Here is a 57,340-nt window from a genome sequence, read left to right on the forward strand (position 1 = left end):
GGCCCGCCCGGCGGCCGCCCCTCCGGCGGTACGGCGCGGGTGGCACGGCCCGCAGTCGCAGGCCGCTTGGCCGCCGCCGTACCACGACGGCACGGCGGAGGGCGCTCCACGCGCCGCCGCCGTGCGGCACGGCCCCCATCCCCGGTGCGCGGGGAAGGGGGCCGTAGCCCGTTCGGGTCGCGGCCCGCGCGGATCGCAGGCGCGGCGTGTCAGGGCCGGGTCCGGGCGGATACCCGACTGGCGGCCGCCCGGGTGACCGGATCGTGTCAGCCCACGGCTGACAGGGGCCGCCGGGGCTTGCCACGCCCCTCCCCGCATGGGGGAGGATGGCGGGATCCGTACGAAGGGAAAAACACGGTGAGCATCGACCCGTCCTCGATTCCGAACTTCGGGGGCCAGCCCGAGCCGCAGCCCCAAGGACCGGCGGGCCCCGTCGTCCCGGATCAGGACCTTGTGAAGCAGCTCCTGGACCAGATGGAGCTCAAGCACCTCGTCGACGAGGAGGGTGACCTCGTCGCGCCGTGGGAGCAGTTCCGCACGTACTTCATGTTCCGCGGCGAGGGCGACCAGCAGGTCTTCTCGGTGCGGACGTTCTACGACCGGCCGCACAAGATCGACGACAAGCCCCAGCTGCTGGAGGCCATCGACGACTGGAACCGCCGCACCCTGTGGCCCAAGGTCTACACCCACACCCACGACGACGGCGCCGTCCGCCTCATCGGCGAGGCGCAGATGCTGATCGGCACGGGGGTGAGCCTGGAGCACTTCGTCTCCTCCACCGTCAGCTGGGTGCGCGCCGCGCTGGAGTTCGACCGCTGGCTGGTCGAGCAGCTCGGCCTGGAGGAGGAGATCGACGAGGCGGACAAGCCGGAGACCGGCGAGGAGTAGTCCGCGCCCACGGCGGCGTTCCACAGGCCGCCGCAGGCGAACGAGAGCCCGGCCGGGGCACGGACCACCACGGTGGCCGTGCTGGGGCCGGGCTCTCGCCGTGCGCGGGGGGCGGGGGCGGTGCGGGGGCGGTGTGCGGGGCGCCGGTACGAGGACGGCGCTCGGCCACGGGGAGCCGGTGCGGCGACGCGTTCGTCCACAGCCTGTGGGCAGAACTGCAGAACGCGTCCGCGACTCACCGGGACTCCGGCTCAGCCCGCCAGGGCCTTCAGCCGGCTCGCCGCCTCCTCCAGGACCGGGATCTGTTTGCAGAAGGCGAAGCGGACGTAGGGGGCGCCCTCGGTGCGGTGGTCGTAGAAGACCGCGTTGGGGATGGCGACCACGCCCGCGCGTTCGGGCAGGGAGCGGCAGAAGGCGAAGCCGTCGCTCTCGCCCAGGGGGCGGATGTCGGTGGTGATGAAGTACGTGCCGGCCGGCTTGAAGACGCCGAAGCCCGCCTCCGCCAGGCCCGCCGCCAGCACCTCCCGCCGGGCCCGCATGTCCTCGCGGAAGGCGGCGAAGTACGACTCGGGCAGCGCCAGCGCCTCGGCCACCGCGTACTGGAACGGGCCCGAGGCCACGTAGGTCAGGAACTGCTTGGCCGAACGCACCGCCGTGACCAGGCCGGGCGCGGCGGTGATCCAGCCGACCTTCCAGCCGGTGAACGAGAAGGTCTTCCCCGCCGACCCCACCGTGACCGTGCGGTCGCGCATGCCGGGCAAGGTGGCGAGCGGGATGTGCTCCGCGTCGTCGAAGACCAGGTGCTCGTACACCTCGTCGGTGACCACCAGCAGATCGCGCTCGACGGCCAGCTCGGCGACCGCCGTCAGCTCCGCGCGGGTGAGGACCGCGCCGGTCGGGTTGTGCGGGGTGTTGAGCAGCAGCAGCCGGGTCCGGTCGGTCACCGCCGCGCGCAGCTCGTCCAGGTCCAGCCGGAACGCGCCCTCGTGCGGCCGCAGCGTCACCGGCACCCGCCGGCCGCCCGCCATGGCGATGCAGGCCGCGTAGGAGTCGTAGTACGGCTCCAGGGCGACCACCTCGTCGCCCGGCTCCACCAGGGCCAGCAGCGCGGCCGCGATCGCCTCGGTGGCGCCCGCCGTGACCAGCACCTCCGTGTCGGGGTCGTAGGAGAGGCCGTAGCGCCGCAGCTGGTGGGCGGCGACGGCCGTGCGCAGCTCGGGGACGCCGGGGCCCGGCGGGTACTGGTTGCCGCGCCCGTCGCGCAGCGCCCGCACCGCCGCCTCCCGGATCGCCTCGGGGCCGTCGGTGTCGGGGAAGCCCTGGCCCAGGTTGATCGCACCGGTGGCCACGGCCAGGGCGGACATCTCGGCGAAGATCGTCGTCCCGAACTCGGCGAGCCGGCGATTGAGGAGCGGACGTGCGCTGGAGGTCATGCGGGCCATCCTGCGCCGAAGCTCCGGACTTCCTCAACACCGCTTCGCCGACGAGTGCCTGTGCCGGTAGCCGAATCACCGTCTCTGAGCAGGGGAAGGGCCGGCGTCGTCTGCCGTCGTCTGCCGTCGTCTGCCGTCGTCGGCCACCCTCCCGGCGGTGGCACCAGGCCGTTGGTCTCTAGCCGCAGGCGCACCCGGCCGCTGCCGGGGTCTCCTCGGTCGTCCGGCTGGTGCAGCAGCCGTCGCCGGTGGCGTTGGGGTCGGCGCTCTTTCCGAGGGTGTCGGCGTCGGCCTTCACGACGTAGACCTCCCACGGCTCCTTGCCGGGCCCGTGGACCCACACCTTGTCCTGGAGCGCGTAGCAGCAGGACGTGTCGTTCTCCTCGAAGGTGGCCAGGCCGGCGTCCTTGAGCCGGGTGGTGGCGGCGTCGACCTGGTCGGTGGACTCGACCTCGACGCCGAGGTGGTCCAGCCGGGTTTCCTCGCCGGGCTCGCCCTCGATCAGCACGAGCTTGAGCGGGGGCTCGGTGATGGCGAAGTTGGCGTAGCCCTCGCGCCGCTTGGCCGGTTCGGTGCCGAACAGCTTGGAGTAGAAGCTGATCGACGCTTCCAGGTCGCTGACACGCAGGGCGAGCTGAGCGCGAGACATGACGGGCTCCTGTCCGGTTGCGGTTGCATTGATGTCTGTCGATGCAAGATTGCGCGCTGGATCGAAGACTGTCAACATAGAGGCATGTCGAATCAAGAGCTGGTGGTGCTCGGTCGGAGCGATGACGCCGGAGCGTGCTGCCCTGGGCTGCTGACCGCTCCCCTGGACGAGGGCCAGGCGGTGGAGTTGGCGAAGGTGTTCAAGGCGCTGGGCGATCCCGTGCGGCTGCGCCTGCTGTCGATGATCGCCTCTCGGGCGGGCGGCGAGGTGTGCGTCTGTGACCTGACCCCGGCCTTCGAGTTGTCCCAGCCGACGATCTCGCATCACCTGAAGCTGCTGCGTCAGGCGGGCCTGATCGACTGCGAGCGGCGGGGCACCTGGGTCTACTACCGGCTCGTTCCGGAAATGACCGACCGTCTCGCCGGCATCCTGACCCGTCCGGCCGGTGAGCCGCTGCCCGAGCGCACCGCACCGGCCGGAGCCGCCTCGTGAGCACTGCCGTACCCGAAGGGAACGTGGCCGGACGCCTGTCCTTCGTCGACCGCTACCTGGCCGTCTGGATCCTCGCGGCCATGGCCGTGGGCCTCGGGCTGGGCCGCCTGGTGCCGGGCCTGGGTGACGCGCTGGCCGAGGTGACCGTCACGGGGGTGTCCCTGCCGATCGCCCTGGGCCTGCTCGTGATGATGTACCCGGTGCTGGCCAAGGTCCGTTACGACCGCCTCGACACCGTCACCCGCGACCGCCGCCTGCTGCTGCCGTCGCTGCTGCTGAACTGGGTGGTCGGCCCGGCGCTCATGTTCGCGCTGGCGTGGCTGTTCCTGCCGGACCTGCCCGCCTACCGCACCGGCCTGATCATTGTCGGCCTGGCCCGCTGCATCGCCATGGTCATCGTCTGGAACGACCTCGCCTGCGGCCACCGGGAAGCCGCCGCCGTCCTGGTGGCCGTGAACTCCGTCTTCCAGGTGATCGCCTTCTCGGCGCTGGGCTGGTTCTACCTCTCCGTCCTGCCCGGCCGGCTCGGCCTGGAACAGTCCGGACTGGACGTGTCCGTGTGGGAGATCGCCCGCAGCGTGCTCATCTTCCTCGGCATCCCGCTGGCAGCCGGCTACCTGACCCGCCGCATCGGTGAGAAGACCAAGGGCCGCACCTGGTACGAGGCCAAGCTCATCCCGCGCATCGGCCCCTTCGCCCTGTACGGGCTGCTCTTCACGATCGTCGTCCTCTTCGCCCTGCAAGGCGACGCCATCACCTCACAGCCCCTCGACGTCGCCCGCATCGCGCTACCGCTGCTGGTCTACTTCGCCGTCATGTGGGCCGGGTCCATGGCCGTGGGCCGCGCGGTCGGTCTCGACTACTCGCGGACCACGACGCTGGCGTTCACCGCTGCGGGCAACAACTTCGAGCTGGCCATCGCTGTCGCCATCGCCACCTTCGGCGCCACCTCCGGCCAGGCCCTCGCCGGCGTTGTCGGCCCCCTCATCGAAGTGCCCGTCCTGATCGGCCTGGTGTACGTCGCTTTGTACGCCCGCCGCTACTTCACCGCCGCCGCCGTCCCCGTGCCCCAAGAGGACCCCGCCCATGTCTGACACCGCCACGCCGTCCGTGCTCTTCGTCTGCGTCCACAACGCCGGACGCTCCCAGATGGCCGCCGCCTTCCTCACCCACCTGGCAGGCGACCGCGTCCAGGTCCGCTCCGCCGGCTCCGCCCCCGCCGGCACCGTGAACCCGGCCGTCGTGGAAGCCATGGCGGAGGTGGGCATCGACATCGCTGCCGAGGCGCCCAAGGTGCTCACGGTCGAGGCGGTCCAGGCCTCCGACGTCGTCATCACGATGGGCTGCGGCGACACGTGCCCCGTCTTCCCTGGCAAGCGCTACCTCGACTGGCAGCTCCCCGACCCGGCCGGGCAGGGCGTGGAAGCGGTTCGCCCGATCCGCGACGAGATCGAGAAGCGCATCCGCGGCCTGGCCGACGAGATCGCTCCGGTGAGCTGACCATGGGCACGGCCGGTGAGTACCGCATCGCCGCGCTGGGCGCCGAGCATCCCCGCCAAGTCCTGACGGCCTATCAACTCGGCGTCGACGAAGGCAACGCCGCCTTCGAGACGACCGCTCCCCCCTGGGAAGAGTTCGACGCCGCCAAGCTCCCGCGACACCGACACGTCGCCCTCGACGACTCGGGCCGGGTGCTCGGCCGGGTCGCCGCCGTGCCGGTCTCCGACCGATGCGCGTACACCGGCGTCGTCGAACACTCGGTGTGCGTCAGCCTCTTGGGGCTGCTCGTGTCGGCCAGGTCTCGCTCACAAGCTCCATGAGCTGAGCTTCACTGGCGCCTCGGCGCGTTCCTCGATGACCTTCTCGTCGCGCGCACAGGGGTGCCGGGTGTACCTGGGCTCGGTGGTCGTGCGTTCGCCACCGTTCCGGAACGGCGTCCTGTGCGATCGGTCCGGCCGGCCGGTCGCCCTCGAAACCGACGGTGGAGCACGTCGGCCGCGAGCGTGCCCGGCGTGCCATCGGCACCGTGTCTCAGCGTGGCCCCGGGGAGGAACACGGCCCACGGACGGCCCAGTGAGCTACGGACGGCCCCGTGAGCTTCGGACTGCCCCTGATCTGCGCGTCGGTGCAGGTCGGGGGCTTTTTCTTTGCGCTGACCCTCAGAACTTCCTCAAGTGTGCTTTGGCCCGCTCGGGGGCCGGGGATATCCGGGGCACGCAGCGTGCGTAGCGCCCACGGGGGGCGTTCCCGGGGGGATCTTCCCGGGGGAGCGGAAGGAGCGTGACGCCATGGTCTTCCTCATAGTCCTGGCGGTGGTCGCGGTGCTGTTCGTGTCCGGTGTGGTGCGCGGGGCGCGGGGGAAGGCGCGCGGCGGTCGTGCGGTCCGGATGACCAAGGGGCGGCGGACGCGGGCCTACAGCGGGGGAGCGGGCGGCGGCGGGGGCGCCGGGTGGTGGGCGTCGAGTGACAGCGGTTCGTCGTCCGGCGGTCATCACGGCGGCCACCACCACGGCGGTCACTCCTGCGGAGGGCACTCCTCCTGCGGCGGCCACTCCTCGTGCGGCGGCGGTTCGTCCTGCGGAGGCGGGTCGTCGTGCGGGGGCGGTTGCGGCGGCGGCAGCTGACGGTGGCCGGTCTCGACCGCCGGGTGCCTGTGGCCGGTCTCGGCCGTCGGTGGACGGTGCCGGTGTCGATTACAGGGTGCCTGTGGCCGGTGTTGACCACTGGTCGCCCGTGGCCCGTCTCGGTCGCCGGTCGGTGGGGGCCGGGCTCGGTCGTCGGTCGCCTCGGGGCGGTGTCGGGTGCCGGTCGGTGGTGGCGGCTCGCGTGGGGGAGGCGGGCGCGGCTCGGACGGCGGTGGTGGGCGGCGTTCCGTTGCCCGATACCAACAACCTTTCCGCGCAACGGCGTTCGGCCGCGAACCGGAAGGTCGTCCCCCAGATCCGTCCCGGCGCGAGCCGAGGAGCGCGCCGTCGCGTGCGCCCTGGCGTGCGCCGTAGTTGAACAGTTGAGCTGACAGGCCCTCTGAGGGATGGAAACCCCACGAAGTTGGGTAAAAACGCTGTGGCGGCCCCGCCGTTCGTGGTTCCCTCTAATTCGCCGACGCAGCCCCCAGGACGTCCTGCTCGCACCCTTTCTGAACTGGGCTGACCGGGCCGTCCCCCCGTGTCGTCCGGGGTGCGCCGGCCTCCTGAAATCCCTTTTCTTAAGCGTGCTAGCGGAGCCGATCCATGCTCACGACCCTGAACACCTCCTACACCGACACGCGCGCGGCCGACCTCGCCTGGGCGCTGGGCCGCGAGCCGCTGCCCGCGCTGGCCACGCTCGACCTCGAACTTGCGGGTGCGAAGCTCCAGTTGAGACTCCTCGGCGCGTCCCACCAGGTCCTCCTGGAGGAGGAGCGGGGCATCTGCTCGGAGACGGTGGCCTGCATCCCCGGGTCCAGCACGCCCCTGCCGCTCGGCGTCGCCAAGCGGGTCGGCGACTGGGAGTACCAGTTCGCCGCACGCGTCGAGGAGTTGTCGCCGGGCTCCTTCGCCGGGCGCGCGCAGGAACTGCTGGCCCTCGTCTGCGACCACCCGCACGGCCTGGCCGGCGTCTTCCCGGGCAGCCCGCACGCGTTCACCGCCATGCTGGCGCAGCGGCGGGAGGGCCAGGTGCACTGGCGCACCTGGCACGCCTACCCGCAGGACGGCCAGTTGGTGGCGACCCGCACCCGGGTGGGGGCGCGCCGTCCCGCGCCGGTGCCCGTCAACTGAGCCGGTCCAAACGCGGGATGCGCCGTTCCTTCCGTTTCCACACGTGTGGGTGACGAAGCGTGGTGCACCCGTGACGTAACGTCGCAGTCGTGATCGAACCGCACGCCCCGGCCCCGCCCCGTCCGGCGCCCCCGCGCGGCCTCCCCGAGCCGCTGCCCGCCCGGCTGCCCGTCCGGCCGGGAACCGGCCGGTTCCTCGTCCTCGCCGGTGTGTTCGTCTGCGCGGCCTGTGGACTGGTGTACGAACTCGAACTCGTCGCCCTCGCCTCGTACCTGATGGGCGACTCGGTCACCCAGGCCTCCGTCGTGCTGTCCGTCATGGTGTTCGCCATGGGCATCGGCTCGCTCGGCGCCAAGCGGCTGCGCCGGCACGCCGCCATCGGCTTCGGCGCGATCGAGGCGACGCTCGCCCTGGTCGGCGGGTGCAGCGCCATGGCGCTCTACGCCGTCTTCGCCTGGACCGGCGGCTGGGGCGGCCTGTGGGTGGCCGCGCCGCGCTGTCTGCTGGTCGCCTTCTCGCTCGCCATCGGCCTCCTGATCGGCGCCGAGGTGCCGCTGCTGATGGAGCTGATCCAGCGCATCCGCCGCCAGGACGCGGGCGGCGCCGTCGCCGACCTGTTCGCCGCCGACTACGTGGGCGCGCTCGTCGGCGGCCTCGCCTTCCCCTTCCTGCTGCTGCCGCTGTGCGGCCAGCTCACCGGCGCGCTGCTCACCGGCGCGGTCAACGTCCTGGCCGGCGGCACCCTCGTCCTCGGCCTGTTCCGCCGCGACCTCACCCCGCGCGGACGCCGGCTGCTGCTCGCCGCCAACCTCGTCGTTCTCGGCCTGCTCGCCACGGCCGCCGCCGGCTCCGGCGCCTTCGAGCAGGCGGCCCGCCGGGCGGTGTACGGCGACGACGTGCGCGTGGCGATGCGCACCGGCGTCCAGGAGATCGTCCTCACCGGCGGCACCCGCGGCCGTCCGCTGGACCTGTTCCTCGACGGGCGGCTGCGGGTCAGCAGCCAGGACGAGCGCCGCTACCACGAGGCGCTGGTCCGGCCCGCGATGACCGGCGCGCACGCGCGCGTGCTGATCCTCGGCGGCGGCGACGGCCTGGCCGCCCGCGAGGTGCTGCTCCACCCCGGGGTGGACCGGGTGGACATCGTGGAGATCGACCCGGCCGTCGTCCGTCTGGCCCGCACCGACCCGGCCCTCACCCGGCTGAACGGACACGTGTACGACGACCGGCGCGTCCAGGTGCACACCGCCGACGCCTTCGCCCGGCTGCGCACGCTGCCCGCGGCGGCGTACGACGTGGTGATCGAGGATCTGCCCGACCCGGGCATCACGGCCAGCACCAAGCTGTACTCACGCGAGTTCTACGACCTGGTCCGCCGCGTCCTGGCCCCCGGCGGGCGGCTCGCGGTGCACGGCGGGCCGGTCGCCTCCCGGCCCGATGTGTTCTGGACGGTGGAGACGACGATCCGCGCCGCCGGTCTGCGCACCGCCCCCTACCAGGTGGGCGGCCGCGACTCCCGCTTCGCCGCCGGACCCGACCGGGCGACCGGCGCCCGGCGCGCCCCGCGCGACTGGGGCTTCGTCCTCGCCGCCCGCACCCCGCCCCACCTCGCCCTGGACCCGACGGCCGCGCGCCCGCGCACGCTCACCCCGGCCGCGCTCGCCGCGGACGCCCACGCCGCCGCCCGCACCCGCGTCCCCGGCCTGCCCCCGTCCACCCTGGTCCACCCGCGCTACGCCTGAGCCGTCCGGGCCGTCCGGGCCGTCCGGGCCGTGCGCCGACACGACCAGCCGGGTGCCTCCGTCCGCTTCAGTCCGGGGCCGCGCTCGAGCCGTCCGGGCTACGCCTCCGTCCGTCCGCGTGATGACCCAGCCGCCACCGCCCGCCACTGCCACTGTCACCGCCACCGCGGCTGCGGCAGCCGTACCCCCGCCCGGACATCGCGCGCGTGCCGACGGCCCGTTCCTCCCCCGGGTGGAACGGGCCGCCGGGCCTCACCCCGCGGCGGACCCTCGGACCGCGGCCGGACGACGCGGACCCCCTCCGCAGCGCGGCCGGCGCGTCTCGAACCTACGGCCGCACCGCGGACCCGCACATCCCGCACCGGGTGGAAACCGGCGCCAACCAGCGCGGTAGCCGCGCGGTTCCTGCAACTTCCGCGGTACCGCGAAAAGTTGACGCCAATGCTCGCGCACCGGGCTTACGCTGCGGCGGTGCGGATCCACCCCCTCGCGGTCGACGGCCTGACGGCCCTGGTGCCGCTGGCCGTCGCGTGCCTGATCGGCGCGGAGGCCGGCCGGGAGTGGCACCCGCTCGACACGTACGCCTGGGCGCTCGTCGCCCTGACCAATCTGTCGCTCGCCCTCAGCACCCGCGCCCCGGTCGCCGTCTTCCTCTGCGTCCACCTCAGCTGGAGCCTCTACGTCGCCCTCGGCAACTGGCCCGTGGTCAACGCCCCGGCCGCCATGGTCGCCCTCTACATGGTGGCCACCACGAGGCCCGCCCGGACCACCGCGTGGTGCGCGGCCGTGATGGGCGGGGTGTGGATCTACGCCGGGGTGTACAGCCGTTCCGACATGCTGGCCTCGATCGTCGGCCAGGCGATCGGCTACCCGCTGGCCCTGTGGTGGTTCGGCCACCTGGCCCGCCGCAGCGCCGAGCTGACCGTACGGCTCCGCGCCGAACAGGCCGAACGGGCGCGGCGCGAGGTCGCCGAGGAACGGGTGCGGATCGCGCGCGAACTGCACGACGTGGTCGCCCACCACATGGCCGTCATCAACGTCCAGGTGGGCCTCGCCCGGTTCGTCTTCGACTCCGACGCGCCCACCGCGCGCGCCGCCCTCACCACCATCGGCACCGCGAGCGGCGAGGCGCTGGCCGAACTGCGCCGCATGCTCGGGCTGCTGCGCGCTGACGGCGTGGACGGCACGCCGGAGGACGGCGCCGCCACCGAACCGGCGCCCGGCCTCGACCGGCTGGAGGAGATGGTCGAACGGGTCCGGTCCGGCGGCGTCCCGGTCGACCTGCGCCTGCGCGGCGAGCCGCGCCCGCTGCCGTCCGGGGTGCAGCTGTGCGTCTACCGGGTCGTCCAGGAGGCGCTGACCAACGTCCTCAAGCACGCCCCCGGCAGCAGCGCCGCCGTGGAACTCGTCTACGGCGCCGGCGAGGTACAGGTGTCGGTCACCGACGACGGCAGCGGCCGGGACGGCGGCCGGGAGCGCGGGAAGGGGGTGGATCCGGACAGAATGCGGCGGCACGGCGGCCACGGGTTGATCGGCATGCGCGAGCGCGCCAAGCTCTACGGCGGGACGATCGTCGTCGGCCCGCGGCGCGAGGGGGGATTCGGCGTGCGACTGACCCTTCCGACGTCGGAACAGGGCGCACGCCGGGGAGACGCCGTCACGGAATGATCAGAGTGCTGGTGGTGGACGACCAGTTCCTCGTCCGCAGCGGACTGGTCGCGCTGCTGCGCGCCGCCCCCGGCATGGAGGTCGTCGGCGAGGCCGCGGACGGGGCGGAGGCGGTCGCGCTGGCCGCGAAGACCCGGCCGGACGTCATCCTCATGGACATCCGCATGCCCGGCATGACCGGCATCGAGGCGACCCGGCGCATCCTCGCCGACGCGGCGGACCCCGCGCCCCGCATCCTGATCCTCACCACCTTCGACCTCGACGAGTACGTCTACGGCGCGCTGCGCGCCGGGGCCGCCGGGTTCCTGCTCAAGGACGCGGGACCCGAACGGCTGCTGGCCGCGGTGACCGCCGTGCACGGCGGCGACTCGCTGTTCGCGCCGGTGGTCACCCGGCGGCTGGTGGAGGCGTTCACGGAACGCGCGGACACCCCGCCGGCGCCCGCGGATCCCCCGGCCGACCTGCGCGCCCTGACCGGCCGCGAGGTCGAGGTGCTGCGGCTGGTCGCCCGGGGCCTGACCAACGCCGAGGCCGCCGACCGCCTCTTCATCAGCGAGGCCACCGTCAAGACCCACCTCAACCGCACGATGACCAAACTCAACCTGGCCAGCCGCGCGCAGGCGGTGGTAGTGGCGTACGAGTCGGGGCTGGTGCGTCCGGGCGTCGACGGCTGAGGGGGCGAGGCGGAGCGGGACCGGGCGGGCGGGGCGGCAGCGGGGGCGGCCGGGGTCGGGTGGCGGCCGGTGCGGATGGGTTGCCGGGTCGGCGGGGCCGGGCGGCCGCCGGGGGCCCGGTGGCGGCTGGGGCCGACGGGGTTCCGGGTCGGCCGGGGCCTACCGGGTGGCCGGGAAGGCGGGGGCCGCCGGGAGCTGTGTGACTGCCGGGGACGGCGGGGTGCGGCGGGGTGTCGGGGGCGGCCGGGAACGATCGGGCGACGGGGAAGGGTATTCCGGGCCGTCACTGGGTAGTGTCGGCTGACATGGAGCACGAGGTGTTCGTTCCGGTTCCCGTCCCACGGCTGCGGGCGGTGCTCGCCGACCCCGACCGGGTCGCCCGGGCGGTGCCCGGGTTCCAGCAGGACGCGGGCGCCGAACCCGTCGCCGGCCGCCTGAAGCTGCGGATCGGCGGCACCTCCATCACCTACCGGGGCGCGCTGCGCGTCCAGGCCCGCGACGACGGCTCGTACGCCGTCGAGGGCGAGGCGGCCGAGTCGCGCGGCACCGGCTCGGTGAAACTCGCGCTCACCCTGCGCCCGGGCGAGGCCGACGGCGGCACGGCGCTCACCGTCGAGGGCGCCGCCTCGGGCGACGGCCGGATCGCCGAGCTGGACCCGGAGGCGGTGCGGACCGCGGCCGTACGACTGCTGGAACGGTTCGCGGAGAACCTGGCGGCGGAACCGGGGGACGCGGCGGAACCGGGGGCGGGGGCCGATGCGGCGCCGGAACCGGAGACCGCGGAGGAACTCGCCACCGAGGACTTCGCGCCCCTCGCCACCGGCGACTTCGAGGCCGCGCCGGACGCGGACGACGCCCCCGTACCGCCCCCGGCCCGACCCGCCGACCAGGCCGCACCCGCCGACCAGGCCTCCGCCGAGCCCTCGCCCCACCCCGCGGCCGAGGACTCCCCGGCCCGACCCGCCGCCGACGGCTCCGCTGCCGACGGGGCCGCTGCCGAGCCCGGTTCCGGTTCCGACGGGTCCCCGGCCGGGCCCGCCTCCGCCGACTCGCCCGCGTCCGCCGAGCGCCCCGCCGACCCGGCCGCACCCGCCGACTCGCCCGCGTCCGCCGAGCACTCCGCCGATCCCGCTGCCCCCTCCGGGCGCGCCTCCGTCTTCGACACCGAGATCCCGCCGTCCTCCCTCGACCCGTCCGCCGACGACGAGTCGGACGAGTACGACGAGTACGGGACGTACGACGCGGACGAGCAGGCGGACGACGCGGACGCCGGGACGGACGGCGTGGCCGGGGTCACCGGCCCCGGCGGCTTCGGCGAGACCACCGGACCGCCCGTCGAGGCCGCGCACGCGCGCCGCACGATGATCGGGCGCAGCGCGGAGGAGGTGGACCACGCGCCGCCGCGCGGCCGGTACGCCCCCGTGCCCGCCCCGCTCACCGTCTCGGCCGGCTCCGCCCTGCGCTGGGCGGCCCCCGCCGCGGCGCTCGCGGTGGCCGGGGCGATCGTGGTGGGCCGGGCGTTGCGCCGCCGCCGCTGAGGCACGCCGCCGGACCCGGCGGAGCCGTCGCCGGTCCGCCGGCCGGGACCGGCGCGGGGAACGGCCCCGCGATCGGCCAAGTAGCCTCGTGCCGTGAGTAACGAAGACATCACGCTGACCGCGGGCGACGCGGAAGCGACCGTTCAGCCGGGCAACGGCGGCCGCGTCGGCGGACTGAGGGTGGGCGGTCTCGAGCTGCTGCGCCAGGGCGACAAGTTCGGCTGCTTCCCGATGGTCCCCTGGTGCGGCCGGATCCGGAACGGCGAGTTCCGCGACGGCGCCACCGTCCACCGGATGCCGCTCAACTCCCCGCCGCACGCCATCCACGGCACCGCGCGCGACGGCGCCTGGAGCACGGCGCGCGTCTCGGCGGACGAGGCGGTGATCACGTACGACCTCGTCGAGCCCTGGCCCTATCCCGGCCGCATCACCCAGGTCGTCGCGCTGACCGAGGACTCGCTGACGCTGACGATGTCGGTGGAGACGTACGCGTCCTCCTTCCCGGCGCAGATCGGCTGGCACCCGTGGTTCCACCGGAACCTGGCCGGCACCGACGTCCGGCTGGACTTCCGGCCCGGCTGGCAGGAGGAGCGCGGCGACGACCACCTGCCCACCGGCCGCCGGATCGACCCGAAGCCCGGTCCGTGGGACGACTGCTTCGGGATGCCGGACGGCGTCGAGGTCACCCTCGACTGGCCGGGGCTGCTGGAGCTGACGGTGAGCAGCCCGGAGAAGTGGGTCGTCGTCTACGACGAGCAGGAGGCCGCCGTGTGCGTGGAACCGCAGACCGGTCCGCCCAACGGGCTGAACACCCATCCGCGCCTGGTCACGCCGCTGGAGCCGCTGGAGGCCACGACCACCTGGTCCTGGCGCCGCGCTTAAGCTGGCTGCCATGAGCGACGTTCGCGGCGAGCTGCTGCAGCAGATCAAGGACAAGGCCGTGGTGCACGGCAAGGTGACCCTGTCGTCGGGTCTGGAAGCCGACTACTACGTGGACCTGCGCCGGGTCACGCTGGACGGCGAGGCGGCCCCGCTGGTCGGCCAGGTGCTGCTCGACCTGACCGCCGAGTTCGAGTTCGACGCGGTCGGCGGGCTGACCATGGGCGCCGACCCGGTCGCGGCGTCGATGCTGCACGCCGCCGCCGCGCGCGGGCGGCGGCTGGACGCCTTCGTGGTGCGCAAGGCCGCCAAGGCGCACGGCATGCAGCGGCGCGTGGAGGGCCCGGAGATCAGGGGCCGCCGGGTGCTGGTCGTGGAGGACACGTCCACCACCGGCGGTTCGCCGCTCACCGCGGTCGAGGCGGTGCGGGAGGCGGGCGCCGAGGTGGTCGCGGTCGCCACGATCGTGGACCGGGCCACCGGCGCGGCCGAGAAGATCCGCGAGGGCGCCGGGGTGCCGTACGTGTTCGCGTTCTCGAAGGACGAGCTGGGCCTGGACTGAGCCGCCGGGCGATCCCGGTTCGGCGGCCCCGGTTCGGACGACCCCGGTTCGCGCGACCCCGGTTCGGACGGGCCGCGGGGGGGGCGAGGGGCGGTGCGGGGCGCGCGGAGTGGCGCGCGGGGCGCGAGGCGCAGGGGGTGCGCCGGGCGCGTGCGCTGCGCCGTCCGCGCCCTGTCGTCCACAGGCGGCGCGCGTCCCGTCGTCCACAGCCGACCCGTTATCCACAGGCTGGACGGGGTGTCCGTGGGGAGGGGCGTTGTCTGCGAAGATGGGGCCGACGATGACGTCACTCCCTAGGTCAGGGCCGTAAGCACGCAGAACGCACCCCGCACATACAAGGAGCGGACAGATGCCCATCGCAACCCCCGAGGTCTACAACGAGATGCTCGACCGGGCGAAGGCAGGCAAGTTCGCCTACCCGGCCATCAACGTGACGTCCTCCCAGACCCTGCACGCGGCCCTGCGCGGCTTCGCGGAGGCGGAGAGCGACGGCATCGTCCAGATCTCCACGGGTGGCGCCGAGTTCCTGGGCGGCCAGTACGACAAGGACATGGTCACCGGCGCGGTGGCCCTGGCCGAGTTCGCGCACATCGTCGCCGAGAAGTACCCGGTCAACATCGCGCTGCACACGGACCACTGCCCCAAGGACAAGCTCGACGGGTACGTACGCCCGCTGCTCGCGCTCTCCAAGAAGCGCGTCGACGCCGGTCTGAACCCGCTGTTCCAGTCCCACATGTGGGACGGCTCGGCGGAGACCCTCGCCGACAACCTGGCGATCGCGCAGGAGCTGCTGGAGCAGGCCCGCGCCGCGAAGATCATCCTCGAGGTCGAGATCACCCCGACCGGCGGCGAGGAGGACGGCGTCTCCCACGAGATCAACGACTCCCTCTACACCACGGTCGACGACGCGGTCCGCACCGCCGAGGCGCTGGGCCTGGGCGACAAGGGCCGTTACCTGCTGGCCGCCTCCTTCGGCAACGTGCACGGCGTGTACAAGCCGGGCAACGTCGTGCTCCGTCCCGAGCTGCTGAAGGAGCTGAACGAGGGCGTGGCCGCGAAGTACGGCAAGCCGGCCGGTGCGCAGCCGTTCGACTTCGTCTTCCACGGCGGCTCCGGCTCCTCGGAGGAGGAGATCCGCACCGCCCTGGAGAACGGCGTGGTCAAGATGAACATCGACACCGACACGCAGTACGCGTTCACGCGTCCGGTGGTCGACCACATGTTCAAGAACTACGACGGCGTCCTGAAGGTCGACGGCGAGGTCGGCTCGAAGAAGACGTACGACCCGCGCACCTGGGGCAAGCTGGCCGAGGCCGGCATGGCGGCGCGTGTCGTGGAGGCCTGCGGGCACCTGCGCTCGGCGGGCACCCGCATCAAGTAGGCGTGCGTTCGGCGGACCCGGCGCCTTCGGGCGCCGGGTCCGTCGTGTTTCCGGGGCGCCGGGCTCGTCGCGCTTCTGTGCGTGTGTCTCGTCGCGCTCCTGTGGGTGTGTCGCGTCGCGCTCCTGTGGGGGCGTCGAGGGCCGGCCGGGGCGCTTCCGGATGCCCGGGGGCGGCCGGCGGGGGAGGATCGCCGCATGGCCGTCCCCGCCCCCGTTCCCGCACAGCGAGCGCCCGACGTGAGGATCGCGAGCCCGGCCGGCAGGTGGCTCCTGTTCACCACCGTGCTCGGCTCCAGCATGGTCCTGCTGGACTCGACCGTCGTGAACGTCGCCCTGCCGCGCATCGGCCGCGACCTCGACACCGATCTGGCGGCCCTCCAGTGGACCGTCAACGCCTACATGCTGACCCTGGCCGCGCTCATCCTGCTCGGCGGCTCGCTGGGCGACACCTACGGCCGCCGCAAGGTCTTCGTGATCGGCGTGGTGTGGTTCGCGGCGGCCTCCCTGCTGTGCGGCCTGGCCCCCGGCACCGGCGTGCTGATCTTCGCCCGCGCGCTCCAGGGCGTCGGCGGGGCGCTGCTCACCCCCGGCTCGCTGGCGCTGATCCAGGCCTCCTTCCACCCGGACGACCGGGCGCGGGCGGTCGGCCTGTGGTCGGGGTTCGGCGGCATCGGGGCGGCCGTCGGCCCCTTCCTCGGCGGCTGGCTCGTGGACGGTCCCGGCTGGCGCTGGGTGTTCCTGATCAACGTCCCGCTGGCGCTGCTGTGCGTGCCGGTGGCCCTGCGGCACGTCCCCGAGTCCTCGGCCGGGCGCGCGCACGGCCGCTTCGACGTCGCGGGGGCGGTGCTGGGCGCGGTGGCGCTCGCGCTGGTGACGTACGCGCTCATCGAGGCGCGCGGGGGCTCGCCCGCGGTGGTGGTCGCGGGGCTCGCCGGGGTGGCGGCGGGCTTCGTCTTCTGGCGGGTGGAGAAACGGCGGCCGGACCCGATGCTGCCGCCGGACATCTTCGCCTCCCGCCAGTTCACGGCGGTCAACCTGGTCACCCTGTGCGTGTACGCGGCGTTCGGCGGCTTCTTCTTCCTGACCGCGCTCCAGTTGCAGGTGGTGGCGGGGTACTCGCCGCTGCGGGCGGGGACCGCGCTGCTGCCGACGACGGTGCTGATGCTCTTGTTCTCGGCGCGCTCGGGGGCGCTCGCCGACCGGATCGGGCCGCGGGCGCCGCTGACCGTGGGGCCGTTGCTGTGCGCGGTGGCGATGCTGTTGATGCTGCGGGTGGGGAAGGACGCGGGGTACGTCGCGGATGTGCTGCCGGCGCTGCTGGTCATGGGGGCGGGGATGGTGACGCTGGTGGCTCCGCTGACCGCGACGGTGCTGGCGTCCGTGTCCGCCTCGCGGGCGGGGCTGGCCAGCGGGATCAACAATGCCGCCGCCCGTGCGGCGGGATTGATCGCGGTGGCCGCGTTGCCGTTGCTGGCGGGGATGGGGGCGGAGGCGTATCGGTCGGCGACCGCGTTCGACGCGGCGTTTCGGCGGGCGATGCCGATCTGTGCGGGGGTGCTGGTGGTGGGGGCGGTGGTGGCCTGGGCGACGGTTCGGCGCCCGGCGCCGGGGTGCCGTCAGCCGGAGTGCCGTACGCACGGGTCGGTGACGTGTCCTCCGCTGGAGGTGGGGCGGGGGCGGTGAGGGGGGTGGGGTGGTGTTTTCGCCCCCGCCGCCCCTTCCCGTTCCCGTCCCCTGGGGGCTGCGCCCCCAGACCCGCGTATCGGCCTGGACGGCCTCGTCCTCAAGCGCCGGACGGGCTGGATGGGGGCGGGGCGGGGGGTGGGTAGAGCTGCCGCCCCCGGACCCGGGTATCGGCCTGGACGGCCTCGTCCTCAAGCGCCGGACGGGCTATTGATGGCGGCCCTGGTTTTCAGGTGCCGGGCGGGCCGGGTGGGGAGTGGCCCGTGGTTACGGGTTCAGTTCCGCGTAGGCCTCCGCGCTGCTGTCCTTCAGGAACTCTCGGCAGCGGGTCGCCTCCTCCTTCTCCTCGATCGCGGCGGCGGCGCGGGCCAGGGCGGACAGGCAGCGCAGGAAGCCGCGGTTGGCGCGGTGGTCCCAGGGGATGGGGCCGTGGCCCTTCCAGCCGGCCCGGCGGAGCTGGTCGAGCCCGCGGTGGTAGCCGGTGCGCGCGTAGGCGTACGACTCGACGACCCGGCCGCCCTCGAAGGCGTCGTCGGCGAGCATCGCCCAGGCCAGCGAGAACGTCGGGTACTGGGCCGCGACCTCGGCCGGCGGCCGGGACTCCTCGGCCAGCAGGCGGTACGCGTCCTCGTTCTCCGGGAGGTACGTCGGCTCCGGGCCGCCGAGCAGGTTCTTGTGCGTCGTCATGGCAGAAGTCTGCCACCGGCCACGGGCCACCGGCCCCGGGCCCCGGGCCGCGGGTCACAGCCCGGCGCGGGGGGACTGCCTTGCGATCTGCGGCCGGGCTGCGCAGGATGCGGGTGGGGACCGGGGCCCCCGTGCCGGCATCGGCAGGGGCGGACCGCTACCCGGAGTACATGCAGGAGACAGCGATGTCCCAACAGGCTCAACCGACCGCCCGGCCCGACGAGGCCGCCGCTGAGCCCGAGACCCCGCATCTCGACTTCGAGGGCACGACGCCGTACGAGGACTACGTCAAGGCGGACGTGCTCACCCACCTCCAGCAGACCCTCTCCGACGACCCCGGAGAGATGGTCTTCCTGGTCACCACCCAGGTGATGGAGCTGTGGTTCACCGTCATCGTGCACGAGTGGGAGACCGCCGCCCACGCCCTGCGCGCGGACGACGTGCCGACGGCGATCGCCGCGCTGAAGCGTTCCGTACGGGAGCTGGAGGCGCTGAACGCCTCCTGGCGGCCGCTCGGCCAGCTCACCCCGGCGCAGTTCAACAGCTACCGCGGCGCGCTCGGCGAGGGCTCCGGCTTCCAGTCGGCGATGTACCGGCGCCTGGAGTTCCTGCTCGGCGACAAGTCCGCCTCGATGCTCGTCCCGCACCGCGGCGCGCCCCGCGTCCACGCCGAGCTGGAGAAGGCCCTGCACGAGCCGAGCCTGTACGACGAGGTGCTGCGGCTGCTCGCCCGGCGCGGCCACGCCGTCCCGGAGGCCGTGCTGCGGCGTGACGTGTCGCGGCGCTACGAGCCCTCCCCGGAGGTGGAGGCGGTCTGGACGGCGCTCTACTCCGGCGACGAGCACGACGAACTCGCCCGGCTCGGCGAGGCGTTGACGGACGTCGCCGAACTGGTGTGGCGCTGGCGCAACGACCACCTGGTCGCCACCCGCCGCGCGATGGGCGCCAAGGCGGGCACCGGCGGCTCCGCCGGGGTGGCCTGGCTGGAGAAGCGGGCGCAGAAGTACGTGTTCCCCGAGCTGTGGACGGCGAGGTCCCATGTCTGAGCTGACGGAGCCGACGGAGCGGAAGTCCCCGGCCGGCCGGGCGACGGAGCAGAAGTCCCCGGCCGACCGGAAGTCCCTGGCCGGCCGGGCGGCGGACCGGAAGTCTTTGGCCGACCGGGCGGCGGAGCGGAAGTCCCTGGCCGGCCGGGCGGCGGAGCTGGACGCCGCCGATCCGCTCGCGCCGCTGCGCGACCGGTTCGTCCTGGACGACGGCGGTGTCTACCTCGACGGGAACTCGCTGGGCGCGCTCCCGGCCGGCGTCCCGGACCGGGTCGCGGACGTGGTCCGGCGGCAGTGGGGCGAGCTGCGCATCCGGTCCTGGGGCGAGAGCGGCTGGTGGACCGCGCCCGAGCGGATCGGCGACCGGATCGCCCCGCTGGTCGGAGCCGCGCCGGGGCAGATCGTGGTCGGCGACTCGACCAGCGTGAACGTCTTCAAGGCGTTGGTGGCGGCGGTGCGGATGGCCCGCGAGGCGGGCGCGGAGACAGCCGGCGGGACCGGCGAGGGCGGCGGGAGCGGCGAGGGCGGCGGGAGCGGTGGGACCGGCGGTGGCGAGGGCCGGGACGAGATCCTCGTCGACGCCTCCACCTTCCCCACCGACGGCTACATCGCCGCCTCCGCCGCCCGGATGACCGGCTGCGTCGTCCGTCCGGTCGCGCCGCACGAGGTGCCCGCGGCGCTGTCGCCGCGCACCGCCGCGGTCCTGCTGAACCACGTCGACTACCGCACCGGCCGCCTGCACGACCTGCCGTCCCTCACGGCGGCCGTGCACGCGGCGGGGGCGTACGCCGTCTGGGACCTGTGCCACAGCGCGGGCGCCCTGCCGGTCGGGCTGGACGAGCACGGGGTCGCGCTGGCGGTCGGGTGCACGTACAAGTTCCTGAACGGCGGGCCGGGTTCACCGGCCTTCCTGTACGTCCGCGCCGGGCTGCAGGAGCGCTTCGACTCCCCGCTGCCGGGCTGGAACTCGCACGCCGAGCCGTTCGGCATGCGGCCCGACTACGAGCCGGCGAAGGGCGCGGTGCGCGGCCGGGTCGGCACCCCGGACATCCTGTCCCTGCTCGCCCTGGAGGCGGCGCTGGACGTGTGGGAGGGGGTGTCGGTCGAGGCGGTGCGGGCCAAGTCCCTGGCGCTGACGGACTTCTTCCTGGAGTGCGTCGCCGCCCATGTCCCCGCCGGGCGCGTGGAGTCGGTGACCCCGGCCGCGCACGCGGAACGCGGCAGCCAGGTCGCGCTGCGCTGCGCGGACGCCGGTGAGGTGATGGAGCGCCTGATCGCGCGGGGCGTGGTCGGCGACTTCCGCGCCCCGGACATCCTCCGCTTCGGCTTCACCCCGCTCTACGTCGGCTTCGCCGACGCGGAGCGGGCGGCGCGGGTGCTGGGGGAGGTGCTGAAGGGGGCGTAGCGCAGTCGGGGAGGGACCGGGACGGGTCGGGACCGGGACGGGACCGGGGCGGGTCGGGCTGGGCGCCCACCCGGCTCGGGCGCCCACCCGGCCGGGGTGCTCATCCGGCCGGGGTGCCCACCTGGCCTGGGCGCCCGCCCGGCCTGGGCACCCGCCCGGCCGGGGTTGCTCATCCGGCCGGGCGCCCACCCGGCCCGGCCCGAACGGATCCCCTGGGGACCGGTCCCGGGCCCGTCTCCGCCCGGGGCGGTCGGGCGGGCGCTCCGAACGCCCGCACCGGCGTCGTACGTGCGTGTCGGTGCACGTCATGCGCCTGGTACCGTCCCGCCAACGGCCGAACCGGCGCCGAGCGCGACCCCGCGCCCGCCGGTTCCGTTGCGTCGCCGTTTCGCCGTAACGCCGTTTCACCGCTGAGAGGTTGGAGCAATGCCGGACGCCGCCGCACCCCGCGACGCCGCAGGTGACCTGGCCGGACGGGACCCGGTGGCGCGGGACGCCGCGGAGGAGGCGTCCGCCTTCTCGCACGCGCCCGTCGAGCCCGACGGCACCGCCGCCTACGGCGACCACCCGGACCAGGTCATCGACTTCTACGCCCCGCGCGGCCCCGGCGAAGCCGGCGGAACCGGCGGAACCGGCGATGCCGCGCCCGCCGGTTCCGCACCGCGCGGCCTTGGCGGCTCCGCGCCCGCCGGTTCGGCCCCGCTCGTCGTGGTGCTGCACGGCGGCGCCTGGCGGGCTCCGTACGACCGGCGGCACGTCACGCCGTTCGCGGACTTCCTCGCGCGGCGCGGCTTCGCCGTGGCCAACGTCGAGTACCGGCGCGGCGCCGAGGGTCCCGCCGGGGAGCCGCCCGTCGCGGGCCGCTGGCCGGACACCTTCGACGACGTGGCCGCCGCGCTGGACGCGCTGCCCGCGCTCGCCGAACGGACGCTCCCGCAGGCCGACACGCGGCGTACGGTCCTCACCGGCCACTCCGCGGGCGGCCACCTCGCCCTGTGGGCAGCGGCCCGGCACGTCCTGCCCGCCGGCTCCCCCTGGCGCACCGACGGCCCGGCCCCGCTGCGCGGCGTGGTCGCGCTCGCTCCCATCGCCGACTTCGAGGCCGCCGGGAAACTGGGTGTGTGCGGCGGCGCGGCGCTCCAACTGCTCGGCGGGGAGGAGCACTTCGCCGAGCGGCGGCTCCACGCCGATCCCACCCTGCTGCTGCCCACCGGCATAGCGACGACCGTGGTGCAGGGCCGGACGGACGTGGTCGTACCGCAGGCGGTGGCCGAGGCGTACGCGGACGCGGCGGCCCGGGCGGGCGAACCGGCGGGCCTGACCCTGCTGGAGGACGTCGGCCACTTCCCGCTGATCGACCCGGCGGCCGACGCCTGCGCGGTGGTCGCGGAGGAGATCGCCCAACTCGCCTGGTGAACGACGGCCCGCCGGCCCCCGCAGTGATCACGAGCCCCGGCGCCCGGCACCCCAGGGTCGGCGCCCGGCGCCCCAGGGTCCGAGGTGGCCCGAGTGCCCGGCGTGACCGTGGGTCCGGGCGCCCCGGGGCGACCACGGGATCTGCCGCACCCCCATACCCGTAATACCTGAGAGCTACGGCGGAGAACAGCTCCCGGGCGGGACGCGAGCGATGCGGTCCGATCCGTAATTTCCCTTCCAGTCGAGCCCGGTGCGCGGGCGGAGCGGAGGGGGAGCCATGGGGCCGGATGCGGCGGTCGTCGCCGGGCAGCGGACAGCGTGCGTCACCGTTCGGGAGCGGGAGCGGGAGCGGGAGCGGGAGCGGGAGCGGGAGCGGGAACGGGGACGGGGAAGGGGACCGGGGCCGCGGGCGCCGCGGCGCGAGGACGCCTCCCGGAGGCCGCGCCGAGGAATCCGGACGCTGCTCGCCGTCCTCGTCCTCGCGGCCGTGGTGGTGCCTCTGTCGGCGGCCGCCCGCCCCCGGATCCCCGCCCCGGCGCCGGCGGATCTCGCCGCCCCGGCCACGCCCGCCGCTCTGACGTCGGTCTACGCGGCGAACCGCGCCGACGCCGCACAGGCGTCCCGCATGGCCGCCGCGCACGGCTACGCGCACCGCGCGGCCGTGGACCGGGACCTGGCGTCCCCCTCCCGCCACCTGCTCTCCTTCGACGGCCGCGGCCCGGGCCGTGTCACGGAGGTGATCGGCGACCTGGCGCACGCGGACCGCGTCGCCGTCCTCGTCCCCGGCTCGGACACCTCGCTCGACACCTACGACCGCTTCCGGGCGGACGCCCTCGCCCTCTCCCGGGAGCTGACCCGCAGGGCACCCGCCGGAACACACCCGGCGGTGGTCGCCTGGCTCGGCTACGAGACACCGGACACGGTCAGCACCACGGTCCTCACCACGCGCCGCGCCGAGCGGGCGGCCCCGCACCTGCGGCAGCTGGTCCGCGAGCTGCGGGGCGTGACCGGCCGCGCGGCGCGCATCGCCCCGGTGTGCCACTCCTACGGTTCGGTGGTGTGCGGCCGCGCCGCCGCAGGACTGGCCGTGTCCGACATCGTCCTGCTCGGCAGCCCCGGCACCGGCGCCGACACCGTGGCGGCGCTGCACACCCGGGCCCGCGTCTGGGCGGCTCGTGGCGACGACGACTGGGTGGCGAACGTGCCGCACGCCCGCGCCGACCTGCTCGGCAGGACATTCGGGTTCGGCGCCGATCCCATGGCCCCGGCCTTCGGCGCCCGGGTCTTCCCGGCCGGAAGAGGCGGCCACAGCGACTACTTCAGCCCCGGCTCCCCGTCCCTGGCCAACCTTGCCCGGATCGTCCTGGGTCCCGCGAAGGAGACCCGTGGTGACTGATCACCGCACCGTCGCGCTCACCCGTCCCACCCGCATGCGCGTCCCCGCCCGCATGCGCGTCCCCTCCCGTGTACGCGCCGCCGCCCGCCGTGTCGACGCCGCCACCCCGCCGCACCGGGACCGCGCGGTGGACGCCCTGCGCGCGGGCGCGATCCTGGGAGTGGTCCTGGGCCACTGGCTGGTCACCGCGCTGGTCGCGGACCTTCAGACGCGCCCCCGCCCGACGCTCCGCACCGCGAGCCCCCTGCACTTCATGCCCTGGCTGGCGCCCGTCTCCTGGGCCTTCCAGACGCTGGCCGTGTTCTTCCTGGTCGGCGGCCGCGTGGCCATGCGTAGCCATCTGTCGGCCCGTGCCCGCGGTGTCGCCTACCCGCGGTGGCTCCGTGCCCGTCTGTCCCGCCTGTCCAGGCCGACCGTCGCGGTACTGGCCCTGTGGGCGCCGGCCGCCGCCGCACTCCTGCTGACCGGGACGGACCCGGCCACGATCCGCACCCTCGTCAAACTGGCCCTGTCCCCGATGTGGTTCCTGCTGGTCTTCGCCGCGCTGACCGCCGCCACCCCGCTGCTGACCGGACTCAGCCCGCTGTGGCCCCTGGCCGTCGTCCTGCACGTGGACCTTCTCCGCTTCGGCCTCGGTGCCCCCGACTGGCTCGGCTGGCTGAACCTGCCCGCCGGCTGGCTGGTTCCGTACGCCCTCGGCGCGGCCTGGGCCCGCGGTGAACTGGAGAGCCGCCGCGCGGGCTGGACGCTGCTGGGCGGCGGCGCGGCGGCGACCGCCGCACTCGTCGTCTGGGCGGGCTACCCGGCGTCGATGGTCGGCGTCCCGGGCGCCGCGGTCTCCAACCTGGATCCGCCGACCCTGGCCACCGTCACCTTCGGCCTCGCCCAGTGCGGCCTGGCCCTGCTGCTGCGCGACCGGCTGGGCCGGGCGATGCGCCGTCCACTCGCCTGGGCGGCCGTGGCCCTGGTCAACCTGTCCGCGATGACGATCTTCCTCTGGCACCAGACCGCCCTGATGGCGACCACCGCCCTGGGCCTCCTCGCGGGCCGTCTGCCCGGCCTCCACACCCTCCCCGACGACCTGGCGTGGGTGGCGTACCGACTGGCCTGGCTCCCGGTCTTCGCGCTGGCGCTGGCCGTGTGCCGGACGGCGTTCCACGGCCGCGAACACGGCATCGGCCCGCACCGCTCCCCCGCGGCCCGGGCGCACCGCCCCGGAGCCCGCGAGCCCGGCCCGGTCCCTGCCGGAGAGCCTAGGGTGGACGCGTGATCGGAGGGGAGAGCCGCGTCCGGCGAGGACTGCGGACACTGCGCGGCGACCTGTGGAGCCTGAAGGCGGACCCCATGCCGCCCTCCGTCTGGCTGCGCTGGCTGCCGCACGGCATCGTGTGGCTGCTCGCCGTCGGGGTCCTGGCCGGCGGCCCGGAACAACTCCACGCGAGCGGCGGCCTGGCTCTCAGGTACGCGCTCCTCATCGCGCTCTGCCAGAGCGGCGCGGTGGCGCTCGCCCTGTGGCGTCCCGTCCCGGCGTGGTGGCTGTCGACCGCCGTCACGGTGGTGGCGGCGGTCGCGGTGCACGACCGGCTGAGGGCCGACTTCATGCGGCCCTGGCCCTGGACGGCGGCCGGGCTCATCGGTCATCTCCTCGTCCTGCTGCTGCTCGCCCTGCGGGTGCGCGTCCGCGTCGCCGTGGAGGCGCTGGCCGTGACCGTGCTGGTCACCTACGTCCTGGAAGGTCTGTGGGGCGCGGTGGCATACCAGCCCACAGGGGTCGTCGCGGTGGTCCTGTCCGCGGTCGCGGTGGTACTCGGCGCCGCCCTGCGGGGCCGCCGCGAGGCCCGCGCGGAGCTGGGCCGCCAGACCACGCTCACCGCGGAGGAACGGGCCCGGCGCACCCTCCTGGAGGAACGCAGCCGCATCGCCCGGGAACTGCACGACGTCGTCGCCCACCACATGTCGGTCATCTCCATCCAGGCGCAGGTGGCGCCGTATCTGACGGCGGATCCCTCGGACGAGCTGAAGGAGAACCTCGCCGGCATCCGGCAGAACGCGCTGGAGGCGCTCGCCGAACTGCGCCGCGTGCTCGGCGTGCTGCGCTCGCCGAACCCCGAGGACCCCTACGGCCTCGGCGAACCGGGCGCCGGAGCGGCGCCGCGCGGCCCGCAGCCCACCCTCGACCGCCTCGACGCCCTGGTCGAGAACACCCGCGCCGCCGGACTGACGGTCGTCCTGGAGACCGAGGACACCCGGACCCGGCCGCGGCCCTACTCGCCCGGCGTGGAGCTGTCGGCGTACCGCATCGTCCAGGAGGCTCTCAGCAACGCCCTCCGGCACGCCCCGGGCTCGACGGTCCGCGTCGAGATCACCCACATCCCCGACGGCCTGCACCTGAGTGTGGTCAACTCCCGTCCGCAGCAGCCCGTCACGCCCTCCACGGGCGCGGGGCACGGCCTGCTGGGGATGCGGGAGCGAGCGGCGATGCTGGGCGGCCACGTCACCGCAGTCAGGACCCTGCACGGGGGCTTCGCCGTCACCGCCTTCCTGCCCCGCGACGGCACGGCCCCCCTCGCCGATCCCGGCCTGCCCGGCCTGCCCGTGGCCACCACCGGTCCGGCCGGCGCTCCTGACTTCGTCCTCGAACCGCCGGCCGCGCCCCGCACCCCGCAGGACACCGCCGTGCCGGGCCCACCGCCCCCGACAGGAGAACAGACCCCATGAGCAGCGGCAGCATCCGCGTCCTCATCGCCGACGACCAGCAGATGGTCCGGCAGGGCTTCGGCGTCCTGCTCGACGTCCAGCCGGACATCGAGGTGGTCGGCCAGGCGGTGGACGGCCGGGACGCCGTCGCCAAGGTCGCCGAACTCGCCCCGGACGTGGTCCTCATGGACATCCGCATGCCCGAGCTGAACGGCATCGAGGCGACCCGCCACGTCACGGCCCACGCGCCGGGCACGCGAGTGCTGGTGCTCACCACCTTCGACCTCGACGACTACGTGTACGAGGCGCTGTGCGCCGGCGCGTCCGGCTTCCTCCTGAAGGACGCCTCCGCCGATCAGTTGGCCGAGGCGGTGCGGGTGGTCGCGGCCGGTGACGCTCTGCTGGCGCCCGGGATCACCCGCAGGCTGATCGCCGAGTTCTCCCGGATGAACGGCAGGCCGCGCGGCCCGCTCAAGGCACGCGTCGGCACCCTGACCGAGCGGGAGACGGAGGTGCTCGCGTTGATCGCCCAGGGCCTGTCGAACGCGGAGATCGCCGAGCGCCTCGTCGTCGCCGAGCAGACGGTGAAGACCCATGTCGGCCGCATCCTGGTCAAGCTGGGGCTCAGGGACCGCACCCAGGCGGCGGTGTTCGCGTACGAATCCGGGCTGGTGCGGCCCTCCGGCTCCTGAGCGCGGGCCGCCCCGGGGCTACCCGTAGTACCTGAGACGGACCCGCCGGAACCCCCCTCACTGGGGACGACCGCGGCCCCGGCCGCCGCCTACGGTTTCACCGTGACCGACACGACCCGGACCCAGGCCCGCACCCTGACCGAGACCCAGATGCCGCCGGGCGGCGCGTTCGCCCCGTACAAGCCGCGCAGCCCGGAGTTCCGGGCGGCGGCGCAGGCCCTGCGCGGGCTGCGCCAGGACCTGTTCCGGGACGTCCTCGCCTACCGGCCGCTGCCCCGCCGCGACCCGGACGGCCCGCTGATCGGGCGGCTGCCCGGCCGGCTGCGGGAGTACGCGACCTGGACGCCGCACGCCCTGGTGGCGGGCAGCGGCCTGCTGACCGTGATCGCCGCCTGGTCGGCCGCCGAGAGCGAGGCCACGGCCCCGGTGTACGGGCTGGTGCTGCTGGTCCCGGTGCTGCTCACGCTGGTCCGCCCGGTCGCGGCGTTCTGGCTGGCCCTGCTCGCGACCGCCGTCACGTCGGCCGTCGCCGGCACGTACGACGACTGGCCCTGGCCGCCCGAGGGCTTCCTGGCGTACCTGACGGTGCTCACCGTGGTGGCGGTGCGCACCCGGCCGCGCACCGCGGCCTGGATGTGGGTCGTCACCGCGTTCTACGCCTTCACCACCGAGACCGTCGGCACGTCCTACGACAACGACTCCGGCGCCATGCTGACGGTGTCCGCGCTGGTGCTGCTGGCCGTCAGCGTCTGGCACATCCGCCGGGAGGCCGAGCAGACGGTGACCGCGCAGCAGACGGTGACCGAGCACGAGCGCTCGCGCCGCACGCTGCTGGAGGAGCGCACCACGATCGCCCGCGAGCTGCACGACGTGGTGGCCCACCACATGTCCGTCGTCGCGATCCAGGCCGAGGCCGCCCCGTACCGCGTCCAAAACCCGCCGCCCGAGCTGGAGAAGGCGTTCGCCACGATCCGCGAGAACGCGGTGGCCGCCCTCACCGAGCTGCGCCGCGTCCTCGGCGTGGTCCGCGCGGAGGACGACGCGGCGCCCGACGCCCCGCAGCCCACCCTCGCCGACCTCGACACGCTGCTGGCCAACGTGCGGGAGGCCGGGCTCGATGTGTCGAAGGCGGTGACCGGCGCGGTGCGCGAACTCCCGCAGGGCGTCGAGCTGTCGGCGTACCGGATCGTCCAGGAGGCGCTGAGCAACGTCCTGCGGCACGCGCCCGGCGCGGACGCCCGGGTGGAGATCGGCTACGTCCTCGGCGGCCTCGGGCTGCGCGTCGTCAACGGCCCGCCGCCCGCGCCGTCCCTGGTCAAGCCGTCGCCGGGCGCGGGGCACGGCATCACCGGGATGCGGGAGCGGGTGTCGATGCTGGACGGCGAGATGACGGCGGGGCCGACGGACGAGGGCGGGTACGAGGTGACGGTGTTCCTGCCGGCCCCCTCGGTCGTCCCGGCCACCGCGGCCGAGACGGGAACCGTGGGCGCCGACGGGGCCGTGGGCGGCGACGGGGGCGCCGCGTGACGGCCGACCCGATCCGCGTCCTGATCGCGGACGACCAGATGATGGTCCGCGAGGGCTTCTCGGTGCTGCTGAACGCGATGCCCGGCATCGAGGTCGTCGGCGAGGCCGTCAACGGCCGCGAGGCGGTGCGGCGGGTGCGCGAACTCGCCCCGGACGTGGTGCTGATGGACATCCGCATGCCCGAGCTGAACGGCATCGAGGCGACCCGGGAGATCGTCGCCGCGGACGGCACGGCGAAGGTGCTGGTGCTGACCACGTTCGATCTGGACGAGTACGTGTACCAGGCGCTGCGGGCGGGCGCGTCGGGCTTCCTGCTGAAGGACGCCTCCGCGCGGCAACTCGCCGACGGCGTGCGGGTGGTGGCCGCCGGTGAGGCGCTGCTCGCCCCCTCGGTCACCCGGCGGCTGATCACCGAGTTCGCCAAGCTGTCCGGCCCCGCCCGGCCGCCGGCCGCCGCGCAGGCGGCGTACGGGGACCTCACGGAACGGGAGACGGAGGTGCTGGTCCTGATCGCGCAGGGCCTGTCGAACGGGGAGATCTCGGAACGGCTGGTGGTCGCCGAGTCCACCGTCAAGACCCATGTGAGCCGCGTCCTGGTCAAGCTGGGCCTACGGGACCGCACCCAGGCGGCGGTCTTCGCCTACGAGGCCCGACTGGTCACCCCGGGCTGAGCGGCCCCGCGGCGTCAGCCGTTGAATCCGGGCATCACCAGACCGGATTCGTAAGCGATCACCACCGCATGGGTCCGGTTCTGCGCACCGAGCTTGCTCAGCACGTTCCCGACGTGTGTCTTCACGGTCTCCAGGCTCACCGTGAGCGCCCGGGCGATCTCGGGGTTGGACTGGCCGGTGGCCATCAGCCGCAGTACCGCCTCCTCGCGCTCCGTCAGTGCCGCCTTCGGCAGCGCCTCGGCGCAGCTCAGGGGGCGGGCGGTGACCATCTGGCGCAGGGCCGCCGGGAAGAGGATCGTCTCCCCCGCAGCCACGATCCGCACCGCCTCCGCGATCTGCCGGACCGGACGCCGCTTGAGCACGAACCCGCTGGCTCCCGCGCTGAGCGCGGCGGTGACGTAGTCGTCGTTCTCGAAGGTGGTGATCACCACGACCTTCGGCGGGTCGGCGCACTCGGCGAGGAGTCGCCGGGTGGCTTCGATGCCGTTGCGGCGCGGCATCCGCACATCCATCAGGACCACGTCCGGCCGCAGCAGCCGGGCCCGTTCGACCGCCTCCTCCCCGTCGGCGGCCTCCCCGACCACCGTGATCCGCGGCTGCGCCGCGAGCAGGGTGCGCAGACCGCTGCGGGTCACCTCGTCGTCGTCCGCGATCAGGAGAGTGACCGTGGAGGCGGCGGGAGGGGTGGTGGCGGTGTCGGTCGTGGCGGCGACGACCGGGTCCGGGCCGGTCATGCCGGCACCCGCAGCGGCAGGCGGACCACCAGCCGCCAGTGCTCGGCGCCGTGGGGACCCGCCTCCAACTCGCCGTGCAGCAGCCGTACGCGCTCGGCGAGGCCGGGCAGACCGTGCCCGGAGGTCGGAAAGACGCCGCGGCCCGCACCTGTGCCCGTGCTCTTCTCCCGCCCGGTCCGGTTGACCACACTGAGCCGCAGCCCGTCCGGCGTCGCCGCCACCCCGACCTGGATCGGGCCGCCCGCCCCGTGCCGCAGCGCGTTCGTCAGCCCCTCCTGCACGATCCGGTAGGCCGCCCGGGACAGCGTTCCCCGCACCTGTGCCAGGTCACCCGTCAGCTCCGGCTCGATCACCGCGCCCGTGTGCCGCAGCCGGTCCATCAGTTCGGGCAGATCCGCCAGGGTCCGGGCCGGCGCCGTCTCCGCCTGCTCCTCGCGCAGCACGCCCAGTACATAGTCCAGGTCCTCCAGCGCGGCCCGGGCCGACTCCTCGATGCCGTGGAGCGCGGCGCGGGCCGAGGCCGGGTCGGTGGCGAGCACCTCGCTCGCCACCGCCGCCTGGATCGTGGCCGCCGTCAGCGTATGACCGATCGAGTCGTGCAACTCGTGCGCCAGCCGGTTGCGTTCGGCGAGCCGCTGCTCCCGTTCGGCCGCCAGCGCGAGCCGTTCGGCCGGCGACGGCCCCAACAGCCGTGGCGCCAGCCACCGCAGAGCGCTCGTCATCGCCCCGCACACGAGGGCCGCCAGCAGCACACAGACGATCGCCGCCGCCCAGCTCTGCGGGCCGCGCTCCGGCCGCAGCGTCCAGTCGAGCAGGACGATCTCCGGGTCGCCGCCGAGCCAGTGCTCCGGCAGGGCCAGGCCGGTGAGGAACAGCACGCCGCCCGCCAGCGTCCCCGTCCAGCCCACCGCCACATGCAGCAGCAGCCACAGAGGCGTCCGCCAGCGGCCGGCGCCGGACGGCACCGCGGCGGCCGGCGCGGCGGGAGTCGGGCCGTCTCCGGGCGAGCCCACGCGCTTGCGTACGGGCACGGGGTCCGGCAACCGCACCTTCAACAGGCGGCGGGCGGACGCGACCAGCACCCGCCGGGTGGCGGGGACGAGGCCGACCGCGGCGATCAGCGCCGCCCAGACCGACAGGGCCAGCACGGCCCGCACTCCGTACGGAGCGGAACGCCACGCCAGCGCCGGGACCACGGCGAGCGGCAGCAGCGGAGCGCTCGCCGTCGCACCGAGGAAGGCGAACAGCACGCCCGAATACGTGGAGCCGCGCGGGAACGGCCGGATTGCCCTGGTCATAGCCGGCAAGTATGGCCGCTCGGCGCGCGGCGGCCCTCCCTCGATCGGGGGAGGGCTTTTTCCCGCCTTCGCGCGATGTGCGCCCGCACCCTCCGCTCCCATGATCGTGCCCTGCCAAGTCGACACGGGAGGACGACGGATGAAGACGCGAACGACGGCGGCGGCGCCGCGGTACACGACGACGGCCGGGACCGCTCCGGCGGGGAGGACGGCGGCGCCGCCCGGACGCCCGGTGGGCGGCATGCGGCTTCCGGCCGCCCGGGACGGCCTGGCCACGGCGGCCCTGGCGGTGGGTGTCACCGGCCTGTTCACCTCGGTGCTCCTCGTCGGGGGACTGCTCGGCGTCCTCGGCGTGGCCCTGGGGGTCGCGGCCCTGAAGACGGCCGGGCGGACCGGCGCGGGCCGGGGCAGGGCCGTGACCGGCGTGGTGACGTCGCTCTTCGCGATCGCGCTGTCCGTGCTGTCCGCCGTTCTCCTGGCCTGGTACGCGAACAGGACGCAGGAGTGCTACCGGCCCGACAGCCTCCAGCAGTACGCGCAGTGCGTCCGGCAGCACCTCGCCGGGAGCTGAGATGCGGCTGAGGCGCCCTCCGACTCCCCGCCACCCCTCACCGACAAGGACGAGCATCACCGTGCGCACCACACGCAGGGCCTCCCTCACGGCCGTCGGCGCCGTAGTGGCCTCCCTGATGACGCTGACACCCACGACGGCCGTCGCGGCATCCGGGGCCGCCGCCCCGGACCCCCTGCGGCGGTACACGCAGCAGAAGCTCGACTGGCGGCCCTGCGACGCGAAGACGGCGCCCGCCGCCTTCCAGTGCGCGACCCTCAAGGTGCCGCTGGACTACGGCGACCCCGGCGGCGAGCAACTCACCATCGCAGTGGACCGGTTGAGAGCGGGCAGCGCCGAGGACCGCCGTGGCGTGCTGCTGTTCAATCCCGGCGGCCCCGGCGCGCCGGGCCTGGACCTCCCGGTCGCCCTGGAGGCGTTCCTCCCCCGCGAGGTGAAAAGGCGCTACGACCTCGTCGGGTTCGACCCGAGGGGCATCGGGCAGAGCTCTCCCCTCAGCTGCGGTCTGTCTCCCGACGAGTTGAACTTCGACCGCCCGTACCACGCCGAGACCTTCGCGAACGACGTGCGGTGGGCGCGCACGGTGGCCGCCAAGTGCGAGGCCGCGGCGGGGAGGAAGCTCCGGCACATCACCACCCGCGACACCGCACGCGACATGGACGTCCTGCGCGCCGCCCTCGGCGAGCGGAAGATCTCCTACTACGGGGGTTCGTACGGCACCTATCTCGGCGCCGTCTACCTGCAGATGTTCCCCCGGCGGGCCGACCGGTTCGTGCTGGACAGCGCGGTCGACCCGGTGCGGTACGGACGGGGCACCTTCCAGGAGATGGCGCAGGGGACCGAGCCGGCTTTCGTGAGATGGAGCCGGTGGACCGCCCGGCGGCACACGACGTACCGGCTCGGCACGACCCCGGCCGAGGTCCGCGCGACCTTCTGGGACATCGTCGCCCGGGCCGACCGCACACCCGTCGTCACCGACGGGGGGACCCTCACCGGCGACGACATCCGCTCCGCCCGCGACATCTTCTTCCAGGAGCGGAAGGCCGCCGACTGGGTCGCCGGGCTGAAGAAGGCCGCCGAGGCCACCGAGCCGGCCGCACCGGCGCCCTACCCCGAGCTGCCCCCGGAGAACACGATCGCGGGCCTGTGGGCGGTCATGTGCGGCGACACCGCCGCCGCGTGGCCGCGCGACCCCGAGCAGTACCGGCGCGACGCCGTCCGCGACAAGGCCCGGTACCCGCTGTACGGCGATTTCGCCTCCACCGTCAAACCGTGCGCCTTCTGGAAGCCCGGCAGCGAGGCCGCGACCGAGGTGGACAACGACGCCGAGGCGCTCATACTCCAGAACGAGTGGGACCCGCAGACGCCCCTGTCAGCCGCCCGGAGCATGCACCGGGCCCTGCACGGCTCGCGGATGATCACCGTCGCGGGGGGCGAGGGCCACGGCGTCTACGGTGCGCGATCCTGTGCGGACGAGGTCGCCGACGACTACCTGATCACGGGCCGGCTCCCGGCCGAGGACCGCACGTGCCCTATCGTCCGTCCATGACGGCCGCATCCGATCTCCCCTTCGCCCCCTGGGACCCGGCGTTCGTCGCCGATCCCTACCCCGCCTACGCCGAGCTGCGCGCCCGTGGCCGGGTGCTCCGCTACGAGCCCACCGACCAGTGGCTGGTCCCGCGCCACGCGGACGTGGCCGCGCTGCTGCGCGACCGGCGGCTGGGGCGGACCTATCGGCACCGGTTCACGCACGCGGAGTTCGGCCGCACCCCGCCGCCGCCCGCGCACGAGCCGTTCCACGTCCTCAACGACCACGGGATGCTCGACCTGGAGCCGCCGGACCACACCCGCATCCGGCGCCTGGTGTCCAAGGCGTTCACCCCGCGCACGGTGGAGCGGCTGAAGCCGTACGTGCACGAGCTGGCCGGCCGATTGGTGGGCGCCCTCGTCGAGGCGGGCGGCGGCGATCTGCTCGCGGACGTCGCCGAACCGCTGCCGGTGGCGGTGATCGCCGAGATGCTGGGCATCCCCGAGGCGGACCGGCCGCTGCTGCGCCCCTGGTCGGCGGCGATCTGCGGGATGTACGAGCTGAACCCGTCCGAGGAGACGGCGGCGCGGGCGGTACGGGCCTCGGTGGAGTTCTCCGAGTATCTGCGCGAACTGATCGCGGCTCGCCGCGAGAACCCCGGCGAGGACCTGATCTCCGGTTTGATCGCGGCGCACGACGAGGGCGACCGGCTCACCGAACAGGAGATGATCTCCACGGCGGCGCTGCTGCTGAACGCCGGCCACGAGGCCACCGTGAACGCCACCGTCAACGGCTGGTGGGCGCTGTTCCGCAACCCGGACCAGCTGGCCGCCCTGCGCGCCGACCACGCGCTTGTCCCGACGGCCGTCGAGGAGCTGATGCGCTACGACACCCCGCTCCAGCTCTTCGAGCGCTGGGTGCTGGACGACATCGAGATCGACGGCACCACGATCCCGAGGGGCGCGGAGATCGCCATGCTGTTCGGCTCCGCCAACCACGACCCGGAGGTCTTCGCCGCCCCCGACCGGCTGGACCTCGCCCGCCGCGACAACCCGCACATCTCCTTCAGCGCGGGCATCCACTACTGCATCGGCGCCCCGCTGGCCCGCATCGAACTCGCCGCCTCGATGACGGCCCTGCTCGACCGCGCACCGGCCCTCACCCTGGCCGCCGAGCCGGAACGGAAGCCGAACTTCGTGATCCGGGGGCTGGAGGGGCTGGCGGTGACGGTCCGGTGATCACCTGATCGGCTGATCCGTACGCGATCGGCCCCCTGTCCGCCACCTCACCCGACAAGCTGGTGCGCGCCTACGAGAGGAGGCGCCATGACGGCGGCGGCGAAGCGCACCTCGCACGCGCCCCAGATGTCGGTCGAGGAGTTCGAGAGGATCGCCGCGTTCGCGGCCGAGGACACCGACGACGCCGTCAGGTTCGAGTTCATCGACGGGCGGATCGGGGTCAAGCGGGCGCCGGACGGCGACCGCGACACCATCGTCATGTGGCTGATGCGGCAGTGCATGCGGGCGCGGCCCGAGCTGGACCTGTACCAGGGACAGGGGCTGGAAGTGGAGAAGGACCGCAAGGGGCGGGCCCGCCCGGACGGAGTGCTCGTGCCCGCCGCGCACTTCGCCGGACACGGTGAGTGGGCCCCGGCCGAGGGCGTCCTCCTCGTGCTGGAGGTCACGTCGTACGACTCCGGCACCGACCGGCGCGACCGGCAGGAGAAGCCCGTGGCGTACGGGGCCGCGGGCATCCCGTGCTATCTGCTGATCGACCGTGCCGGCCGCTCGGTCACGCTGTTCAGCGAGCCCCAGGCCGAAAGGGGCTACGCGAGCACCGCACGGAGGAGCTTCCACGGCACTCTGCCGCTGCCCGAACCGCTGGGCTTCGAACTCGACATCAGCGAGCTGGAGCAGTACGCCGACTGACCGTCAGCCTGCCATGTCCCGGCGGCGCAGTGCCGCAAGGCCCGCGCCGACCAGCACCGCCGCGAGGCCCAGCAGGACGCCCAGGGTCGTCCAGTCCACGTCCGCGCCCGGCAGCTTGGGCAGATGGCCGAACGGCGAGAGGTCCAGGACCGGGCGCGGGGCGTTCAGCGCGGGGCCGATCCAGCCGATGAGCAGCGCCGCCCCCGCCACGCCCCACGCCGCGACCGCGCCCCTCGGCAGCAGCCCGTGCAGCAGGACGGCGATGCCGCCGATCACCCACACGGCCGTCACCTGCACCAGACAGGCGCCCAGCACCGGGCCGGCCTGACGGCCGTAGCCGATCGCGAAGCCCACCCCGGCCAGCAGCATGATCAGGGCCGAGCCGCCGAACGCCACGGCCAGGTGCCCGGCGGCCCAGCGCAGCCGGCCCACCGCGCCCGCCAGCACCGGTTCGGCGCGGCCCGAGGACTCCTCGCCGCTCAGCCGCAGCACCGACGACACCACGTACAGCGCGGCGACCAGGCCGAGCAGGCCGGTCATCGCGGCCAGGAAGGCGTCCGTCAGACCCGACTGGCCGCCCATCCGCTGGAAGATCTCCCGGGTCCGCTCGTTGTCGCCGACCGCCTGCGCGGCGCCCTCCGTCATCCGGCCGAAGACGATCCCGGCGGCGAGGAAGGCGGCGCTCCAGCCGTACAGGGCGCCGCGCTGCAGCCGCCACGCCAGCGCGCCCGCGGTGCCGAGGCGGCCCTCGGCCGGTCCTGGCCGGGTGGGCAGGAAGCCCATGCCGAGGTCCCGGCGGCCGGCCAGCCGGTAGGCGACCGCGGCCTGCACGGCCGTCGCCCCGGCGAACAGCAGCAGCACCCACCAGCGTTCGGCGGCGAACGGGCGCAGATACTCCAGCCAGCCCAGCGGGGACAGCCAGGTCAGCACCGAGGAGCGGTCGTCGGCCGCGTCGCCCGCCGCGCGCAGCACGAACGCCGCGCCGAGCACCGCCGCCGTCAGCCCCCGGGCCGCCCGCGCGCTCTGCGTCAGCTGCGCGGCGATCGCCGCGGCCGTGGCGAAGACCAGGCCCACGCCCGCGAGGCCGAGCCCGAACGCCGCCGCGCCGGCCGCGCCCCGCCCCGCCAGACCGGCGGTGACCAGCAGGGCCAGGGCGGCGCTGGCGACCGCCGCCGCCAGCAGGGCCGCCGTGAGCGGCGCCCGGCGGCCCACCGCCGCCGACGAGACGAGTTCCTGCCGTCCGCTCTCCTCCTCGTCCCGGGTGTGCCGGACGACGACGAGCAGGCTGGTGACGGCGGCCAGCGCGCCCGCGTACACGCCGACCCGCCAGGCGGTCAGCGCGCCCAGCGAGTCGCCGAAGACCGGGCCCACCAGGGCGCGCAGCGAGGTGTTCGCGGCCATCTGGTCCAGGAGCGAGGCGCGCTCGGCGGGGGTGCCGTAGAGGCTCTTCAGGGTGCCGGGCATGGAGAGGACCATCAGGGCGTTCACCGCGACCCAGACCGGGATCAGCACGCGGTCGCGGCGCAGGGCGAACCTCAGTAGGGCGGGGGTGCCGGCGAGGTGGCGACGGCCGCCGGTGCGCGGTGCGGCGGCGGTACGGCCGCTCGCGCCCGGGGCGCCGCCCGGGCCGGCGCCGGTGTCCGGGCCGGTACCGGTGTCCGGGCCGGCGTCGGTTTCCCGTCCGGTACCGGTGTCCGGGCCGGGGCCTGCGGCCGGGCCGGTGCCTGCGGCGGTCCCGGTCATCGCGCGGCCTCCGTCGAGTCGGCGGCCTGCGCCTCGGGGGCCGGCGTCGAGTCGGCGGGCCGCGCCCCGGTGGTCTCCTGCGCGGCCCCGGTGGTCGCCGGGCCGCTGGTCTCCCGCGCCGGGCCGCTGGTCTCCCGCGCCGGGTCGGTGGCCTTCCGCTCCGGGCCGGTGGTCTCCCGCTCCGGGCCGGTGGCCTTCAGCTCCGGGCCGGTGGTCTCCTGCTCCGGATCGGAGTAGTGGCGCAGGAAGAGTTCCTCGAGGGTCGGCGGGGTGGAGGTGAGGGAGCGGACGCCGGACGCGGTCAGGGCGCGCAGCACCCCGTCCAGCCGGTCCGTGTCCACCTGGAGGCGGACCCGGTGGTCGTGCACGGTCAGGCCGTGGACGCCGGGCAGCTCGGCCAGCCCGCTCGGCGGACCGGAGAGTTCGGCGGTGACGCTGGTGCGGGTGAGGTGGCGCAGCTCGGCCAGGGAACCGCTCTCGACGGTGCGGCCCTTGCGGATGATGCTCACCCGGTCGCAGAGCTGTTCGACCTCGCTGAGGATGTGGGAGGAGAGCAGGACGGTACGGCCCCGGTCCCGTTCCTCGGCCACGCACCGCTGGAAGACCTCCTCCATCAGCGGGTCGAGCCCCGAGGTCGGTTCGTCCAGGATCAGCAGGTCCACGTCCGAGGCGAAGGCGGCGACCAGGGCGACCTTCTGCCGGTTGCCCTTGGAGTAGGTGCGGCCCTTTTTGGTGGGGTCCAGCTCGAAGCGCTCGATCAGCTCGGCCCGGCGCCGCGGGTCCAGGCCGCCGCGCAGCCTGCCGTACAGGTCGATGACCTCGCCGCCGGAGAGGTTGCGCCACAGGGTGACGTCGCCGGGGACGTAGGCGATGCGGCGGTGCGCCTCGACCGCGTCGGCCCACGGGTCGCGGCCGAGGACGCGGGCGGTGCCGGAGTCGGCGCGCAGCAGGCCGAGCAGGACCCGGATGGTGGTGGACTTCCCGGAGCCGTTGGGGCCGAGGAAGCCGTGGACCTCGCCGGTCCGTACGTCCAGGTCGAGGCCGTCGAGCGCGTGGGTGCGGCCGAAGGACTTGTGCAGTCCGGAGACCTCGATGGCGGGGTGTGCCTTCGTCATGCTCCGGAACGTACGCTTCTTTCAGAAATTTGTGAAGTTAAGGAAGCGTATGAAGCGCCGACTAGACTGGACGGCGGCAGCGGGGGCGGGACAGCGTGGGTACGGGGACCCCGGAAGCGGGAGACGGGCGGAACGATGACGGAAGCGGGCACGGCGGGACGGGACGCCGAGGCGGTGTCGCAGTTCGTGGAGGGCTTCGCGGCGCAGCTGGTGGAGGCGGGCATGCAGCGGATGCCGGCCCGGGTCTTCGCCGCGCTGCTGTCCTCGGACTCCGGTTCGCTCACCTCGGCCGAGCTGGGCGAACAGCTCCAGGTCAGCCCGGCGGCGGTCTCCGGCGCGGTGCGCTACCTCGCTCAGCAGCACATGGTCTCCCGCGAGCGCGAACCCGGCTCGCGGCGCGAGCGCTACCGCGTGCACAGCGACCAGTGGTACGAGGCGCTGACCAACCGCGACGCGGTGATCAAGCGCTGGGAGCGGGCGCTGCGGGACGGCGTCGAGGGTCTGGGCGCCGACACCCCGGCGGGCCGCCGCCTGGCCGAGACGCTGGCCTTCTTCGAGTTCATCGACGGCGAACTGGCCTCGATGATGGAACGCTGGCGCACCCGCCGAACAGAACTCTTCGGCTGACGCCCTCGTGCCGCTCCCGGGGCGGCCACGTCGCCCGCCCCGGCACGAGTGGGCGGCTCAGCCCGCCGCCTTCCCCGCCGCGCGCCCCGCCCCGTCCACCGGGACCACCAGCCCCCAGGCCGCCTCGCGGACGCGCCAGGTGCGGGTGCGGACCGGCCCCGAGACCGTCGCGTCGGCGCGGTAGTGGAAGTCCGCGCCGGAGACGGTGACCGTGCGGCCCCGGGCCAGCAGCGGGGAGGCCTCCGCGCCGGGGCCCGACAGGGGCCGTACCTCCACCTCGGCCCGGCCCGAGTCGCCCGGCGCGACCGAGACCGCCTCCACCGGCTGGTCCAGGTCCACCACCGTCACCCCGTCCACCTCCACCCGCAGCCGCGCGGGCGCGGCCGGCCCGGTGTCGGCGGCCGGCCGGGCCGGGCGGGCCACCAGGGTCCGGACGAGCGACTGGCAGGTGCGCAGCCAGTCGCGTCCCGGACCCGTACCCGGTCCAGGACCCGGCCCGGCCGCCGTCGCCCCCGCCGCCACGTCCCGCGCGACCAGCGGCGGGATCCGCAGCGCCCCCAGCACCACCCCGTCGCTGTCGTCGACCAGCAGGTCGAGGCGGCGCTCCGCGCCGTCCAGGACCGCACGGGCGGCCGCCACCGGACTGTCGGGCACGCCGAGCGAACGGGCCAGGGAGACCGCGCCGCCGACCGGCACCGCGGACAGCGCGCAGCCGGCCAGCTCCCGGCGCCGGTGCAGCACGGTCACCGCCCGCAGCAGCGCCCGGTCGTCCCCGATCACCACCGGCCGCCGCGACCCGCGCCGGGCCAGCGCGCGGGCGAACTCCTCCGGGTCCTCGGGCAGGCACACCTTCACCGCCGCGCCCGCGCCGAGCACGTCTTTCGCGATCCGCACGGACTCCCCGTCCGTCCGCCGGGCGACCGGGTCGATGACCACCAGCAGCTGTCCGGACGTCGGATATGTCGCCACCTCGGTCCTGCCTCGCTTCCTCGGGTAGCATCTTTGTGCAAGAGCCCCTTGCGCTATTGCGCCAGGGGCTTCGTCTATTCCGGGGCATCCGGTCCGACGGTTGTGCGGCCGACGACGGTCGCGCGGTGCACGCGGCGGTGAACCCGCGTACGCCCCTGACCTTGGACATGCCCCGCCCGGAAGGGGTGTACGCGCGTGCCCGCACTTGTGCTGCTCGGTGCTCAGTGGGGTGACGAAGGCAAGGGAAAGGCCACCGACCTGCTCGGCGGCTCAGTGGACTATGTAGTGCGTTATCAGGGCGGCAACAACGCCGGCCACACGGTCGTCGTCGGCGACCAGAAGTATGCACTGCACCTCCTCCCTTCCGGAATCCTCTCTCCCGGATGTACGCCCGTCATCGGCAACGGCGTCGTCGTGGACCCGTCGGTCCTGCTCTCCGAGCTGAGCGGTCTGAACGAGCGCGGCGTCGACACGTCGAAGCTCCTGATCAGCGGAAACGCTCACATCATCACGCCGTACAACGTCACGGTCGACAAGGTGACGGAACGCTTCCTCGGCAAGCGGAAGATCGGCACCACCGGTCGCGGCATCGGCCCGACCTACGCGGACAAGATCAACCGCGTCGGCATCCGGGTCCAGGACCTGTACGACGAGTCGATCCTGACCCAGAAGGTCGAGGCGGCGCTCGACGCCAAGAACCAGATCCTCACCAAGCTCTACAACCGCCGCGCGATCGCCGCCGGCCAGGTGGTCGAGGAGCTGCTGGGCTACGCCGAGCAGATCAAGCCGTACGTCGCCGACACCGTGCTGGTCCTCAACCAGGCGCTGGACGACGACAAGGTGGTCCTCTTCGAGGGCGGCCAGGGCACGCTGCTGGACATCGACCACGGCACGTATCCGTTCGTGACCTCGTCCAACCCGACCGCGGGCGGCGCCTGCACCGGCGCGGGCGTGGGACCGACGAAGATCAGCCGGGTCATCGGCATCCTCAAGGCGTACACGACCCGCGTCGGCTCGGGCCCGTTCCCGACCGAGCTGCTGGACGAGGACGGCGAGGCGCTGCGCCGGATCGGCGGCGAGCGGGGCGTGACCACCGGCCGCGACCGCCGCTGCGGCTGGTTCGACGCGGTGATCGCCCGCTACGCCACCCGCGTGAACGGCCTGACGGACTTCTTCCTCACCAAGCTGGACGTCCTCACCGGCTGGGAGCAGATCCCGGTCTGCGTCGCCTACGAGATCGACGGCCGCCGGGTGGAGGAGCTGCCCTACTCGCAGACCGACTTCCACCACGCCAAGCCGGTCTACGAGTACCTCCCGGGCTGGCAGGAGGACATCACGAAGGCCAAGACCTTCGCCGACCTCCCGAAGAACGCGCAGGGCTACGTCAAGGCGCTGGAGGAGATGTCCGGCGCCCCGATCTCCGCGATCGGCGTCGGCCCGGGCCGCGACGAGACGATCGAGATCAACTCGTTCCTGTGACCCGGCCCGCGCGCCCGTAGGGCACGCGCCGACAGGGCGCCCGGCACGGACTCCGTGCCGGGCGCCCTGTCGTATTGCTCTTGTTCGGGGGTGTATCGCCCGTGTCCGGGGCTGTGCCGCCCGTGTCCGGGCCGGCGCCCCGCCGCACGCACACACGCGTCCGCGCCCCTGCCCGGGGCGGCCGGAGCGCCGTCAGCTGAAGACGATCATCGACCCCTGCGCCAGGCTCCGCGTCGCCGCCGCGTGCAGGCCGAGCCAGACGTGGCGTTCGCGGGCGAAGGGGCTCGGGTCGTAGGGGGCCGGGGCGGCCGGCTGCTCCAGCTCCGTGGGGGCCGTCGGCGGGGCCGGGGGAGCGGGCGGGTTGGCCGGGTCGATGCCGAGCGCCGGGGCGACCTGCTCCAGCTCCCGCAGCAGCCCCTGCGAGGAGCCCAACGGGCCGCCGCCCGCGAGGAGTTCCTCGTTGGACAGCGGGTGCGGGAAGTCCAGCGGGACGTAGGCGCCCGCGTGGTCGTAGTGCCAGACCAGATGCGACTGCTGTGCCGTCGACTCGAACATCTCCAGCAACTGCTCGTAGTCGCCGCCCAGTTCGTCCACCGGGGCGAGCGGGAGACCGCACAGCTGGAGGAGGTGGGCGCGGCGCAGGAAGTGCAGCGCGTCGTAGTCGAAGCCGGCCACCGGCGCGACGTCCCCGGACAGGCCCGGCATGTACTGGTAGACCGGCACCGGCGGCAGCCCGTTCTCCGCCAGCACCTTGTTGTACTGCGCCAGTTCCTCGGCGAACGGGTTGTCGGGCGTGTGGCACAACACGTCGACGAGCGGTACCAGCCACAGGTCACAGGCCAAGGAGGTCTCCTCGCATAGCGGAGTGGGTGCAGTCGGGTCGCGGGTTCGCGCGGGTTCGGCAGCGGTCGGGAGCGGTCGCCGGGGGAGTGTAGAGCGTAGTCGGTGCCGGTTCCCTCAGCGCCCCTCGTGCAGGTCCCATACCCACACCCCGCCGGTCCACTTCCCCTCGTGCCCCACCAGCTGGGTGACGACCCGGCGCAGCCGGTCGTCGTGGGGCTGCGGGGCCAGCACCAGGGCGCCCGCGTGCCAGTACGCGAAGTCCTCCCGCGCCTGCCGCCGCCGGTCCGCGTCGATCGGCGGGACCACCCCGGAGTAGCGCACGTCCCGCAGCATGGTGGAGGTCCACCGGGGGACGGCGCCGTAGATGCCGACGCGGTCGGGCCCGTAGGGGCCGTTGAAGTAGCCGCCGGGCAGCTTGAAGCCGAGGCGGGCCGCCGTCTGCCAGTGCAGCGCCTCCGCCGCGCCCGGGTCGGGCAGCGGCACCGGCACCAGCGACTCGCCGTCGTGGACGTACGGCTTCCACATGCCCTCGGTGAGGAACGCCGGCACCGGCGCCCGGTCGACCGCCTTCAGCGGGGCCGGGACCAGCGGCAGCAGGGCGAGGCTCACCGCGAGCAGCCCGCCGTACAGCGGGCCGATCCGGGTCGTGGCCGACAGCCGGGCGAGGGCGAGCGCGAGGAGCATGCCGAGCGCGGGCGCGCAGATCATCGCCACCCGGCTCTCGATGACCGACTCGAACAGCGGCAGGTGGGCGAACAGGGCCCAGGGCCCCGGGTAGACCGTGTCGGTCATCGGCAGCCGGACCTTCGGCCCCAGCGACAGCAGCGCGGCTCCGACCGCCGTCACCGCCAGCGCCTTGACCAGGGGCCGCCGCCACAGCCGTACGGTGATCGCGAAGGCGACGAGGACCAGCGGCCAGCCGTAGAAGGCGTTCTGCTCGGTGGGGTTCGCGGCGAGCGCGTTCGCGCGCCGCTCGTCGCCCCACATCAGGGAGCGCTCGGCGAAGGAGACCAGCGCCAGCGGGCTGTTGCCGGAGTCGTCGCCGTGCAGGACGCTGCCGTAGCTCTGCGGGCCCGTGAACTGCCAGGCCAGCGGATAGGCGACGAGCGGCAGGCAGACCGCGACCGCGTACAGCAGTCCCGTCAGCAGTGGTCGCCAGGCCGCCCGCGCCACGTCCGGGCGCGCCGCCCCGTACGAGGCGGCGAACAGCGTCATGCCGAGCGCGGCCAGCAGCAGCGGCTCCTCGCCCAGGAAGACCTGGTACGCCGTCATCAGCCCGAGCACGATCCCGTCGCGCCGCACCCGGGCGCCCGTACACAGCCGGAGCGCCCGGTCGATGATCAGCGGGATCATGAACAGGACCACGAAGTTCGGGTGCGCGTTGGCGTGGCTGACCATCGGCGGGGCGAACGCGGCCAGCGCCGCGCCGACGACGGCCGCGCCCCGGTGCGCCGTCACCCGCCGGACGATCAGCCAGTACCAGGCGGCGGCCGTCGCGGCCAGCCCCACCGCCATGCACACGCTCAGCGAGACGGCGGGCCCGAACGCCAGCGTGAGCGGGGTGAACGGCACGGACAGCCCCAGCATGGCCGTGTTGGCCATCAGGTTCACGCCGTCGGGGAAGTTCTGGAGGTCGGTGAAGAACGGGTTGCGCAGATGGGCGACGTTGTCGGCGGTGACGGCGAAGAACCACTCCCACTGGTTCTGGTCCTGCATCGAGTCGGGCAGATAGCGGTGCGCCGGGTCGAACAGGCGGCCCGAGTAGAGGGCCACCGACATCAGCAGGAACAGGATCGCGGCGAGCACGTCGGCGCCCCGCACGGAACGCGCCCGCAGCAGGACGAGTTCGGCCAGGACCCGGCCGTAGGCGAGGGGGCCGACCTTGGAGCCGGGCTGGTGCGACCAGCGCACCGGCACCTCGGCGACCGGCCAGCCGGCCCGGTGGAAGTGGCGCAGCACCTCCACGTCGATGCCCCAGCCGTTGAGCCGGGCGGCGGCGAAGGCCGCGCGGGCCCGCTCGCCGTCGAACAGCTTGAAACCGCACTGGGTGTCCCGTATCCCGGGCACCGCGATCCGGCGGATCAGCAGGTTCCCGGCCTGGCCGAGCAGTTCGCGCGCCCGGTGCTGGTGGTGCCCTATCGCCGCGCCGGGCACCGAGCGGGAGCCGATCGCGGCGGCGCCGCGCCCGCCGATCGCCTCGTCCAGCCGCTCCAGCTCCTCGATGGGGGCGGCGAGGTCGGCGTCGGTCAGCAGCACGCGCCGGCCCCGGCTGGCGGCCACGCCCTGGCGCAGCGCGTGGCCCTTGCCGCGGTTGCGTTCCCCGGCGACCAGCCGGACGCGCGGGTCCCGGCGGGCGGTGACGAGGGCGGCGGTGCCGTCGGTGGAGCCGTCGTCGGCGACGACGACCTCCCACGGGCCGAAGCGGTCCTCGTGCGCGCGCAGATAGGCGGTGACGGCGTCGAGGGAGGGACCGAGGCGGTCCTCCTCGTTGTAGGCGGGGATGACGACCGACAGGCCGACGGTCCCGTCGCCGGGCGCGGTCCCGTCGGCGGTGGCCGCTCCGGCGGCGGCGCCGCTCACGCGCCGGCCGATCGGCCGACCAGGGACAGCGAGTGCGCGTGGTGGGCGGCGACGAGCGCACGCGCCGCCGGTATGTCGCCTCGCGCCAGGGCGTCCACGAGTTCGGTGTGCCCGGACCACAGCAGTCCGCGCAGATCGTCCAGGCGGCGCAGCTGCTGCACCGCGCACACCCAGCACCGCACGCGGAGCCGGTGCAGGAAGTCGGCGAGGTAGGCGTTGCCGAACAGGGCGCTCAACTCCCGCCAGAAGCGCAGGTCGTAGCCGATCAGCACGGTCAGGTCGCCCGCGCTGGCCGCGCGCTGCGCCTCCTCGCCGCGCCGCCGCACCCCCGCGAGCTTCGCCGCCGTCCGCGGGTCCAGCGGGGGGCGCAGCCGGGGCGGGACGGTACGGGGGAGCGCGGGGGCGGCGGGGGCCGCGCCGGCTTCCGGGGCGGCGGCCGGCCGGGCGGCGTTCGCCGGGGCGGCGGCCGTCGGGGCGGTGGTTTTCCGGGCGGCGCCCGGCGGTGTGGTGGTCGCCGGGGCCCCCGCCGTGCCGGAGCCTTCCGCCGCCAAGTCCTCGAACCGCTCGCTCAGGCTGGTGTCCTCGAACCGTTCGACCAGGCTGCGGAACATGCCGTCCACGACCAGCCCGCGCGCCTCGATCATCTCCACGAAGTCGGCCGGCGAGTACTCGTGCACCCTGAAACCGCGGTGCTGGTCGGCCTCCAGCAGCCCCTGCGCGGACAGGTCGACCAGGGCCTCGCGCACCGGCGTCGCGGAGACCCCGTACTGCTCGGCGATCTCCTTGACCGTGAACTCCTGGCCCGGCTGGAGCCGCCCGGCCAGCACCTCGTCCCGCAGCGCGTCCGCGATCTGCTGGCGCAGGGTGCTGCGCGTCACGGCGCCTGGGCCGCTGATGCCGGGCATGGTCGGAGCGTCTCCCTTACGCGCGCGGGTGGCGTGCTCGTACATCTGTCTCTACGAGCACGCCACCTTACGCGTTCGGGTTTTTGTGCGATCGGCGTGTCACACAGTGTGCTCGTCGGCCACCGACAGTGCCGCGTCCAGGGCCGCCAGGCCCTCCTTCAGCTCGGCCTCGGTGACGTTGCACGGCGGGACGACATGGGTGCGGTTCATGTTCACGAAGGGCCACAGGCCGTGCGCCTTCGCGGCGGCGGCGAAGGCCGCCATCGGCGCGTTCGCCTCGCCGCCCGCGTTGTAGGGGACCAGCGGCTCGCGGGTCTCGCGGTTCCTCACCAGCTCCAGCGCCCAGAACATGCCGACGCCGCGCACCTCGCCGACGCTCGGGTGCCGCTCGGCCAGCGCCCGCAGCCCCGGCTCCACCACCTCGGCGCCGAGCCGGGCGGCGTTCTCCACGACGCCCTCCTCGGCCATGACGCCGATCGTCGCCACCGCGGCGGCGCACGCCAGCGGGTGCCCGGAGTAGGTCAGCCCGCCCGGGTAGGGGCGCTTGCCGAACGTCTCGGCGATCGCGCCCGAGATCGCCACACCGCCGAGCGGCACGTACCCGGAGTTCACGCCCTTGGCGAACGTCATCAGGTCCGGCACCACGCCGGACAGGTCGGCGGCGAACCACTCGCCGGTCCGCCCGAACCCGGCCATCACCTCGTCCAGGACGAACACGATCCCGTACTTGTCGCACAGCTCCCGCACCCCGGCGAGATAGCCCGGCGGCGGCACCATGATCCCCGCCGTGCCCGGGATCGTCTCCAGGATGATCGCGGCGACGGTCGAGGGCCCCTCGAAGGCGATCGTCGTCTCCAGGTGCTCCAGCGCCCGCGCGCACTCCTGCTCCTCGGTCTCCGCGTAGAAGCGCGAGCGGTACAGGTAGGGCGCCCAGAAGTGCACGACCCCGGCCGAGCCGCTGTCGGAGGCCCAGCGGCGCGGGTCGCCGGTGATGTTCACGGCCTGCTGCGTGCCGCCGTGGTACGAGCGGTACGCGGAGAGCACCTTGGGCCGCCCGGTGTGCAGCCGGGCCATCCGCACCGCGTGCTCGACGGCGTCGGCGCCGCCGTTGGTGAAGAAGATCTTGTCCAGGTCGCCCGGCGTGCGCTCGGCGATCAGCCGCGCCGCCTCCGACCGCGCCTCGATCGCGAACGCCGGCGCGAACGTGGCCATGGTCGCGGCCTGCTCCTGGATCGCCGCGACGACCTTGGGGTGCTGGTAGCCGATGTTCGTGAAGACGAGCCCGCTGGCGAAGTCCAGATAACGCCGGCCGTCGTAGTCCCAGAAGTACGACCCTTCGGCGCCGGCCACCGCCGGCGGGTCGATCAGGTCCTGCGCGGACCAGGAGTGGAACACGTGCGCGCGGTCGGCGGCCTTGACGGCGGCACCGGCTGAGGGGTTCGGCTGGGGCGGCTGAGAGGGCTGAGGGGTCATACGGCGAGCGTAGGCGGCGGTGCGGTGCGCCCGGCATGGGCGTCCTGTCTGCGGACGCGGGGTTTTAGCGACATCTTGTCGGGGGTGGGGAGGCGTCCGCCCGGTGCGGCGCCCGGTCGGCGCGTGGCGGCCTCGCGGTGCGCGCTGTTACGGAACCGTAGACACCGGGCCGCTCCGCCGCCCCGGCCCCCCGCACTATTCTCGGTCTGTCGCACAGGGGCGTTTCGGGGGATATCGGGGGAGGCGTTTCGGCCATGGAGACTCTGGGGGCGGGTGATCCGCAGCGGATCGGGGCGTACCGGCTGCTGGCGAGGCTCGGGGCCGGCGGGATGGGGCAGGTGTACCTGGCGCGCTCGGACCGGGGCCGGACCGTCGCCGTGAAGCTGGTGCGGCGGGAGCTGGCGCAGCAGGAGGAGTTCCGGGCCCGGTTCCGCCAGGAGGTGCGGGCCGCCCGCCGCGTCGGCGGCCACTGGACGGCGCCCGTGCTGGACGCGGACACCGAGGCCGAGGTGCCGTGGGTGGCCACCGGCTATGTCGCGGGGCCCAGCCTCCAGCGCGTCGTCGGCCACGACCACGGCGCGCTGCCCGAGCGCTCGGTGCGCGTCCTCGCGGCCGGACTCGCGGGCGCGCTCCAGGACATCCACGCGGCCGGGCTGGTCCACCGCGACCTCAAGCCCTCCAACGTGCTGGTCACCATCGACGGCCCGCGCGTCATCGACTTCGGCATCGCGCGGGCCCTGGAGACCGTCACGGACGGCGGCCTCACCCGCACCGGCGCGCTGGTCGGCTCGCCCGGCTTCATGGCTCCCGAGCAGGTGCGCGGCGACCGGGTCACGCCCGCCTGCGACGTCTTCTGCCTCGGCTCGGTGCTCGCCTACGCCGCGACCGGCGCCCTGCCCTTCGGCGGCGCGGACAGCGGGGTGCACGCGCTGATGTACCGCATCGCCGAGGACGAGCCCGACCTGTCCGCGCTGCCCGAGGGCATCGCCGACCTGGTCCGCGACTGTTTGCGCAAGGACCCGGTGGCGCGGCCCTCGCTGGAGGCGATCATCCAGCGCACCGGCGCGGAGGACACGGTCGCCGACGGCCGCTTCCGCGACCCGTGGCTGCCGAGCGCGCTGGTCGCCCAGCTCGGCCGCCACGCGGTACGGCTGCTGGACACGGAGAGCCCGGAGGACGGGGAGGCGGCGGCTGCTGCGGGGGCGGCTCGGGCGGGCGCGGGTGCGGATGAGGTCACGCCGGAGGGGCCGGCGGCGTCCGGCGCCGCGAGCGACGGCGCGGCCGTGGGCGTGGGCGCCGAGGCGTCGGGGAACGCCCCCGACCTGGTCAAGAAGCCGTCCGCCACCGGCCCCGGCCCGGCGGCCTCCGCCCCGTCGGCCGCCCCGTCCGCCCCCGCCGGGACACCGGCGACGGGTCCGTCCGGTACGGCCGTGGCCCCCGCGCCCCCGGCCGTACCGCCCGCGCCCTCGCACAGCCCCGTGGAAGCCACCCCGCCGCCCCCGGGGCAACCGGGCGGCACCGGGGGCGGGCGGCCGGTGAACCACCTGCCGACCATGGTGCCCGGCCACACGCCCCCACCCGGACAGGCACCTTCGGGACACACGCCCCCACCAGGCCACACGCCTCCGGGACACACGCCCCCGCCGGGGCCGCCGCCCGCCTACGGCCACCCCCGCGAACACGGCTACCCGCAGCAGTACGGCGGCTGGGCCGGGCCGCCCGGCGCGGCGGCGCAGCAGCACCCGTACGCCGGCCTCGGCTCGACCCCGCCGTACGGCCCGCCGCCGTACGCGCCGCCGCGCCGGGGCGGCGGCCGGGCCACGGCGGCGCTGATCGCCGTGGCCGTGGTGGTCGCGCTCGGCGCGGGCGGCTCCGTGTACGCCCTGATGCGCGGCGGCGACGACAAGGCCGGCCCCCCGCCCTCGCCGACCGTCACCGCGTCCGCGACGGACGACGCCGACGGCTCCGACGGCTCCGGCGACTCCGACGGCTCGAACGGCTCCGGTCCGGACCCGGCGACCTCGTCGCCCGACTCGCCCTCCCCGACGGACGGCGTGATCCCGTCCGGATACCTCGGCACCTGGACCGGGAACGTCGAGAACCAGTACGGCCCCAACCCCCGCCGGCTCACCATCACCCAGGGCGGGGTCGGCGACACCGTGCTCACGCTCGTCGCCGACGGCACCAACCAGGACGGCGACGCCTACCACTGCGTCTTCGAGGCGCGGCTCACCCAGGAGCCCGACGGGAGCGGTCCGTTGGAGATCGGGCCGTCCACCGTCACGGTCGGCCGGGACAGCACGTCCTGCAGCCCGGGCGCGGCCACCGAGGTCACCCTCCTCCCGGACGGCAGCCTGCGCCGCGACAACCTCTCCACCGGCGACGAGCTGACCTACACAAAGGGGTGACGCCCCCTCAGTTCCCTTCAGGAACAAGCCTGTTGGACTTCCCCGGGATTTCACCCAGGAGCACCGGAAGGACCGTCCGCGCAGACGTACGGTGACCCACACGATGCGGCCGGGGGGACCGGAGGGGCGGGGGCACCCAGATGGAGTGGCTGAGCGCGGAGAACGTGGTGGCCGTGGGGACGGCGGTGCTCGGCATCGCCGCGTCCGGGCTGATGCTCTGGTACGAGCGGCGGGTGCCGCGCCGCAAACGCATCGGCTACCGCGTCCAGATGGACAGCCCGATCGGCGACGACGTGCGCTCGGGCCGGGCCAACAGCCGGCTCGGCCTGTTCGACGAGACCCCGGGCATGGCGGACGCCACGCTGGTGCTGCTGCGCATCGAGAACGACGGCTCGCAGGGCATCACCCGCGAGGACTACACCGGGCCCGAACCGCACGGTCTGACCGCCGTGTTCGCCGACCGCACCATCCGCGGGGTGTCGGTCACCCAGCCGACCGACGCCGACCATCTGATGGACCACTTCACCGCCGAGCGGGGCTTCGGCTACGAGGGCAACCGTCTGCGCATCCCGCGGGTCCCGCTCAACCGCGGCGACCACTTCAAGCTGCTGGTCCTGCTCTCGGGCGGGGACGTGGGCCGCGGGATACGGCTGACCGGCGGTCTGCGGGACGGCGAGGTGCACCCCAACCGCAGCGCCACGCCCGACGACAAGCCGCCCCTGTTCAGCCGGGCCGCCCGGACGATCACGATCATGCTGACGGTGTGCGTGGTGACGCTGGCCGCGATCGTCGTCGTCCGCGACGACGACCCGCCGCCCGTGGGCTGCGAGACGGGCACGCTCACCCTCACCGGCTCGACGGCCTTCGCGCCCGTGCTGCGCGAGGCGGCGGACAAGTACGAGCACGACTGCGAGGGCTCGCGGATCACCGTCGATCCGCACGGCTCGGCGGCCGGCATCCGCGACCTCGCCGCGGCCGGCGCCCGCGCGGGGAAGGGGTCCCCGGCCGTCGTCGCCCTGTCGGACGGCCCCAAGCCGGGCGGCCTGCCCCAACTGCGCGAGAACCGCGTGGCGGTGTCCGTGTTCGCCCTGGTGGTCAACGACGCCGTCCCGCTGCGGAACCTGTCCACGGACGCCGTACGGCGGCTCTTCCGGGGCGAGGTCGCCAACTGGCGGCAGCTCGGCGGCCCCGATCTGCCGGTCGTCCTGGTCGGCCGGGACTCCGGCTCCGGCACCCGGCAGGTGTTCCAGCGGCGGGTGCTGGGCGGGCGGGCCGAGACGGCCGCCTCCTCGGTGGACTGCGTCCACAAGGACGACGTCTCGGCCCCCGTGGTGCGCTGCGAACTCGACTCCACCGACCAGGTGCTGGCGCAGGTCGCCAGGACCAAGGGGGCGATCGGGTACAGCGAGCTGAACCTGGCGGCGGAGGCGAAGGGCGTCCACCGCCTCGACCTGGACGGCGAGCCGGCCTCGGTGGACGCGCTCGAACACGGCACGAGCGCGTACCCGTACCGGGAGATCGAGTACGCCTACACCTACGGCAACCCGCCCGCCGACTCCCTGGCCTCCAGCTTCCTCACCTATCTGACCCGCGGCAACGGACAGGACGTGATCCGCACCCACGGCCACGTCCCGTGCTGGACCCCGGAGGGCCTGAAGCTCTGCGCGTGAGGGGGCTCACCGCGGCTCCGGGGGCCGTTGCCGGGGCATGTTCGGGCGGGTGCCCGCCGGGGGCAGCGCGAGGCGTCCCTGCGGGCCGCCCAGGTCCGGCCGGCCGCCGCCCGCGACCGAGGACTGCAGGCCCATCGGCGCCGGGCCGACCCGGAACTCCACCATCCAGTCCGCCGTCTCCGTGCGCACCAGCTCGGTCACGTCCTCCGAGAACCGCCGCAGCACCCCGAGGCACCGCTCGGCGGCCTCCCCGGCCGTGCCCTCGGTGGGGCCGAGGACCTCCCGGACGTTCTCCGAGGCCCAGTCGAACTGGAGCAGCTGCAGCCGCCGCTGCACCGCCTGCGCGGTCGCCACGTCCCGCATCCACCCCGAGGTCACCCCGAAGTAGCGGTCCGCCGCGACACAGGCCGCCGACACCAGCAGCGCCAGATACCCCCAGCGCGCCGCGCCGGCCAGCACCCCGGCCACATCCAGCAGCGGCAGCGCCGCCCCGGCCACCGCGCCCGCCGCCACCCCGCCCCGCAGCGCCCGCGCGCCCCGCCGCTTCCACACCCGCTCGGACAGGTACCAGGACGCGGTCTGGAGCGCGCCCCGCTCCACCCACCGGTACAGGTCGTCCAGCCGCTGCGCGGGCTCGCCCCAGTCGCCCGGCGGGAACGGCCGGCCGGTCAGGTCGCCCGGCCGCGGCCCGGCCGCCTCCTCCCCCCGCCCGTCCCGAGGCGGACGCTCGGGCTGCATCTCCGGCTGACCCACCCGGCACTCCCTACTGATCACGGACCGTGTCGCCGGCACGCGCCGATACGACGCGCACCGCCGTGCCGGACCCCTTCCTACCGTCCGCCGGACGGCGATCGGCCGGGAAGGACGCCTTTTCCGCCCCAAAGAGGGCCGGAGCGCGGGGGAGGACGCACGGACAACTCACTCGAAAGAGTGGTGGGGCAGGGCCCGCCCGGACCACGTAGGCTCGTGCCAGCGGGGAATCCTCCGGACGGCCCCCGCGCAGACGCCGTACGAAAGCAGGAGCCGATCGTGATTCCCGGTGGTGGCCAGCCCAACATGCAGCAGCTGCTCCAGCAGGCCCAGAAGATGCAGCAGGACCTGGCGCGGGCCCAGGAGGAACTGGCGCAGACGGAGGTCGACGGGCAGGCGGGCGGCGGCCTGGTGAAGGCCACCGTCACCGGCGCCGGCGAGCTGCGCGCCCTGAAGATCGACCCGAAAGCGGTCGACCCCGAGGACACCGAGACCCTCGCCGACCTGATCGTCGCCGCGGTCCAGGCGGCCAACGAGAACGCCCAGACCCTCCAGCAGCAGAAGCTCGGCCCGCTCGCCCAGGGCCTCGGCGGCGGCAGCGGCATCCCCGGGCTGCCTTTCTAGGCCGCCCGCGGGCCACTACCGTACGGAGCACGAAGCACCGGCACGGGGCCCGAAGGCGCCGTACGGAGCACGAGAGCACCGTACGGACCGAGTACCGAAACGAAACGACGACGACACGCAGGAAGGACGGCGACCCGGTGTACGAAGGCGTGGTCCAGGACCTCATCGACGAGCTGGGGCGGCTGCCCGGCGTCGGTCCCAAGAGCGCGCAGCGGATCGCCTTCCACATCCTCCAGGCGGAGCCGACGGACGTGCGGCGCCTCGCCCAGGCCCTGATGGAGGTCAAGGCGAAGGTCCGCTTCTGCGCGGTCTGCGGCAACGTCGCGCAGGAGGAGCTGTGCGGCATCTGCCGCGACAGCCGCCGCGACCAGTCCGTCATCTGCGTGGTGGAGGAGCCCAAGGACGTCGTCGCCATCGAGCGCACCCGCGAGTTCCGCGGCCGCTACCACGTGCTCGGCGGCGCGATCAGCCCCATCGAGGGCGTCGGCCCGGACGACCTGCGCATCCGCGAGCTGCTGGCGCGGCTCGCGGACGGCACGGTCACCGAGCTGATCCTGGCCACGGACCCGAACCTGGAGGGCGAGGCCACGGCGACGTACCTCGCCCGCATGATCAAGCCCATGGGCCTGAAGGTCACCCGCCTGGCCAGCGGCCTCCCGGTGGGTGGCGACCTGGAGTACGCGGACGAGGTGACCCTCGGCCGCGCCTTCGAGGGGAGACGACTCCTAGATGTCTGACGCCACGCTGCACGCGACGAGCCAGAACCCGGACGACTTCGCGGTCCAGATCGCCGACCAGATCGAGAGCTTCCTGGTCGCGGTGACGGAGGTCGCCAAGGGCGACGAGCCCGACTCGGCGGTGCCCTTCCTGCTGCTGGAGGTCTCCCAGCTGCTGCTGGCCGGCGGCCGGCTCGGCGCGCACGAGGACATCGTCCCCGACGAGCGCTACGAGCCCGATCCCGGCCCGGAGCAGGACGTGGACATCCTCCGCGAGAACCTCGCCCGGCTGCTGGAGCCGATCGACGTCTACTCCGAGGTCTTCGACCCCTACGAGCCGCGCCGCGCCCCGGTGCCCGCCCGGATCTCCGACGACCTCGCCGACGTCGTCGCCGACCTGCGCCACGGCATGGTCCACTACCGCGCCGGCCGCACCACGGAGGCCCTGTGGTGGTGGCAGTTCTCCTACTTCTCCAACTGGGGCGGGACCGCGTCGGCGGCCCTGCGCGCCCTCCAGTCGCTGGTCGCCCACGTCCGCCTCAACCAGCCGCTGGCCGAGCTGGACGGCCTGGACACCGACCAGGGCATGGGCGACGAGACCCTGGAGTTCGAGGCCGGCCAGGTGATGGCGCAGGAGATCGCGGGACCGCTGGGACTGCACGGGGCGTCCTGACGCACGCGGCCGGGGCCGCAGGGGACGTCCGGCATGTCCCCGTCGCCCTGTGACCCCGCCCACGTTCCGAGTGACGTACCGCCCCGTGGGCATGAGCCGTCCTGGTGATCGGACGTCCGGCATCTCACGATGCGACATCGCGAAGGGGCGATTTCGGACGCTCGATAGACTGAGCCGACCGCACCCGCATATGCGTAAGTGCGATACACACGGACTGAGCGAGGAGCGCACGTGGGCCTTGTCGTGCAGAAGTACGGAGGCTCCTCCGTAGCCGATGCCGAGGGCATCAAGCGCGTCGCCAAGCGGATCGTGGAAGCGAAGAAGAACGGCAACGATGTTGTCGTCGTCGTTTCCGCGATGGGCGACACGACGGACGAGCTGATCGATCTCGCCGAGCAGGTATCCCCGATGCCTGCCGGGCGCGAGCTCGACATGCTGCTGACCGCCGGAGAGCGGATCTCCATGGCCCTGCTGGCCATGGCGATCAAGAACCTGGGGCACAAGGCCCAGTCGTTCACCGGCAGCCAGGCAGGTGTCATCACCGACTCGGTCCACAACAAAGCCCGGATCATCGATGTCACGCCGGGCCGCATCCGGACCGCGCTGGACGAGGGCAACATCGCCATCGTCGCCGGTTTCCAGGGCGTCAGCCAGGACAAGAAGGACATCACCACGCTGGGGCGCGGCGGCTCCGACACCACCGCCGTGGCGCTCGCCGCCGCCCTCGACGCCGAGGTGTGCGAGATCTACACCGACGTGGACGGCGTGTTCACCGCCGACCCGCGGGTGGTGAAGAAGGCGAAGAAGATCGACTGGATCTCCTTCGAGGACATGCTGGAGCTCGCCGCCTCGGGCTCCAAGGTGCTGCTCCACCGCTGCGTGGAGTACGCCCGGCGGTACAACATCCCGATCCACGTGCGCTCGTCCTTCAGCGGACTGCAGGGCACCTGGGTCAGCAGCGAGCCGATCGAGCAAGGGGACAAGCAGGTGGAGCAGGCCATCATCTCCGGTGTCGCGCACGACACCTCCGAGGCCAAGATCACGGTCGTCGGCGTCCCCGACAAGCCGGGCGAGGCCGCCTCCATCTTCCGCACGATCGCCGACGCCGAGATCAACATCGACATGGTCGTGCAGAACGTCTCCGCCGCCTCCACCGGGCTGACGGACATCTCCTTCACGCTGCCCAAGGCCGAGGGCCGCAAGGCCATCGACGCGCTGGAGAAGAACCGTTCCGGTATCGGCTTCGACTCCCTGCGCTACGACGACCAGATCGGCAAGATCTCGCTGGTCGGCGCGGGTATGAAGACCAACCCGGGCGTGACCGCCGACTTCTTCACCGCGCTGTCCGACGCGGGCGTGAACATCGAGCTGATCTCGACCTCCGAGATCCGCATCTCGGTGGTCACCCGCAAGGACGACGTCGCCGAGGCCGTCCGCGCCGTGCACACCGCCTTCGGGCTCGACTCCGAGAGCGACGAGGCCGTCGTCTACGGCGGCACCGGGCGATGACCCAGCGGCGCGGGTGCGGGGCGCGATGACCGGCCGACCGACGCTCGCGGTCGTGGGCGCGACCGGGACCGTCGGCACGGTACTGCTCCGGATCCTGTCCCAGCGCGCGGACGTCTGGGGCGAGATCCGCCTGCTCGCCTCCCCGCGCTCGGCCGGCCGCAAGCTGGCCGTGCGCGGGGAGCAGGTCGAGGTCGTGGCGCTGAGCGAGGAGGCGCTGGACGGGGTGGACATCGCCCTGTTCGACGTCCCCGACGAGGTCGCCGCCCGCTGGGCGCCCGTCGCGGTCGCCAAGGGCGCGGTCGTCGTGGACAGCTCCGGCGCCTTCCGCACCGACCCCGAGGTGCCGCTCGTGGTGCCCGAGGTCAACGCCCACGCGGTACGGCGCCGGCCGCGCGGCATCGTCTCCAGCCCCGGCTGCACCACGCTCACCATGATCGTCGCCCTGGGCGCGCTGCACGCCGAGTTCGGCCTGCGCGAGCTGGTCGTCTCCTCGTACCAGGCGGTGAGCGGCGCGGGCCAGGCGGGCGTGGCGGCGCTGCGCCGGCAGCTGTCCCTGGTCGCCGGCACCGAGCTGGGCACCGCCCCCGGCGACGTACGGCGCGCGGTGGGCGACGACACCGGCCCCTTCCCGGACCCGGTGGCGCTGAACGTCGTGCCGTGGGCCGGTTCGCTGCGCGAGGAGGGCTGGTCGTCGCAGGAACTGGACGTGCGCGAGGAGACCCGCAAGGTCCTCGGCCTGCCCCGGCTGCCGGTCGCGGTGACCTGCGTCCGCGTCCCCGTGATCACCACCCACTCCCTCACCGTGCACGCCCGCTTCGAGGACGAGGTGACGGTGGACCGCACCCGCGAGATCCTCGCCACGGCCCCCGGCGTGGTCCTGTGCGACGACCCGGCGGCGGGCGAGTTCCCCACCCCCGCGGACGTGGTCGGCACCGACCCGACCTGGGTGGGCCGGGTCCGCCGCGCCCTGGACGACCCCACGGCCCTGGACCTCTTCCTCTGCGCCGACAACCTCCGCAAGGGCGCGGCCCTGAACACGGCCCAGATCGCGGAACTGGTGGCGACGGAACGGGACTGAGGCGGGTGCCGGCCGCTGGGTCGGGCCGCCTCGCTTCTTCGGGCGGGGTGCCCGGCGGGCCGCCTCGCTTCTTCGGGCGCGGTCCGTGCGTGGGGTGCTTCTCCGGGCGCGGCCCGTACGCGGAGTGTCTTCTCTGGGCGCGGTCCGTGCGCGGAGTGTCTTCTCTGGGCGTGGTCCGGACTCGGGGTGCTTCTCCGGGCGCGGCTCGGACGCGGCCCGGACGCGGGTGCCTTCTTCGGGCGCGGCCCGGACGCTGGGTGCCGGTCGTGCCGCCACCGCGGGGTCCGGCGCGGGCGCGCGTACGGCCCGCCACCCCCGTCGCCCCGCGTCCCGGGGCCGAAAGACCCTGGCCAACGGGCCGTTCCTTTGTAGGATCTTCGTAAGTGCATGTGGTCCGGCCAATGGTTCGCCACCACTTGAACCGTGCCGCCCCGGCGTCCGAAGATTTCCTTCCCCGCCCTCCGCAACCACGCGGACGGCGGGGAGCGTCTTTGCGGACGCCCTCCGGGGGGCGTGGGGACGCCGAGGGGCGCGGGGGCGCCCCTGTCAGTCGACGACACAGGGGAAGAGCGGGACGCATGAGGGCATGTGGGGCACCGTCCGAGGTGCCGCCCGGCGCGGGAACGTGGCCGGCCGCGCCGCCCGGCGCGAAAGTGACGCCCGGCACGTACAACCCCCGAGGGGGTGCGCGTGTCCAACTGGCGTGGCAGAGGTACTCGACTTGTCCCCCAGGCTCTTCGAGCCGGGGGTGTCCCCGGCGGCGGCCGGCGGCGCCGTTCTGCGCCCGCCCCGCACGCCGCTCGGACCGCGCATGCCCCGCATGCCCGGCCCGGCCGGCGGCATGCCGGTGATCGCACCCATGCCCGCCGCGCGGCCCGCCCGCATACCCAGTCAGCGTGACGGCGCCGCGGAGGACACCGCCGCGGCCGGCACCACCGTCGACCACCTCACCGAGACCTACCGCGCCCACTACCGCAGCCTGCTCGGCCTGGCCGCGCTGCTCCTGGACGACACCGCCTCCTGCGAGGACGTCGTGCAGGAGGCGTTCATCCGCGTCCACTCCGCCCGCCGACGCGTCCGCGACCCCGAGAAGACCCTCGCCTACCTCCGTCAGACGGTCGTCAACCTCTCCCGCTCGGCCCTGCGCCGCCGCATCCTCGGCCTCAAGCTGCTGTCCAAGCCGATGCCGGACATGGCCAGCGCCGAGGAGGGCGCCTACGACCAGCTGGAGCGCGACT

The 57,340-nt window shown here is 74.2% G+C and carries 50 protein-coding genes and 1 pseudogene (1 of these 51 cut by a window edge); 38 read left to right on the forward strand and 13 right to left on the reverse strand.

Annotated elements, in window-relative coordinates; all coding sequences use genetic code 11:
- Positions 1-357: 357 nt before the first annotated feature.
- The gene (locus K7787_RS22040) at positions 358-888 is read left to right on the forward strand and encodes a YbjN domain-containing protein (protein ID WP_009189751.1); all 531 of its coding nucleotides are present in this window, start codon (positions 358-360) and stop codon (positions 886-888) included.
- A gap of 251 nt (positions 889-1,139) precedes the next feature.
- Here K7787_RS22040 and K7787_RS22045 read toward each other — a convergent pair whose 3' ends face one another.
- Positions 1,140-2,330 carry a pyridoxal phosphate-dependent aminotransferase gene (locus K7787_RS22045; protein WP_009189752.1) on the reverse strand — a complete coding sequence of 397 codons (1,191 nt, stop codon included), beginning with the start codon at positions 2,328-2,330 and terminating at the stop codon, positions 1,140-1,142.
- Between the two features lie 169 nt (positions 2,331-2,499).
- On the reverse strand, positions 2,500-2,970 hold the full coding sequence (locus K7787_RS22050; RefSeq protein WP_164387993.1) for an ArsI/CadI family heavy metal resistance metalloenzyme: 471 nt from the start codon (positions 2,968-2,970) through the stop codon (positions 2,500-2,502).
- An 84-nt stretch (positions 2,971-3,054) separates the two neighbouring features.
- Between K7787_RS22050 and K7787_RS22055 the strand changes: the two genes are divergently transcribed.
- The 14 genes and pseudogenes from K7787_RS22055 (at position 3,055) to K7787_RS22120 (ending at position 17,344) form a co-directional block, all read left to right on the forward strand.
- Positions 3,055-3,462 (forward strand): ArsR/SmtB family transcription factor, encoded by a 408-nt coding sequence (locus K7787_RS22055; RefSeq protein WP_027758313.1) that lies wholly within the window; start codon positions 3,055-3,057, stop codon positions 3,460-3,462.
- Positions 3,459-4,556, forward strand: coding sequence for an ACR3 family arsenite efflux transporter (arsB, locus tag K7787_RS22060; RefSeq protein ID WP_308036428.1), 1,098 nt, complete (start codon positions 3,459-3,461; stop codon positions 4,554-4,556). The genes K7787_RS22055 and arsB overlap by 4 nt, the downstream gene beginning before the upstream one ends.
- Positions 4,549-4,962 carry an arsenate reductase ArsC gene (locus K7787_RS22065; RefSeq protein WP_223002664.1) on the forward strand — a complete coding sequence of 138 codons (414 nt, stop codon included), beginning with the start codon at positions 4,549-4,551 and terminating at the stop codon, positions 4,960-4,962. Before arsB ends, K7787_RS22065 begins: the two co-directional genes overlap by 8 nt.
- Positions 4,963-4,964: 2 nt before the next feature.
- Positions 4,965-5,231: pseudogene (locus K7787_RS22070) on the forward strand (GNAT family N-acetyltransferase); the annotation flags it as partial.
- 519 nt (positions 5,232-5,750) lie between these two features.
- Entirely contained in the window at positions 5,751-6,086 is a 336-nt protein-coding gene (locus K7787_RS22075) for a hypothetical protein (RefSeq protein WP_078512068.1), read from the forward strand.
- 606 nt (positions 6,087-6,692) lie between these two features.
- Entirely contained in the window at positions 6,693-7,220 is a 528-nt protein-coding gene (locus tag K7787_RS22080) for a DUF2617 family protein (protein ID WP_009189757.1), read from the forward strand.
- A gap of 89 nt (positions 7,221-7,309) precedes the next feature.
- Entirely contained in the window at positions 7,310-8,959 is a 1,650-nt protein-coding gene (locus tag K7787_RS22085) for a polyamine aminopropyltransferase (RefSeq protein ID WP_223002666.1), read from the forward strand.
- 471 nt (positions 8,960-9,430) lie between these two features.
- Complete coding sequence (locus K7787_RS22090; protein ID WP_164387444.1) at positions 9,431-10,627, forward strand: sensor histidine kinase; 1,197 nt, start codon at positions 9,431-9,433, stop codon at positions 10,625-10,627.
- A complete protein-coding gene (locus K7787_RS22095) occupies positions 10,624-11,301 on the forward strand; it encodes a response regulator transcription factor (RefSeq protein ID WP_009189760.1) in 678 nt (225 codons plus the stop codon). Before K7787_RS22090 ends, K7787_RS22095 begins: the two co-directional genes overlap by 4 nt.
- Positions 11,302-11,606: 305 nt before the next feature.
- The gene (locus K7787_RS22100) at positions 11,607-12,839 is read left to right on the forward strand and encodes an SRPBCC domain-containing protein (protein WP_223002667.1); all 1,233 of its coding nucleotides are present in this window, start codon (positions 11,607-11,609) and stop codon (positions 12,837-12,839) included.
- 93 nt (positions 12,840-12,932) lie between these two features.
- Positions 12,933-13,721 (forward strand): aldose epimerase family protein, encoded by a 789-nt coding sequence (locus K7787_RS22105; protein WP_009189762.1) that lies wholly within the window; start codon positions 12,933-12,935, stop codon positions 13,719-13,721.
- Positions 13,722-13,731: 10 nt separating this feature from the next.
- On the forward strand, positions 13,732-14,280 hold the full coding sequence (pyrE, locus tag K7787_RS22110; RefSeq protein WP_009189763.1) for an orotate phosphoribosyltransferase: 549 nt from the start codon (positions 13,732-13,734) through the stop codon (positions 14,278-14,280).
- A 349-nt stretch (positions 14,281-14,629) separates the two neighbouring features.
- Positions 14,630-15,661, forward strand: a complete 1,032-nt coding sequence (gene fbaA, locus K7787_RS22115; protein ID WP_009189764.1) for a class II fructose-bisphosphate aldolase — start codon at positions 14,630-14,632, stop codon at positions 15,659-15,661.
- 195 nt (positions 15,662-15,856) lie between these two features.
- On the forward strand, positions 15,857-17,344 hold the full coding sequence (locus K7787_RS22120; RefSeq protein ID WP_223002668.1) for an MFS transporter: 1,488 nt from the start codon (positions 15,857-15,859) through the stop codon (positions 17,342-17,344).
- Positions 17,345-17,611: 267 nt separating this feature from the next.
- On the opposite strand, the gene K7787_RS22125 is transcribed toward K7787_RS22120, so the two are convergent.
- Positions 17,612-18,031, reverse strand: coding sequence for a DUF3151 domain-containing protein (locus tag K7787_RS22125; protein ID WP_019983344.1), 420 nt, complete (start codon positions 18,029-18,031; stop codon positions 17,612-17,614).
- Between the two features lie 185 nt (positions 18,032-18,216).
- Between K7787_RS22125 and K7787_RS22130 the strand changes: the two genes are divergently transcribed.
- From K7787_RS22130 to K7787_RS22170, 9 genes are all read left to right on the forward strand, one after another.
- The gene (locus K7787_RS22130; RefSeq protein ID WP_009189767.1) at positions 18,217-19,077 is read left to right on the forward strand and encodes a tryptophan 2,3-dioxygenase family protein; all 861 of its coding nucleotides are present in this window, start codon (positions 18,217-18,219) and stop codon (positions 19,075-19,077) included.
- On the forward strand, positions 19,070-20,482 hold the full coding sequence (locus tag K7787_RS22135) for a kynureninase (protein ID WP_247721162.1): 1,413 nt from the start codon (positions 19,070-19,072) through the stop codon (positions 20,480-20,482). Before K7787_RS22130 ends, K7787_RS22135 begins: the two co-directional genes overlap by 8 nt.
- Before the next feature lie 426 nt (positions 20,483-20,908).
- Positions 20,909-21,898 carry an alpha/beta hydrolase gene (locus K7787_RS22140; protein WP_223002669.1) on the forward strand — a complete coding sequence of 330 codons (990 nt, stop codon included), beginning with the start codon at positions 20,909-20,911 and terminating at the stop codon, positions 21,896-21,898.
- 277 nt (positions 21,899-22,175) lie between these two features.
- Positions 22,176-23,294 (forward strand): alpha/beta hydrolase, encoded by a 1,119-nt coding sequence (locus tag K7787_RS22145; protein WP_247721163.1) that lies wholly within the window; start codon positions 22,176-22,178, stop codon positions 23,292-23,294.
- A gap of 34 nt (positions 23,295-23,328) precedes the next feature.
- Positions 23,329-24,564 (forward strand): acyltransferase family protein, encoded by a 1,236-nt coding sequence (locus K7787_RS22150; RefSeq protein ID WP_223002688.1) that lies wholly within the window; start codon positions 23,329-23,331, stop codon positions 24,562-24,564.
- A gap of 74 nt (positions 24,565-24,638) precedes the next feature.
- Complete coding sequence (locus tag K7787_RS22155) at positions 24,639-26,012, forward strand: sensor histidine kinase (protein WP_223002687.1); 1,374 nt, start codon at positions 24,639-24,641, stop codon at positions 26,010-26,012.
- The gene (locus tag K7787_RS22160) at positions 26,009-26,683 is read left to right on the forward strand and encodes a response regulator (protein ID WP_223002670.1); all 675 of its coding nucleotides are present in this window, start codon (positions 26,009-26,011) and stop codon (positions 26,681-26,683) included. Before K7787_RS22155 ends, K7787_RS22160 begins: the two co-directional genes overlap by 4 nt.
- Positions 26,684-26,833: 150 nt before the next feature.
- Positions 26,834-28,210, forward strand: coding sequence for a sensor histidine kinase (locus K7787_RS22165; RefSeq protein ID WP_223002689.1), 1,377 nt, complete (start codon positions 26,834-26,836; stop codon positions 28,208-28,210).
- Positions 28,207-28,881 (forward strand): response regulator, encoded by a 675-nt coding sequence (locus tag K7787_RS22170; protein WP_009189771.1) that lies wholly within the window; start codon positions 28,207-28,209, stop codon positions 28,879-28,881. The genes K7787_RS22165 and K7787_RS22170 overlap by 4 nt, the downstream gene beginning before the upstream one ends.
- Before the next feature lie 14 nt (positions 28,882-28,895).
- Here K7787_RS22170 and K7787_RS22175 read toward each other — a convergent pair whose 3' ends face one another.
- Both K7787_RS22175 and K7787_RS22180 read right to left on the reverse strand, forming a co-directional pair.
- On the reverse strand, positions 28,896-29,615 hold the full coding sequence (locus K7787_RS22175) for a response regulator transcription factor (protein ID WP_247721164.1): 720 nt from the start codon (positions 29,613-29,615) through the stop codon (positions 28,896-28,898).
- On the reverse strand, positions 29,612-30,913 hold the full coding sequence (locus K7787_RS22180) for a sensor histidine kinase (protein ID WP_223002671.1): 1,302 nt from the start codon (positions 30,911-30,913) through the stop codon (positions 29,612-29,614). Before K7787_RS22180 ends, K7787_RS22175 begins: the two co-directional genes overlap by 4 nt.
- Before the next feature lie 139 nt (positions 30,914-31,052).
- Between K7787_RS22180 and K7787_RS22185 the strand changes: the two genes are divergently transcribed.
- From K7787_RS22185 to K7787_RS22200, 4 genes are all read left to right on the forward strand, one after another.
- Positions 31,053-31,484: a DUF4190 domain-containing protein gene (locus K7787_RS22185; RefSeq protein ID WP_247721165.1), complete on the forward strand. Its 432-nt coding sequence runs from the start codon at positions 31,053-31,055 to the stop codon at positions 31,482-31,484.
- A 1-nt stretch (position 31,485) separates the two neighbouring features.
- Positions 31,486-33,033, forward strand: a complete 1,548-nt coding sequence (locus tag K7787_RS22190) for an alpha/beta hydrolase (protein WP_223002672.1) — start codon at positions 31,486-31,488, stop codon at positions 33,031-33,033.
- Complete coding sequence (locus K7787_RS22195; protein ID WP_223002673.1) at positions 33,030-34,250, forward strand: cytochrome P450; 1,221 nt, start codon at positions 33,030-33,032, stop codon at positions 34,248-34,250. Before K7787_RS22190 ends, K7787_RS22195 begins: the two co-directional genes overlap by 4 nt.
- 87 nt (positions 34,251-34,337) lie before the next feature.
- Positions 34,338-34,940 (forward strand): Uma2 family endonuclease, encoded by a 603-nt coding sequence (locus tag K7787_RS22200; RefSeq protein ID WP_223002674.1) that lies wholly within the window; start codon positions 34,338-34,340, stop codon positions 34,938-34,940.
- Between the two features lie 3 nt (positions 34,941-34,943).
- Here the strand turns inward: K7787_RS22200 and K7787_RS22205 are convergent, their stop codons facing one another.
- A complete protein-coding gene (locus tag K7787_RS22205) occupies positions 34,944-36,683 on the reverse strand; it encodes an ABC transporter permease (RefSeq protein ID WP_223002675.1) in 1,740 nt (579 codons plus the stop codon).
- A complete protein-coding gene (locus K7787_RS22210) occupies positions 36,680-37,798 on the reverse strand; it encodes an ABC transporter ATP-binding protein (RefSeq protein WP_223002676.1) in 1,119 nt (372 codons plus the stop codon). The genes K7787_RS22205 and K7787_RS22210 overlap by 4 nt, the downstream gene beginning before the upstream one ends.
- Before the next feature lie 135 nt (positions 37,799-37,933).
- Here K7787_RS22210 and K7787_RS22215 point away from each other — a divergent pair, with 135 nt between their 5' ends.
- On the forward strand, positions 37,934-38,425 hold the full coding sequence (locus K7787_RS22215; RefSeq protein WP_043261100.1) for a GbsR/MarR family transcriptional regulator: 492 nt from the start codon (positions 37,934-37,936) through the stop codon (positions 38,423-38,425).
- Between the two features lie 57 nt (positions 38,426-38,482).
- Here the strand turns inward: K7787_RS22215 and K7787_RS22220 are convergent, their stop codons facing one another.
- Positions 38,483-39,394 (reverse strand): diacylglycerol kinase family protein, encoded by a 912-nt coding sequence (locus K7787_RS22220; RefSeq protein ID WP_223002677.1) that lies wholly within the window; start codon positions 39,392-39,394, stop codon positions 38,483-38,485.
- Positions 39,395-39,589: 195 nt separating this feature from the next.
- On the opposite strand from K7787_RS22220, the gene K7787_RS22225 reads away from it, so the two are divergent.
- Positions 39,590-40,873, forward strand: a complete 1,284-nt coding sequence (locus K7787_RS22225) for an adenylosuccinate synthase (protein WP_164391506.1) — start codon at positions 39,590-39,592, stop codon at positions 40,871-40,873.
- Between the two features lie 192 nt (positions 40,874-41,065).
- Here the strand turns inward: K7787_RS22225 and K7787_RS22230 are convergent, their stop codons facing one another.
- The 4 genes from K7787_RS22230 to K7787_RS22245 all read right to left on the reverse strand — a co-directional run bounded on the left by K7787_RS22230 (position 41,066) and on the right by K7787_RS22245 (position 46,674).
- Positions 41,066-41,716: a putative DNA-mimic protein gene (locus tag K7787_RS22230; protein ID WP_019983360.1), complete on the reverse strand. Its 651-nt coding sequence runs from the start codon at positions 41,714-41,716 to the stop codon at positions 41,066-41,068.
- A gap of 114 nt (positions 41,717-41,830) precedes the next feature.
- Entirely contained in the window at positions 41,831-44,296 is a 2,466-nt protein-coding gene (locus tag K7787_RS22235) for a dolichyl-phosphate beta-glucosyltransferase (protein WP_223002678.1), read from the reverse strand.
- Entirely contained in the window at positions 44,293-45,201 is a 909-nt protein-coding gene (locus K7787_RS22240; RefSeq protein WP_223002679.1) for a GntR family transcriptional regulator, read from the reverse strand. The genes K7787_RS22235 and K7787_RS22240 overlap by 4 nt, the downstream gene beginning before the upstream one ends.
- A 99-nt stretch (positions 45,202-45,300) precedes the next feature.
- Positions 45,301-46,674: an aspartate aminotransferase family protein gene (locus K7787_RS22245; RefSeq protein ID WP_223002680.1), complete on the reverse strand. Its 1,374-nt coding sequence runs from the start codon at positions 46,672-46,674 to the stop codon at positions 45,301-45,303.
- A 254-nt stretch (positions 46,675-46,928) separates the two neighbouring features.
- Here K7787_RS22245 and K7787_RS22250 point away from each other — a divergent pair, with 254 nt between their 5' ends.
- Together K7787_RS22250 and K7787_RS22255 are read left to right on the forward strand one after the other, a co-directional pair.
- Entirely contained in the window at positions 46,929-49,082 is a 2,154-nt protein-coding gene (locus tag K7787_RS22250) for a serine/threonine-protein kinase (RefSeq protein ID WP_223002681.1), read from the forward strand.
- A gap of 140 nt (positions 49,083-49,222) precedes the next feature.
- Positions 49,223-50,752, forward strand: a complete 1,530-nt coding sequence (locus K7787_RS22255) for a substrate-binding domain-containing protein (RefSeq protein WP_223002682.1) — start codon at positions 49,223-49,225, stop codon at positions 50,750-50,752.
- Between the two features lie 6 nt (positions 50,753-50,758).
- On the opposite strand, the gene K7787_RS22260 is transcribed toward K7787_RS22255, so the two are convergent.
- Positions 50,759-51,505: an SLATT domain-containing protein gene (locus K7787_RS22260; RefSeq protein ID WP_223002683.1), complete on the reverse strand. Its 747-nt coding sequence runs from the start codon at positions 51,503-51,505 to the stop codon at positions 50,759-50,761.
- A gap of 276 nt (positions 51,506-51,781) precedes the next feature.
- On the opposite strand from K7787_RS22260, the gene K7787_RS22265 reads away from it, so the two are divergent.
- From K7787_RS22265 to K7787_RS22290, 6 genes are all read left to right on the forward strand, one after another.
- Positions 51,782-52,126 (forward strand): YbaB/EbfC family nucleoid-associated protein, encoded by a 345-nt coding sequence (locus K7787_RS22265; protein ID WP_009189792.1) that lies wholly within the window; start codon positions 51,782-51,784, stop codon positions 52,124-52,126.
- 137 nt (positions 52,127-52,263) lie between these two features.
- Positions 52,264-52,863 (forward strand): recombination mediator RecR, encoded by a 600-nt coding sequence (recR, locus tag K7787_RS22270; protein WP_009189793.1) that lies wholly within the window; start codon positions 52,264-52,266, stop codon positions 52,861-52,863.
- Positions 52,856-53,515, forward strand: a complete 660-nt coding sequence (locus K7787_RS22275; protein WP_009189794.1) for a DUF5063 domain-containing protein — start codon at positions 52,856-52,858, stop codon at positions 53,513-53,515. Before recR ends, K7787_RS22275 begins: the two co-directional genes overlap by 8 nt.
- Before the next feature lie 231 nt (positions 53,516-53,746).
- Entirely contained in the window at positions 53,747-55,024 is a 1,278-nt protein-coding gene (locus K7787_RS22280; RefSeq protein WP_009189795.1) for an aspartate kinase, read from the forward strand.
- 25 nt (positions 55,025-55,049) lie between these two features.
- Entirely contained in the window at positions 55,050-56,102 is a 1,053-nt protein-coding gene (locus K7787_RS22285; protein WP_019983369.1) for an aspartate-semialdehyde dehydrogenase, read from the forward strand.
- Positions 56,103-56,805: 703 nt separating this feature from the next.
- On the forward strand, positions 56,806-57,340 hold the 5' portion of the coding sequence (locus tag K7787_RS22290; protein ID WP_372456675.1) for a SigE family RNA polymerase sigma factor. It continues 182 nt past the right edge of the window; only the first 535 of its 717 coding nucleotides appear in the window; it begins with the start codon at positions 56,806-56,808; its stop codon lies off the right edge, out of view.

Source organism: Streptomyces sennicomposti (assembly GCF_019890635.1).
GTDB lineage: Bacteria > Actinomycetota > Actinomycetes > Streptomycetales > Streptomycetaceae > Streptomyces > Streptomyces sennicomposti.

Coding starts and splice junctions, on each gene's coding strand:
- K7787_RS22195 (WP_223002673.1), top strand. CDS start 33,030: ATGACGGCCGCATCCGATCTCCCCTTCGCCCCCTGGGACCCGGCGTTC.
- K7787_RS22145 (WP_247721163.1), top strand. CDS start 22,176: ATGGGGCCGGATGCGGCGGTCGTCGCCGGGCAGCGGACAGCGTGCGTC.
- K7787_RS22185 (WP_247721165.1), top strand. CDS start 31,053: ATGAAGACGCGAACGACGGCGGCGGCGCCGCGGTACACGACGACGGCC.
- K7787_RS22065 (WP_223002664.1), top strand. CDS start 4,549: ATGTCTGACACCGCCACGCCGTCCGTGCTCTTCGTCTGCGTCCACAAC.
- K7787_RS22245 (WP_223002680.1), bottom strand. CDS start 46,674: ATGACCCCTCAGCCCTCTCAGCCGCCCCAGCCGAACCCCTCAGCCGGT.
- K7787_RS22150 (WP_223002688.1), top strand. CDS start 23,329: ATGCGCGTCCCCGCCCGCATGCGCGTCCCCTCCCGTGTACGCGCCGCC.
- K7787_RS22175 (WP_247721164.1), bottom strand. CDS start 29,615: ATGACCGGCCCGGACCCGGTCGTCGCCGCCACGACCGACACCGCCACC.
- K7787_RS22055 (WP_027758313.1), top strand. CDS start 3,055: ATGTCGAATCAAGAGCTGGTGGTGCTCGGTCGGAGCGATGACGCCGGA.
- K7787_RS22075 (WP_078512068.1), top strand. CDS start 5,751: ATGGTCTTCCTCATAGTCCTGGCGGTGGTCGCGGTGCTGTTCGTGTCC.
- K7787_RS22130 (WP_009189767.1), top strand. CDS start 18,217: ATGTCCCAACAGGCTCAACCGACCGCCCGGCCCGACGAGGCCGCCGCT.
- K7787_RS22180 (WP_223002671.1), bottom strand. CDS start 30,913: ATGACCAGGGCAATCCGGCCGTTCCCGCGCGGCTCCACGTATTCGGGC.
- K7787_RS22155 (WP_223002687.1), top strand. CDS start 24,639: ATGCCGCCCTCCGTCTGGCTGCGCTGGCTGCCGCACGGCATCGTGTGG.
- K7787_RS22285 (WP_019983369.1), top strand. CDS start 55,050: ATGACCGGCCGACCGACGCTCGCGGTCGTGGGCGCGACCGGGACCGTC.
- K7787_RS22125 (WP_019983344.1), bottom strand. CDS start 18,031: ATGACGACGCACAAGAACCTGCTCGGCGGCCCGGAGCCGACGTACCTC.
- K7787_RS22210 (WP_223002676.1), bottom strand. CDS start 37,798: ATGACGAAGGCACACCCCGCCATCGAGGTCTCCGGACTGCACAAGTCC.
- K7787_RS22165 (WP_223002689.1), top strand. CDS start 26,834: ATGCCGCCGGGCGGCGCGTTCGCCCCGTACAAGCCGCGCAGCCCGGAG.
- K7787_RS22140 (WP_223002669.1), top strand. CDS start 20,909: ATGCCGGACGCCGCCGCACCCCGCGACGCCGCAGGTGACCTGGCCGGA.
- K7787_RS22205 (WP_223002675.1), bottom strand. CDS start 36,683: ATGACCGGGACCGCCGCAGGCACCGGCCCGGCCGCAGGCCCCGGCCCG.
- K7787_RS22080 (WP_009189757.1), top strand. CDS start 6,693: ATGCTCACGACCCTGAACACCTCCTACACCGACACGCGCGCGGCCGAC.
- K7787_RS22160 (WP_223002670.1), top strand. CDS start 26,009: ATGAGCAGCGGCAGCATCCGCGTCCTCATCGCCGACGACCAGCAGATG.
- K7787_RS22135 (WP_247721162.1), top strand. CDS start 19,070: ATGTCTGAGCTGACGGAGCCGACGGAGCGGAAGTCCCCGGCCGGCCGG.
- K7787_RS22255 (WP_223002682.1), top strand. CDS start 49,223: ATGGAGTGGCTGAGCGCGGAGAACGTGGTGGCCGTGGGGACGGCGGTG.
- K7787_RS22120 (WP_223002668.1), top strand. CDS start 15,857: ATGGCCGTCCCCGCCCCCGTTCCCGCACAGCGAGCGCCCGACGTGAGG.
- K7787_RS22095 (WP_009189760.1), top strand. CDS start 10,624: ATGATCAGAGTGCTGGTGGTGGACGACCAGTTCCTCGTCCGCAGCGGA.
- fbaA (WP_009189764.1), top strand. CDS start 14,630: ATGCCCATCGCAACCCCCGAGGTCTACAACGAGATGCTCGACCGGGCG.
- K7787_RS22045 (WP_009189752.1), bottom strand. CDS start 2,330: ATGGCCCGCATGACCTCCAGCGCACGTCCGCTCCTCAATCGCCGGCTC.
- K7787_RS22275 (WP_009189794.1), top strand. CDS start 52,856: ATGTCTGACGCCACGCTGCACGCGACGAGCCAGAACCCGGACGACTTC.
- K7787_RS22050 (WP_164387993.1), bottom strand. CDS start 2,970: ATGTCTCGCGCTCAGCTCGCCCTGCGTGTCAGCGACCTGGAAGCGTCG.
- K7787_RS22190 (WP_223002672.1), top strand. CDS start 31,486: ATGCGGCTGAGGCGCCCTCCGACTCCCCGCCACCCCTCACCGACAAGG.
- K7787_RS22200 (WP_223002674.1), top strand. CDS start 34,338: ATGACGGCGGCGGCGAAGCGCACCTCGCACGCGCCCCAGATGTCGGTC.
- K7787_RS22240 (WP_223002679.1), bottom strand. CDS start 45,201: ATGCCCGGCATCAGCGGCCCAGGCGCCGTGACGCGCAGCACCCTGCGC.
- pyrE (WP_009189763.1), top strand. CDS start 13,732: ATGAGCGACGTTCGCGGCGAGCTGCTGCAGCAGATCAAGGACAAGGCC.
- K7787_RS22100 (WP_223002667.1), top strand. CDS start 11,607: ATGGAGCACGAGGTGTTCGTTCCGGTTCCCGTCCCACGGCTGCGGGCG.
- K7787_RS22215 (WP_043261100.1), top strand. CDS start 37,934: ATGACGGAAGCGGGCACGGCGGGACGGGACGCCGAGGCGGTGTCGCAG.
- K7787_RS22250 (WP_223002681.1), top strand. CDS start 46,929: ATGGAGACTCTGGGGGCGGGTGATCCGCAGCGGATCGGGGCGTACCGG.